Source organism: Allobosea sp. 67-29, from assembly GCF_001898115.1.
Classification (GTDB): domain Bacteria; phylum Pseudomonadota; class Alphaproteobacteria; order Rhizobiales; family Beijerinckiaceae; genus Allobosea.
The window spans coordinates 1-55,199 of sequence record NZ_MKSQ01000023.1 but is presented as its reverse complement, the minus strand read 5'-3'; the positions used below and the strand labels follow the sequence as shown (position 1 = coordinate 55,199).

Sequence of the window (55,199 nt, the reverse complement as noted above, 5' to 3'; positions counted from 1 at the left end):
TCCCGATAGGCCTTGTCGGCTTCCGGATCGGTGTAGCGCGAGACGTTGCGGCCCAGCCACTTGTTCTCCTTGCTGGCGACTTCCCAGGAGGTGAACTGGTTGAGGAAGCGCTCCGGGTCCGGCTGCGGCTGCGTCGTCGTGTACATCTCCATGTCGGTATAGAGCTTGGTGTAGGTGTCGGGGTTGGCGACGTCCGACGAGAAGAACACCGAGGCGGTGACCGACTTCAGCTCGAGCTCGATGCCCGCCTTCTGGCAGGCCTGCTTGATGATGGCCTGCACCTTCTGGCGCGGGGCGTTGATCGAGGTCTGGAAGACGTATTTCAGCCGCTTGCCGTCCTTCTCCCGGATGCCGTCCGAACCCTTCTTCCAGCCGGCCTCATCGAGGATCTGGTTCGCCTTGGCGATGCTGAATTCGTATTTCAGCTTCTGCGACTTGAACTGCTTCGGCTGGTTGACGAAGCTCGCCGTCGCGATGCCGGCACGGCCATAGATGAACTTCTGGATCGAGTCGCGGTCGATCAGCAGGTTGATCGCCTGGCGCACGGCCGGGTCCGACAGCGTCGGATGCTTCGTCTTCTTGCTCGAACGCTCGCCATCGACCTCGGTCCACGGATCGGTCGTGTTCAGCGTGATGAACTCGACGTCACCGGCCACCGCGACGCTGACCTTGCCGCGCCCGCCGGTCTCCATGCGCTTCAGCACGTCCTCTTCGACCAGCGAATCCCAGGCATAGTCGTATTCGCCGGTCTGCAGCACGGCGCGCGCTGCAGAGACCGCGTCACCACCGCCCTTCACCTCGAAAGTGTCGAAATAGGGCTGGTTGGCGACGTGATACTCGGTGTTGCGCTCGGTCCGGATGATGTCACCCGGCTTGAACTCGACGAACTTGTAGGGGCCTGTCCCGACCGGCTTGAGGTTGGCCGGAGCCTCGCGCGACTTGGCGCCCTTGTAGTCACCGAAATGGTGCTTCGGGATGATCATGCCGGCAACGCCGACGAAGGGGTCGGCCCAGAACGGCGTCGGCTCCTTGAACATCACCTTGACGGTGTGGTCGTCGACCTTCTCGACCTTGATGTTGGCGTAGGCACCGGTGGTATAGGCGGCGGTCGCCGGATCGGCGGCATATTCCCAGGTGAAGACGACGTCGTCGGCCGTGAACGGCTTGCCGTCATGCCACTTCACGCCCTGCTTCAGCTTCCACGTGACGACCTTGCCGTCCTCCGAAAGGCCGCCATTGGCCTTGCTCGGCACCTCGGCGGCGAGTTGCGGGAAGAGGTTGCCTTCCTTGTCCCAGCCGGCGAGCGGCTCGTAGAAGATGCGCGAGGCGATCTGGTCCTTGGTGCCCGAGGCGAAATGCGGGTTCAGCAGGGTCGGCGCCTGCCAGAGCAGCATCTTCAGCGGCCCGCCGCCACCGGCCTTGGTCGGCTTGTATTCGAGCGTGGCATTCGCCATCGCAACGTCGTTCCAGGCCAAAATCTGCGTCGCGATCGGAGCGGTGACGCCCAGAGCGGCCATCCTCTGAATAAAGGAACGGCGCGATACGCGGCCTTCCTTCAGATTCTGCACCATATCCTGGATATACTGACTACCCATAACTAACCTTCGTATCGTATCGGCAAGATGCAGATCGGCTGAATAGACCGGATCGAGCCACGGTGACTTGGGCCAAAGCTTCATGCCCTGGCCGCGGCTCCTCTCGTAGGAGCTACCGGTTTAGTCTGCCTTAAAGAGAGGCAAAGACCGCGCGCTTGCCGCTCATGCCGGCCATACCCGCAGGGCGGCTCGCTGCGGCGGGACCCCTCCACCCTATTGCATGGCGCCTAGGCCCCCGGCGTTGTTGCTCTGCAGCATCGACCTGCTATGCCTTCGGACATGATCGCGCTCATCCGGTTCTGGCGTACACGCCCGACCCCGCCCTAGGACCCCGGCTTTCCCACATCCGCAGCCGCAGGCACGCGGCAGATCTCGATGTGCCCGGGAGCAAGCACCTTCCAGGGCGGGAAACCCTTGTCATGACCATCTCTCATCTGCGGAGCGAATGGGCTCCGAACGTCACGCGCGAGATCCTCGCCGGCACCGTGGTGGCGCTGGCGCTGATCCCGGAAGCGATCGCCTTCTCGATCATCGCCGGCGTCGACCCGAAGGTCGGTCTCTACGCTTCCTTCTGCATCGCTGTCGTCACCGCCATCGCCGGAGGCCGGCCGGCCATGATCTCGGCCGCCACCGGCGCGATGGCCCTGGTGATGACCACGCTGGTGAAGGAGCACGGCCTCGGCTATCTGCTGGCCGCCACGGTGCTGACCGGCCTCTTACAGATCGCAGCCAGCCTCATGAAGCTCGGCAACCTGATGCGCTTCGTCTCGCGCTCGGTCGTCACGGGCTTCGTGAACGCTCTCGCGATCCTCATTTTCCTTGCGCAGATGCCGGAGTTGCTGGGGCGCGGCCCGCTGGTCTACGCGATGACGGCCGCCGGCCTCGCGATCATCTATCTCCTGCCGCGGCTGACCACCGCCGTCCCCTCTCCGCTGGTGACGATCGTGCTGCTGACCGCGGTCTCGATGTATTTCGGCTTCGATATCCGCACGGTCGGGGACATGGGCGCGCTGCCGAGCGAGCTGCCCGTCTTCGCGATTCCGTCCGTGCCGCTCACCTTCGAGACCCTGCGGATCATCGCGCCCTATGCCCTGACGCTCGCCATGGTCGGCCTGCTCGAAAGCCTGATGACGGCAGCCATCGTCGACGAGAAGACGGATACGACCTCCGACAAGAACCGCGAATGTGCCGGCCAGGGCCTCGCCAACATCGTGGCGGGCTTCTTCGGCGGCATGGCGGGTTGCGCGATGATCGGGCAGTCGGTGATCAACGTGTCCTCGGGCGGCCGCGGCCGGCTCTCGACCTTCTGGGCGGGCGCCTTCCTGCTCTTCCTGATCGTCGTGCTCGGGCCTTACGTCGCCCGCATCCCGATGGCGGCACTGGTCGCGGTCATGATCATGGTCTCGATCAACACCTTCCAGTGGCGCTCGCTGAAGACGCTCCTGATCCATCCAAAGAGCTCAAGCGTCGTCATGCTGGGCACGGTCGCGGTGGTTGTCGCCACGCACGACCTCGCCAAGGGGGTCCTCTTCGGCGTCGTGCTGAGCGGATTGTTCTTCGCCCACAAGGTCACGCGCTTCTTCGCTGTCGCGTCCGAACGCGAGGGCGACAAGCGGGTCTACCGGGTCTCCGGGCAGATCTTCTTCGCGACGGCCGAGGCCTTCCATGCCGCCTTCGACTTCCGCGAGGAAGAGGTGCAGCACGTCGTCATCGATCTGAGCGCCGCGCATTTCTGGGATATCACGGCCATCAACGCGCTCGACCGCGTCGTGCTCAAGTTCCGCCATCACGACATCGCCGTCGAGATCGTCGGCATGAATCAGGCGACGGCGACCATGGTCGAGCGGCTGGCGGTGCACGACAAGCGCGACGGAACGCTCGCAGCCGGCCACTGACGGCCGGGAGCATTCCCCCTCGGAAATCGGAGGAGCGCGGCATGGATCGTTTCACCGGCGGCTGCCTGTGCGGAAGCGTCCGGATCGTGGCGTCGGGGCGTCCCTACCGGGTCGGCCTGTGCCACTGCCTCGACTGCCGCAAGCACCATGGCGCCCTCTTCCACGCCTCGGCGATCTTCCCGCAGGAGGCGGTGATGATCGACGGCGAAACGCGCGACTATGCCGGGCGGCATTTCTGCCCGCGCTGCGGCTCGTCCGTCTTCGCGCGCAGCGGGGACGAAATCGAGGTCAATCTGGGCTCGCTGGACGCTCCCGACCAGTTCGTGCCGACCTACGAGCTCTGGACCATCCGCCGCGAAGCCTGGCTACCGCCGTTTCCGCTCGGGAAGCGCTACGAGCGCGACCGCCGCGGGACGAGCCGCTCGGAGGAATAGGCATCGCGTCCATAGAAAAAGGCCCCACGGCGCGGAACGCCGTGCGGCCTTCTCGAACAGACGCCGATCCTCAGCGCGAGAACTTCTTGTACTGGATACGCTTCGGAATGGTCGAGTCGATGCCGAGGCGGCGCTTCTTGTCCTCCTCGTACTCCTGGAAGTTGCCCTCGAACCACTCGACATGGCTGTCGCCCTCGAAGGCGAGGATATGGGTCGCGATGCGGTCGAGGAACCAGCGATCGTGGCTGATGATGACGGCGCAGCCGGCATAATCCTCCAGCGCCTCTTCCAGCGCCCGCAGCGTGTCGACGTCGAGGTCGTTGGTCGGCTCGTCGAGCAGCAGCAGGTTGGCGCCGGACTTCAGCATCTTGGCGAGATGGACGCGGTTGCGCTCACCGCCCGAGAGCGAGCCGACCTTCTTCTGCTGGTCGCCGCCCTTGAAATTGAAGGCCGAGCAATAGGCGCGGGAGTTGATCTCGCGCTTGCCGAGATAGAGCACGTCGTTGCCGCCCGAGATCTCCTCCCAGACGTTCTTCTTGTCGTCGAGCGAGTCGCGGCTCTGGTCGACATAGCCGAGCTGGACGCTCTCGCCGACCTTGATCGTGCCGGCGTCCGGGTTCTCGGCACCGGTGATCATCTTGAACAGCGTGGTCTTGCCGGCGCCGTTGGGGCCGATCACGCCGACGATGCCGCCCGGCGGCAGCTTGAAGGACAGGTCGTCGATCAGCAGCTTGTCCTGGAAGCCCTTCGACAGCCCCTCGAAATCGACGACGTTGTTGCCCAGCCGCTCGGCGATCGGAATGATGATCTGGGCCGTATCCGGCCCCTTGTTCGAGGCCTTCTGCACGAGCTCGTCATAGCGCTGGATGCGGGCCTTGCTCTTGGCCTGGCGCGCCTTCGGCGAGGCGGCCATCCACTCCGCTTCGCGCTCCAGCGTCTTCTGGCGCGAGGCATCCTCGCGGCCTTCCTGGGCGAGGCGCTTCTGCTTCTGCACCGACCAGGCCGAGTAGTTGCCCTCGTAGGGAATGCCCTGGCCGCGATCGAGCTCGAGGATCCAGCTCGTGACGTTGTCGAGGAAGTAGCGATCGTGGGTGACGATCAGGATCGCGCCCGGATAGGTCCTCAAGTGGCCTTCGAGCCAGGCGGTGGTCTCGGCGTCGAGATGGTTGGTCGGCTCGTCGAGCAGCAGCAGCTCGGGCTGTTCCAGCAGCAGCTTGCACATGGCGACGCGGCGGCGCTCGCCGCCCGAGAGCTTGTCGACGGCCCAGTCATCCGGCGGGCAGCGCAGCGCGTCCATCGCCTGGTCGACCTTGGAATCGAGATCCCACAGGCCCTTGGCCTCGATCTCGTCCTGGAGATTGGTCATCTCGTCGGCGGTCTCGTCCGAATAGTTCATGGCGAGCTCGTTGTAGCGGTCGAGGATCGCCTTCTGCGGGGCGACGCCGAGCATGACGTTCTCGCGCACGGTCAGGCTCTCGTCGAGCTTCGGCTCCTGCGGCAGGTAGCCGACGCGCGCGCCTTCCGCGACCCAGGCCTCGCCGGTCCATTCCTTGTCCATGCCGGCCATGATCTTGAGCAGCGTCGACTTACCGGCGCCGTTGACGCCGAGCACGCCGATCTTGGCATCCGGATAGAAGGACAAGTGGATGTTGTTCAGGACCTGCTTGCCGCCCGGATAGGTCTTGGACAGGCCGCGCATATGGTAGATGAACTGGCGTGACATGAGGCGAGCGGGCTCCGCTTTCAGGCGCTGCGACACGGGATGTCGGGAAATCTGGCCGCTATGTAGCGAGCGCCGCCGCCCGCCGCAACCGCATCGGGTGGATTGCCGGCCGCCAGCCGATCCCGAACAATGCGGCTTCAACTGGACCAGGACATCCGGCATGCCCGAGCGGTACGGCGAGGCGACGATCGAACTCAGGCTGCGCGATGGCGCGCAGCTCTTCAACATGCTCGACCCATTCCCCTTTCGCGAAGGTGACCTCGCCGCCGATGCCGAGGCCTATATCGTCGATTGGGCACGCGACCTGCCCAAGGATGAACCGATCAGGATCGTCGTTCATCTCGAACGGCCGGCCCCGCCCGGCAGCCCGATGCCCGATCTCGCAGCCGCCATCACGAACTGGTTCGCCGGTCGGGCGAATGCCGAAACCCGCGCGCTGCGCGAGCTTTTCCGCGACGGCCGCCTCGCCTTCGCCATCGGCTTCGTCGGGCTCGCCATTTGCCTGCTCCTGACTTGGCTGCTTACCCGAGGCCTCGAAGGCCCTTTCGCCCGCATCTTTCAGGAGAGCCTGATCATCATCGGCTGGGTGGTGATCTGGCGTCCGGCCGAGATGTTCCTCTACGACTGGGTGCCGATCCTGCGACGCAGACGCCTCTTCCGCCGGCTCGCCAAGGCCAGGGTCGAAGTCCGGCCCTCGGCGGGTTGAACGGGAGCGCCGGACAGGGGCGGCCGGGCGTCGGTTCACGAAACCGGCAGAGCGCTTTTCATGGCCCGCCCTTTGCGTGATCGTCAGGATCTCCGGAAGCGGGAACCGTTCGATGAAACTGTCGAGCTTCTTTGCCGGGCTGGCTTTCGCCGCCACTCTCGCAGGCCTCGCCGCCTTGCCCGCCTTCGCCCAGTCGAGCGAGCCCGGCTGTCGGCCCGAGATGGCGAGCCTCGGCCTGCCGATCCAGCGGGTCCAGTTCGCGAAGGACGAGGTCGGGCTGACCTTCGTCGGCCACGCCACCTTCCTGATCGAGACGCCGGGCGGCGTGAGGATCGCGACCGACTACAATGACTATGTCCGCCCGCCGGTGACGCCCGACATCGCCACGATGAACAAGGCGCATTCGACGCATTATTCGAACCGCCCCGACCCGGCGATCAAGCGGGTGCTGCGCGGCTGGGACCCGGAGGGCAAGGGCGCAGCCCATCACGACGTGACGCTCGGCGATGTCCGCGTCCGCAACGTGCCGACCAATATCCGCACCTACGAGGGCGGCACCGACTATGACGGAAACTCGATCTTCGTCTTCGAGATCGGCGATCTCTGCATCGCCCATCTCGGCCATCTGCACCATCCTCTGGAGCCCGGCCATCTGCGCGCGCTCGGCCGCGTCGACATCGTGCTGTTCCCGGTCGACGGCAGCTATACCCTCGACCAGGAAGGCATGGTCGAGGTTCTGAAGTCGCTGCAGGCGCGGGTGATGATCCCGATGCATTTCTTCGGCGGCGGCACGCTGGAACGCTTCATCTCCCGCACGCGCGACCTCTGGCCGGTGGACCGCCGGAACGAGGCGACGATCAGATTGAGCAAGGCGGCACTGCCGGGCAGACCCACTCTGGTCGTTCTGCCCGGGCGCTGAACCGTCGATGGCGGCGCGTCAGGTGTTGACGCCGCCGTCGACGGCGAGGCCCGCCCCCGTGATGAAGCGGCCTTCCTCGCTCGCGAGATAGGCGACGGCCGCGGCGATGTCCTGCGGCTTGCCGTAGGCGGGGATCGCCATGCGCGCGAGCTGGGCTGCTGCCCGCGGCCCGTCGGCGGGGTTCATGTCGGTATCGGTCGAACCGGGATGAACGAGGTTGACGGTGATGCCGCGCGGGCCGAAGTCGCGCGCCAGCCCCTTGGTGAAGCCGATCAGCGCTGCCTTCGTCATGGCGTAGAGCGTGACGTTGGGCTCGACCACCCGGTCCGCCAGGCAAGAGCCGATCGAAATGATCCGCCCGCCCTCGCCGAGATGCGCCGCCGCGGCCTGCGACGCGAGCACAACCGCGCGGATATTGACCGCCATGATCGTGTCGATATCCGCAAGGCTCCAGTCTTCGACCGGCCCTCCCCGATAGATGCCGGCGTTGTTGACAAGGATGTCGAGGCCGCCAAGCGCCTGCGCCGCCTGATCGACCGAGCGCTTCACGGCCGCCGGATCGGCGCTGTCGGCTGCGATCGCGGCTCCCTTCCGGCCAAGTGCCTCGATGGCCTTGACGACGCTGGCCGCCTTCTCGGCGGAGCGCTCGTAGGTGATGGCGACATCGGCCCCTTCGGCGGCAAGCTGCTGGGCGATTGCGGCGCCGATTCCGCGACTGGCGCCGGTGACGAGGGCGCGCTTTCCGGCAAGACGGGACATGGGGATCTCCATTTATGTATCAATCGATACACAAATAGCTGACGCGCTTGCCCCGCACCGTCAAGAGAAATATATATCGATCGGTACAAAATCTTTCGAGGAGATCGCGAAGATGGCAGAACGTGGCCGTCCGCGCCGTTTCGACAGGCAGGCGGCACTGCAACGGGCAATGGAGCTTTTCTGGGAGCGCGGTTACCAGGCCGCCTCCATGGCCGACATCACCGAGGCGATGGGCATCAACGCGCCGAGCCTCTACGCTGCCTTCGGCAGCAAGGAGGAGCTCTACCGGGAGGCCGTCGGCCATTTTGCCGCAACGGAAAGCGACGCCATCCTCTCGCCCCTGCGCAAAGCGGAAACGGCGCGCGGCGCCGTCGAAGGCTATCTGCTGGCCAGCGCCGCGACCTTCACGCGTCCCGGCCGCCCCCCCGGATGCATGGTCGTGATGTCGGCGGTGAATGCCGTCGGCGTCGGCGAGGAGACCGGCCGCATCCTCCGCGAGATGCGGGCGGGCAGCGTCGCGATGATCGAGGAACGCTTGCAGCGGGCGATGGCGGAGGGCGAGCTACCCGCCTCGCTCGATCCGCGATCCATTGCGAGCTACTACGTCACCGTCCAGCAGGGCATGTCGATCCAGGCCCGCGACGGCGCCTCCAGGTCGGCACTCGAAACGATCGCACGGGCCGCGATGGCCGCTTGGGACGGGCTCGTCCTGCCGCGCGGCGCTGCAGCCTGATCCGCCGTTAACGCCTCGGTCAGGCTGATGTCCGGCTTTCCTTGCGGCCGTGGCCGAGCGCGGCATCATCGTGAGCCCAGGAGATCCGCACGATGCGCCGCACCGCCGCCCTCGCCTGCCTTGTCGCCACCCTTGTCATGCTGCCGCTCCAGGCGGAAGCCCGACGCTTCCGTCTCGGCGCGCACAGCAGCGCGCCCGCCGCCAAGACCGGCCGCGGCATGGTGATCGTCCCGGGCGTCGCGGCGGCCAGCAGGCCGCAAGGGGCGGGAGCCGCCGAGGAACCCCGGCATGTGCCGTTTCCGCCGTCCAGCGCCGGGCCGGTGCCGCTGCGCCTGAGCACGAACGACGACGGCAAGCAGCCCTGGTGCGGCACGCAGGTGGTCGTCGGCGGCTTCTGCATGATGAACTGAGCGAGCGTCAGACCCGACTGATACGCCCTTCCAGCGGATAGGCCGGATCGCTGTATCCCGGCGTCGACGGGTGGCCCGGCGGCACCAGCGAGTCGACCAGCGCCTCGTCCTCTGGCGTAAAGCCCGCATCGAGCGCCGAAAGATAGGCCTGCCACTGCTCGAAGGTGCGCGGGCCGGCAATGGCCGCCGTCACGAAGGCATTGTTCAGCACCCAGCGCACCGCGAACTGGATGGGCGTGAGCCCGCGCCTGGCCGCATGCTTCTTGATCGTCTGTGCAATGACGAGACTTTCCTCGCGCCATTCCGCCTGCATCATCCGCTTGTCGCCGCGGCCCGCCCGCGTGCCCTCGGCCGGAGCCTGGCCCGGCGCATATTTCGCCGTCAGCACACCGCGCGCCAGCGGGGAATAGGAAGCGACGCCGAGCCCGAAATGACCGCAGGCCGGCAGGTGCTCGACCTCCGGCATGCGGTTCATCGCGTTGTAGTAGGGCTGGCTGACGACCGGCCTGTCGATGCCGCTCTCGTCGCAGAGCCGGCAGATCTCCGCCAGGCGCCAGGAGCGGTAGTTCGAAACGCCGAAATGCCTGATTTTGCCCTGCCGAACGAGATCGGCGATGGCGTTCACGGTCTCCTCCAGCGGCGTCTGGTGATCCTCCTTGTGCAGGTAGTAGATGTCGATGACGTCGGTGCCGAGCCGGCGCAGGCTGTCCTCGCAGGCCTGCATGACCCAGCGGCGTGACAGCCCGCTGCGGTTGGGGCCCGCACCCATCGGATTGGCGACCTTGGTCGCCAGCAGCCAGTCCTGCCGATGCGCCGCGATCGCGCGCCCCGTGACCTCCTCTGAGCGGCCTTCGTTGTAGACGTCGGCCGTGTCGATGAAATTGATGCCGGCATCGTGGGCATGGTCGATGATCCGGCGCGCTTCCACTTCCTCCGTCGCCCCACCGAACATCATCGTGCCCAGGCAGAGCGGCGAGACCTTGAGACCGGAACGGCCGAGGCGGCGATAATCCATGGCAATGATCCTTTGAAAGGAAGGCGCAAGCTTGCGTCAGCGAAACCGCCCGCGCCAGCGCCATCGACGCGCGGCAGCCCTGCAGGTCCCGTGCGGCAACAGAATCCTTAATCTTTCCTGAGAGGCTGGCGCACCGATTCATGGTCACCCGATGAACCTCGCCCAGCTCATCCAGAGCCAGAACCTTGCCAGATTGCTGCAGGCGCTCGACGCCGCCGGCGAGTTGACGGCTGGCACGACGGTCCGGGCGCGCCTGCTCTCACTCGATCCCGACGGCACCGCTACGGCAGCGATAGGCGATGCCAAGATCACGCTCGTGCTCGCCGGCCCACAGGCGAAACAGGCCGCACTGCAGCCCGGCGCGACGCTGCTCCTGCATCTCGAAGCCCCGGAACAACCGGGCGGCGACCTGCGCGCGACCCTCCTCGACATCCGGCAGCCGGGCAGCCCGCCCGCTGCCGGCGCGCCGACCGGGGCACAGCTTCCTCCTACGGCGCAAGCTCCTGCGTCGACGCTGCCACCCTCCGGCGGACTTGCTGCACCTTCACTGCCGGCTCCCGCCGGCGACACGGCCTCTGCAACGGCTTCCCACCCCCTTGCGCAACCGCCTACACAGGCCGGAACGTCCTTACCATCGGCCACCGTCGTTCCGTCCGAACACCGGCCCCGGCTGGCCACCGAAATCGCGTCTGGCCGCGCTCCGCTCCCCACAATCTCGCAGAAGCCGGGTTCGGCGGGCTCGCTCGAACACCCCGAAGCCCTCTCGAAGGCGGCCGCGCCCCCGGCACCGGCCCGAGCGGCGGTGCCGGGCGAGGCCCGCCAGGAGACCCTCCCGCCGCCGGTCTCGCCGCGCGCAGCCATCGGCCCCACTTTGGGCGAAGCACTGATGCGGCAGGACAGCCTGGCCCCGCTCTTCGCCAATCTGCGCGGTCTCGCCGACGGCACCGTCGCGCTCACCCTGCCGAAACCGTTGCTCGGCGCCATCGACCAGCTGCTGCGGCAGTCCTTCCCGGCTGATCGCCAGATTATGACCGGTTCGCGTCTGCAGAGCGCCCTGCAGGGCTCGGGCCTGTTCATGGAGGCCCACGCCGCCGCGGGCCGGGCCTCGCCTCCGCAGAACGATCTCAAGGCGGGGCTGCTGGCCCTGCGCGACAAGCTGCTGCCGATCATCGACAGCCTGTCGCCGCAGACGGCGGCGATGAAACCGGACCGTGCGCCCGCCGCATTCGAGCCGGCATCGAACGGCGCCGGCGCCGCCGCACCTCCGCGCCGCGACGGCGCCCTCGCGGCCCAGCCGGTCGCGGAACCGACGCTGCACCCCGGCGACAAGCCGCTCGGCATCGCGACCACGCTGCTTGCCCAGACCGACGCGGCACTCGACCGGATCAAGCTGTCGCAGTTCGCCTCGCTGCCGCTCGAGGTCTCGCGCCCGGACCCGGCACAGCCTCAGCCGCAGCGCTGGCTCGCGGAAGTTCCGCTGACCTTCCAGCACGGCACCGCGATCCTGCCACTCCAGGTCGAGAAGGATCCGCCGCGCCGCGAGGCGCAAGGCATCTCGCCGCCGCTCTGGCGTATCCGCTTCGCGCTCGACGTCGAGCCGATGGGGCCGCTGCAGGGCGTCGTCACCCTGCAGGGCCGTGAGGTCGGCGTGACACTCTGGGCCGAACGCGAGGAAACCAGCAGCCTGCTGCGCGGCGCGGCGACCGGCCTCGAGACCGCCCTGCATGACGCCGATTTCGCTACCGGGTCCGTCGATATCCATACCGGGCAGCCTCGCGTCGTGCAGCCGACCGCGGGCCAGTTCCTGGATCGTCTGTCATGAGCGCGCCGCGTCCCCCGCGCATCGCCGTGGCGCTCGAATATGACGGGCAAGGCGCGCCCCGCGTCACCGCCAAGGGACGTGGCGAACTCGCCGAGCGCATCGTCGAGACCGGCCGCGCTCACGATGTCGCCGTCGAGCAGAACGCCGTGCTCGCCCAGGCGCTCTCCGCCGTCGAGCTCGACGACGAGATCCCGCAGGAGCTCTATCGCGCCACGGCGCAGGTGATCGCCTTCGTGCTGTCGCTGCGCGGCGAACTCGGCCGCCGCGACCGGGACGGCGTCCGGACGTGAGCGGCATCATCGTCAGGCGCATGGGCCCGGCCGCATATGAGGGGCTGGGGCCGCTGTTCGCGGAGCTTTCGCGGCGTGCGCTCGAGCCGAACCCGCACATGGCGCCTGCCGCCGTCTCCGCTGCCACCGTGCTGGTCGACGAAGATGATATCGTCGTTCTCTGCGCCTGGCACAGCGAAGCCCTGGATTTCGAACGGCTGGTCGGCGTCTGGGCGCTGCGACGCGCCCGGGACTGGCGCAGCGCCTTCACGCCCTTGCTCGTGTCGCCGGTGCTGCCGCTCTACGAGGTCTCGTCCCTGCCGGTGGTCGACCGGGACCACGCGATCGAGGCCTCGCGCGCCCTGCTCCGCTATCTGCGGGCATCGAGCGACCTGCCGCATACGCTCGCCCTGCCCCTGCTGCCGCTCGATGGCCCCGGGGCCGAGGCGTTCGCCGCAGCTTGTCACAGCACCGGCAGCACCATCGCGGTCGCGGAGCATTGGGCCCGGCCGGTGATGATCCCGCAGCCGGGAGATGATCCCGAACGCTATCTCCGCCGGGCGCTCGGCTCCGCCTACAAGAAGCGGATGCAGCAGTTCCGCGCCGTCATCAAGAGTGGTGCGCTGACCTTCCGGCGCAGCCGCGGACCGTCCGCCGTCGAGGCACTCGACGGCTTTCTGGCGCTGGAGGCCTCCGGCTGGAAGGGCAAGGTCGGCACGGCGATCGCCTGCCTGCCGGAGGACACGGCCTATTTCCGCCGCCTCGTCACGCTCTTCGCCGCCGAGGACGGCGTCCAGATCGATGCGCTCCTGCTCGACGGGCAGGCCCTTGCGATGGGGTTGCTGGTCGAAAGTGCAGGCCGGCGGCACTTCCTGAAGATCGCCTACGACGAGACGCAAGCCCGGCATTCGCCGGGTCGCACGCTGACCATCGCGATGCTGCGTGCGGATCTCGACGGCACGCCACCGGATTTTTTCGACAGCGGAGCCGGCGACGGCGTCGACGCGGGCACCTATGTCTGGGGCGAGCGGCGCGCCATTGGCAACGCCCTGGTCGGCCTGGGCCGCAAGCGCATCGGCCTCGCGCGAGCGGGTGCCCTCGCCCGGATGTGGCTGCGCCGCTTGCGCGCTCCCCGGCGAGGCCGATCCGCGACGGGCTCCGGCCTCCGGGCATCGGCTTGACCGGACCTTTGCCCTGCCCGTAACAGCGACACGGACGGGAGGATCGCATGAGCGAAACGGCACGGATCGGAATCGTCACGGTCTCGGACCGTGCCTCGGCAGGCGTCTACGACGACGAGGGTGGTCCGGCCATACGGGAATACTTCAAGCGCGTCCTGGTCTCGCCGTGGCAGCCGGTCGCACGCGTCATCCCCGATGACCGCGGGCTGATTGCGGGAACGCTGATCGAGCTTGCCGATCGCGAAGGCTGCTGCCTCGTCGTCACCACGGGCGGCACCGGCCCGGCGCCGCGCGACGTCACGCCGGAAGCGACGGAGGACGTGGTCGAGAAGCCGATGCCGGGGTTCGGCGAACTGATGCGCCAGGTCAGCCTCACCAAAGTCCCGACCGCAATCCTCTCGCGCCAGACCGCAGGCATCAGGGGCCGTACGCTGATCGTCAATCTCCCCGGCCGCCCGCGCGCTATCGCCGAATGCCTGGACGCGGTGATGCCGGCGATTCCCTATTGCATCGATCTGATCGAGGGCCCCTACCTCGAGACCGACCCGGCGGTGATCGCGGCCTTCCGGCCGAAGAAATAGCAGCCGATCGCTAGAGCGTCGGACCGAAAAGTGGAATCCACTTTTCGAAGAAATTCGATGCTCCAGCAATGAGATAGATCATCGTCACCGCGTCCGATAGGACGCGCGACGATCTAGCCCGCCTGCAGTTCCCGGCCGATTGCCTGGACGAGTTGCGGCGAAAGCGGATCGGTTCCCGCCGGGTATCCACCGATCAGTTCGCCGTTGCTGCCGATCAGGTATTTGTGGAAGTTCCATCGCGGCACTTCGGCCGGCTTGCGTTCGGCCGCCCAGCGATAGAACGGGTGCGCCTGCGGACCCTTCACCACGGTCTTCTCGACGAAGGCATAGGTCGCGCCGTAATTGTCGTGCGCCGCCTCGGCGATTGCCGCCCCGTCCAGCGGCTCCTGTCCGCCGAAATCGTTGCTGGGAACAGCGACGAGCATCAGGCCCCGCTCGCGATAGCGCTGCCAGAGCTGCTCCAGGGTCGCCATCTGCCCGGCATAGCCGCAGCGCGTCGCCGTGTTGACGACGAGGATCGGCCGGCCGCGATAGTCGGAGAATGCGAGCCTGACGCCGCCCCCCGGACGGTCGAACGCGAAACCGTAGGCGCCTGCGCCTTGCGCCGCGGCCACGCCGGGCCACGCCGCCAGCGCGCCGAGACCCGCCATCAATGTCCGCCTGTCCATCTTCGCCTCCCTGTCCCCGATCTTATACGTCGGCGACCTGCAAACGGATGCGCCCCGAAACCTTCCGGCTCCGGGGCGCGTCGGCAATGCACATGTCCGCGAGCTTGGCTCGGGAAGGGGTCGTCAGCAGGCGAGAACCTTCTTCACGCGCACCTCGAGGTCGCGCAGTTCATAGGGCTTCACGACATAGTGGTCGGCCCCGTTGTTCGTCGCCTCGTCCATCTTGTCGACCGAGCGCTCCGAGGTCGCCATGATGATCTTGATCTGGTTGAGTTCCGGCACGGAGCGGATGGCGCGCAGCAGGTCGATGCCGCTCATGCCTTCCATGTTCCAGTCCAGCAGCAGAAGATCGTAGCGCTTCTGCTGCATCTTCATCAGCGCTTCGCGCGCGTTTTCCGCCTCGTCGATATCCTGGAATTCGATCTGCTTCAGGAAATAGGTCGCCAGACCGCGCATGCTCTTCTGGTCGTCGACCACCAGGATGCGGTACTCGCTTCTGGCCTTTGACATAACTTTTGCTCCTTACGCGGTCCGCAGACCCGGCCGCTCGCCGATCAGCTGGCTGACCGCCGTACCGATCTGGCTCAGCGGGACAACCCTGTCGGCGGCTCCGAGCTCGAAGGCCGCTTTCGGCATCCCGTTTACCACGCAGGTTTCCCCGCTTTGGATTAACGTCTCGGCCCCGGCTTTGCGCATGGCTAACAAACCGTCAGCGCCGTCCCTTCCCATGCCCGTCAGCAGAATACCGACCGCATGGGCTCCGGCGCTGCGAGCCACCGAATGGAACATGACATCGACGGAGGGCGAGTGGCCGCTGACCAGAGGGCCCTCCTTGAGCACGCAAACGAATTCGCCGCGCCGCTCTTCGATCTCGAGATGGCGCGGTCCGCCTGGCGCAACGACCGCCATGCCGGGCTTCAGCCTGTCGCCGTCGATGGCCTCGTGCACGTCGAGCCCGGTCGCCGTCGCAAGGCGGGCTGCGAACTTCGCCGTGTAACCCGGAGGCATGTGCTGCACGACGACGATCGGAAGCCGGAGATGGGCGAGGTCGCGCATCACGGTCTGGACCGCGGGCACCCCGCCGGTCGAGGCGCCGATCGCGATCAGCGACGTCTTGCCGGCGCGCGCCGGCTCGCGCGGCGGGCTGGCCGGGCGGACAGGCGCAGCGACCTGCGCCATTTGCCGGGCGGCTGCGATCATCTTGCGGCTCGCCGACGCGCGTTGCAGCGCCGCGACGAGATGCTTCATAAAGCCTTCGAGCGTGTGGGTGGTGCCGTCCGGCTTCTCGATGAAGTCGATCGCGCCCAGCTCCAGCGCCTGGATCGTGTTGTCGGCGCCGGGGCCGCCGAAGGCCGAGACGATCAGCACCGGCAACGGATCCTGCTTGAGCACCCGGGCCAGCAGCTTCAGGCCGTGCCGGCCCGGCAGCTCGAGGTCGAGGGTCACCACATCCGGGCGCAAGTCCTGGATCGCGTCCCAGCCCTCTTCGGCGCTGCCGGCGACGCCGATCACCTTGAAGCCGGGCGCGGAGTCGATGATCTGCGTCATCAGCTTCTGCATCAGGACGGAATCGTCGACGACGAGAACCTTGACCGGGACTGCGGCTGAAGGCGCGACGCTCATCACCAGACCTCCACCTCACCCGCCACCGGCTGCGTCTTGAGCCGGTTGAGGTAGGCGATTTCCTGCTCCTGGCCGCTGTCGCGCGCCGTCGGCTGGACATGCTGGACCCAGGCCCGTCCCGTCGAGGGCTGATAGTGGATGCGCCGCGAGCGCGTGCCGCCGACATCCTTCGAGACGACGGGAATGCCCTCCCGTTTCAGGAAGTCGTTGACGAAGGCGATGTTGTTGTCGCCGATCGCCAGCATCGTCGCGCCCGAAAGCACACGCGCGCCGCCAAAGACCTTGGCTTCGAAATTGCCGCGCCTTGCGCCGCGCTTGAGGAGGTCGTTGATCAGCACCTCCATCGCCGTGTCGCCGTAGCGCTCGCCGGCGCTGGCGTCGGCATTGCCGTTATTCTTCGGCAGCAGGAAGTGGTTGAGCCCGCCGACCCCGGCCTGGGGGTCGCGCATGCAGACCGAGACGCAGGAGCCCAGCACGGTCGCGACGATCTCGTCCTTGGCGGAGGTGATCTCGTGCTCGCCGGGCGCGACGGTGATGATCGTCGCCGCGAAGCGCGGATCGTAGTAGCGGCGGGAGGACCGGGAAACGCTCATGGAGTCCTCTCGTAGATGGTGCGGCCGATCAAACGCAGATTGGCATGCGGCTGCGGCAGTGACTCGGAATGGCCGAGATAGAGGAAGCCACCGGGCGCCAGCAGCGAGACGAACCTGTCGAGAATCGAGGCCTTGGTCTGCGTATCGAAATAGATGAAGACGTTGCGGCAGAAGATGACGTCGAACGGCCCCTTCATCGGCCAGGCCTGGATCAGATTGAGCTGCTTGAAGGCGATCATCCGCCGCAGCTCCTCCGCGACGCGCGCCTCACCCCGCCCAGGCGACGCCTCCAGGCGCATCAGCGGCTTCACATCGGCCGGCAGGCGCTCGAAAAGTTCCGCCGGATAGAGGCCGGCCTCGGCCCGCATCAGGATATCGGTGTCGATATCCGTCGCCAGGATCTTGAAGTCGAGATCGCTGCGGGGGCCGATCACCTCGCGGCAGGAGGCGGCGATCGAATAGGGCTCCTCGCCGGAGGAGCAGGCGGAGGACCAGATCCGGATGCGCCCGCGCCGCCCGCCGCGCTCCTGCACGAGGCGCGGCATCACCTCCTTGCGCAGATGGTCGAAATGGTGGCGCTCGCGGAAGAAGGCGGTGTGGTTGGTGGTCACCGCATTGATCAGTTCGGGCAGTTCGCCGGCCGCCTGCGGCGTCTTCAGGAAGGCGCAATACTCCGCCACCGAGTTCAAGCCGAGTGCCTTGACGCGCCGCGCCAGGCGGCCACGCGTCATCGCTTCCTTGTGCTCGCGGATGACGATGCCCGCCTGCTCGTAGACCAGCGCGGCGATGAACTTCATGTCGTCGCGGGTCAACGTGACGTCGGCGCCGATCGCCGGAGCGAGAGGCATGGGTGGAATGAGCCCGAGCCGCGACATGGTTCAGTATCCTGTCCGCCGGTTGAGGGATTGGCCACCTTGCGCGGCACGGCGCGGCGTGGGCGCTGGAAGCGGCGTGGGCTCGGAGGCGAAGGCGCGTCGGACGGATCGCCTTTGCCCCACCGGTGCCGCCTCTGTCCGGAGACCGGCCACGAGCTCTCCCAACGACTGGATCTGCCCGACCAGCGTCTCCGCGGTCTGCGCGCTGCTCTGCGCCAGCGCTCCGTACTGACGGATGCTGCCGTCGATGTGCTCGACGCTACGGCTCATCGCCTCGACGCCCTTGCTCTGTTCCGACGCTTCCGCGGCGATATCGGTCACCGTCGCCGATACCTTGCCGGCGGCGGCCACGATCCGCCCGAGCGCCGTGCCCGTGTCTCGGACGCAGCGGACGCCTTCCGCGACCTGGCCGTTGGAGGTCGCGATCAGCCCCTTGATGTCCTTCGCCGCCTGAGCCGAGCGCTGCGCCAGCGCCCGCACCTCGGAAGCGACGACCGCGAAGCCCTTGCCGGCATCGCCCGCGCGGGCCGCTTCGACGGCCGCGTTGAGGGCGAGCAGGTTGGTCTGGAAGGCGATCTCGTCGATCACGCCGACGATGTCGGCGATCCGTGTCGAGGAGGTCTCGATCCGCTCGATCGCGCCGACGGCCTGCCCGACGACGGCCTGCCCATCCTGAGCCACGCCCATCGTCTCCGTGGCGAGATCCGTTGCCTCCCGCGAGCGGACATTGCTCTGGCGCGCCGAAGCCGCAATCTGCCCCGCGGCCGCGGAAGCCTCCCCGAGATCGCTCGCGGAACGTTCGGTGCGGGCAGCGAGATCACCTGTCGCGGCGACGATCTCGGCAGCCACCCGCGCCGTCTCGCCCGCCGTCGCCTGAACCGAGCGAACCGTCTCGCCCAGCCAGTCCAGCGCATCGTTGAAGTCATGTTGCAATGCCGCGAGACGGCCGCGGTAGCGGCCCGTCATGCGCCGGGAAAGGTCACCTTCCGCCAGAGCGGCGACCACGTCGGCGACGTCCTCGAAGGCCTCCTCGGCAATTGCGCTGACGCCATTGACGCCCTCAGCGAACTCGGCCAGCGCGCCGCCCTTCGCATCGATGGCGATCCGGCGCGAGAAATCGCCTTCTTGTGCCGCCGTGACGACATCCTTCACTGCAAGCGCAGCGGCAGATAATGGCTCGTTCAGCTCCCGCCATTCGACCGCAGTGCCGGTTTCGACGGCATCGGTGCCGGCGACCGGCGTCAGCGTGAAGCGTATCCTGCGGCGGCCGAGGACCATCTCGACGGGCGCGCCCACGGCACCGTAACCCTGCTCGCCCTGCACGCGCTCCATCACGCGGCTGAGCATGTCCTTGGCGGAGCAGCCGGGGAAAGCGGCGCGGAAATCCTCCTGCGCCTCCGCGAAGAAGCGCAGCAGCGCCTTGTTGACGTAGACCACGCCGCCTTCGCCATCGCAGATCATCAGCTTGGACCCGGCGTGATCGAGCGCTGCGCGGATGCGGCCATCGGCCTGCACTTGCTCGCAGAGACCCTCGAGCACCGCGGTGAGCCCTGCGTCCCGGCGCTCCGGCGCCGGTGTCGCACGGCTGGCCAGCAGCCTCGACAGGGCCTTGCGCGCGGGCCCGAGCGGCCGCGTCGCCGCCCAGGAGGCGAGGCCGCCGAGCAAGGCCACCGCCGAGACAGCACCGACGACGGCTGCAGGCATGGCCGAGGAGGCCGCCGCATAAGCGACGCCGCCGCCGAGCAGGGCCGAACCGGCCGCCGTCAGCGGCTGGCTGAGCGTCAGATGGGAGAGAGGGCCGAGGGCGTTGCCCATGCAGTCTGGTCGTTTCTTGGTCTGGCCCGCTCTCTCACGCTACACCGGGCTGGTCGCTGGATATTCAGGCGGCGCGGCTGGTCTTCAGCTGGGTCTCGGCACCCCCGTCGCGGATGACCGCGGCGAGGTCGAGCAACGCGACGATGTCGGTGTCGAGCAGGACGAGCCCTTCGATCAGGCCGTGCTCGTCGCGCTCCAGATCGGGAGCCGGGCGCACGGCGGAAACCGGGACATCGACGATGTCCGACACGGAATCGACCAGCAGGCCCGCCGTCTTGTCCTCAACGTCGACCACGACGATGACGTGAGTGGCCGTCGCGTCGGTGACGCCCATGCCGATCGCCGTGCGCAGGTCATAGACCGCGAGGATGACGCCGCGCAGGTTGAGGACGCCGCGCACATGCTGGGCCGCGTGCGGCAGCGGAGTCGTTGCCTGCCAGCCCTTGATCTCGCGGACCATGCCGACGTCGATGCCGAAGGTGCGATCGCCGACCTTGAAGGTGACGATCCGACGCGCCGCCGCTTCCGGCTGCGCAGACGAGAAGTGCTTTTCGCCGAGTTGGAGGGTCATGGTCATCCAGCCATCTTGAGGTCAGATAGGGGGTGGTTTCGCTCGCCCGAAGCGGCGAGCCGCAGCATGGAGTCGATGTCCAGGATCAGCGCGACGAGACCGTCGCCGAGAATGGTCGCGGCGGAAGCGCCGTTGACCGCGCCGTAATTCGCCTCGAGGCTCTTCACGACGACCTGCTGCTGGCCGACGATCTCGTCGACGGCGATGCCGACATTGTTGCCGCGCTCGGTCTCGGCGATGATGACGATATTCTCGTGGGTGGTGCCCATCGAACCCATCACGTCGCCGAGGCGATAGAGCGGCGTCACCTCGCCACGCCAGCGCAGCACCTCCTGCCCGAACGGCAGGCGCTCGATCGGCGTCGAGGCCAGGTGCTGGGTCTCGATCACCGAGGCGATCGGGATGACGTAACGATCGTCCCCGCAGCGGATGACCATGCCCTCCAGGACCGCGAGCGTCAGCGGCAGGGCCAGAGTGAACTTGCAGCCGCGGCCGGGCTCGGAATCGACGCTGATGCGCCCTCCAAGCGATTCGACGTTGCGGCGCACCACGTCCATGCCGACGCCGCGGCCGGAGACATCGCTGACGACCTCCGCCGTCGACAGGCCGGCGGCGAAGATGAGCTGATCGATCTCCTCGGGCTGCAGCCGCTCATCGGCGCCGACGAGGCCGCGTGAGCGGGCCTTTGCCAGGAGCCGGTCGCGATTGATGCCGCGTCCGTCATCGGTAACGGAGATGACGATGCGGCCGGCGCGATGCTCGGCGATCAGCTTGATCGTGCCCTCGCGGGCTTTGCCGGCTTCGACGCGCTCGTCCGGCGTTTCCAGCCCGTGATCCATCGAGTTGCGGATCATGTGGGTCAGCGGATCGGCGAGTTCCTCGATGATGGTCTTGTCGACCTCGGTGTTCTCGCCTTCAAGGACGAGGCGCACTTCCTTGCCCAGCGTCTGGGCCAATTCGCGCACGAGGCGCGGCATGCGCTGGAACACCGCTTTCACCGGCTGGGCGCGCACCGCCATGACGTGGTCCTGCAGTTCCCGTGTCTGGCGCGACAGGGTCAGGATGCCCTCGGCGGTCTTGGCATAGACGTCATAGGGCAGCGAGCGGACGCATTCGACCAGCATCGATTGGGTGATGACGATTTCGCCGACGAGATTCATCAGCTTGTCGATACGGTCGAGGTCGACGCGCACGCTGACCGCCTGGCGCTGGCGCGCAGCGGCCTGATCGTTGGCCGGGGCACGAGGCGGCGTGCGCAGCACGGGTGCCGCCTCGGGGGCAGGTGCGGGAGCCGCCGCCAGGGCGGCGACCGGCGCCGGCTGGATCTCGGGCTCGGCCTGCTGGGCCTCGGGCGCCGGCCCGAGCTTCGCCAGGATGGCGGAGAGATCGGCCGCGACGGAGCTCGACACCTCGGCCGCCGGGGCCGCCTCCGCGACCGGCACCTCGGTCACCGCCGGCTGCTCCGCCGAGAAGGCGATCTCGAACTCCTCGTTGGCCAGGCTGAAGTCGAACCGTCCGTGCAGTTCCTCGACGGAAAGCTGCGTGCGCAGCGCGACATCGAAGCGCATCCAGCAATCTGTGACGTCGAGGCTCTCCAGCGGCGGGACCTGGCTGAGGTCGCACCGGATTTCCACGACGTCGTCGGCCGGCAGCGAACCCAGCACGACGCGCGGCTCGATCACGCGGCGGAAGAGATCGGTTTCGGGCGCGATCCTCAGCTTCACGTCGCGGCCGGGCTTGGCAGCTGCGGGTTCCGGCGCGGCGGCAGGCTCCTCGTCGTCCCAGCCATCGTCAGCCTTCGCCGGCGTCGTGCCGGTCTTGGCCTCGACCATGGCGAGGAGGTTGCCGAGTGCGGCGATGCCGGGGGGTGCGTCTGCCTCGGCGGCAGGCGTCGAAGCGGGAATGGGTGGCGCAGCCGGCGCGGGTGCGGCCACCGCTACGGGCGCCGGAGCCTGCGGCTCCTGGCCGACCTGCTCGAGGGCGGCGAGAAGATCGGGCCGCTCGACCGCCTGTTCATCGTTGCGCGCAGCCGCCACCAGATCGGCGACAGCGTCGGAGCAGCGCAGGAACAGCGTGAACGGCGCGTCCTCGATCGCGACACGGCCGGAGCGCAGATGGTCGAGCGACGCCTCGAAGACATGGGCGAAGGCGACGAGCTCGGTGCAGCCGAAGGCGCCCGCTCCGCCCTTGATCGAATGGATGGCGCGAAAGGCCGCATTGACGTCTTCGGGGTCGTTGGAGCCCTCGTCGAGAGCCTGGAGCTTCTGCTCCAGCGCTCCGAGGAGCTCCTCGCACTCCTGGAAGAAGGTCTGCTTGAGTTCTGCCAACGGATCCATCGGCCAGCCTTCAGTTCTGGTAGCGCGCGACGAGGCCGAGCAGGGTATTTGGCTCGAAGGGCTTGACCATCCAGGCGCTGGCGCCGGCGCGGCGGCCTTCCGCCTTGATCTCGGCCCCGTTCTCCGTGGTCAGCACGATGATCGGCGTGTTCTGCCCCATCGGCCGCGAGCGGCAGGCGCGGGTGAACTCGATGCCGTCCATGACCGGCATGTTGAGGTCGGTGATCACGAGATCGGGCTTGAACTGGTCGAACTTGGTCAGGCCGTCCTCGCCGTTCTCCGCCTCGGCGACCTCATGGCCGGCATTCCGCAGCGTCAGGCTGAGCAGACTGAGCAGCGTCTTGGTATCGTCGATGGCCAGGATCTTCATGCCTGTCACTCCAGAACGAGGGGGCTTCGCGCGGCATCGAAGCCGATCGCCCGCAAGGATTCGCGGCACTCGGAGGAGGCCGCCTTGAGCGTCACCGACAGCCCGCGCGCGACGGCGCTGACGGCGGCGGAATGGAGCAGCTGAATCCACAGGCTCGGCAGCGGGCCTGCGTCCGCGCACTCGACGGCAATGCTTTCGTTCTGCTCCAGGGCGACCAGAAGCTGGTTACGGAAGGCGGCCGCCTCGGAACGTCCGAGGAAGGGCGGAAGCGAAACGGTGATGACCATGAAGGCGCGACCCTGGATGATGCCGGCAGCATCGGGGCAGACTGGTAAAAATTTCGCTAAACGCCGCGATCCCCGTCAATCATTCGGGCGTTTCGGCGGCGAAACGTGGGTCCGTCAGAATATCGCGTTGCTGATGGCTCGCGGCACCAGCGTCACCACGCCGTTGGTCTCGCGATATTTGCGCGGCATGTTGATGATGCCTGAGAGATGGAGCCAGAGATTGTTGGGCGAGATCGGCTTGGTGATGATCTCGTGCGCGCCGAGCTTGGCGGCCTGGACCACGGAACGCTTGTCCGGCCGCTCCATCATCACCAGGACAGGCGCCTTCGCGAACGGGGACGTCTTCTGGGAGCGGATGGCGGCAAGGCACTTCGCCCCGCCGCCATCGGGAAGATCCCAGTCGAGAATGACGATGTTGGGCTGCTTCTGGATGAAGATCGCCGCAGCGGAAGGCAGGTCCGCCGCCTCGAAGATGCGGTGCAGCTGCGCCTGGTAGAGCATCGTCCGGATGATGCGCCGGTAGTGCGGGCTGGTGTCGACAACCAGCACGGACAGGTTGGGGAAGGACGGCGCTATATGCATGGCGCTGACTCGAAACTCGCTCACTCAACTCGACTTTGGCGCCCGGCCGAAAGCCAATCCGGCTTCGGGCTCGGCACGCCACTGAAATCCCGCGGCGCCGACGCCCGGCTACACCTTCAGCCCGATCCGAAAGCCGCCCCAGTGCCTGCCGCGCACCACGATCGGCGCCGACAGATCCTCCATCACCAGGAATTCACCGCCGCCCATGTCGCGGCGATAGCTCTGGAGCAGGAAAGGCTTGCGGTTTCGCGCCGCTGCCAGCCCCGTGCGGTCGTCGAAGATGCGACGGTTGCGACAATTGGCGTTGTTCCACACCGGATCGGCGCCCTGCGGCTGCGAATATTTGCGGTTATGCGTCGGCAGGAAGCCATTGCGGTCCACCGCCGCGCAGAAGACGATGCGCCCGTTCGACGCCAGCAGCTTTTCCTGCAGCGGCGGCAACAGCCGGTCCGTCAGCGCCACGAAGCGGGTCAGATGTTGCTGCGGATCGGAATCCCGCACCGGCGCATAGTTTTCGTCGAACAGCTCGGCCATGCCGATCTCGCCGCACGCCAGTGCCTGCTCGAACAGGCCGGCGATGACGCCCGCCGTCTCAATCGCCGTCGCGATCAGCTCCGATTGTGCCGTGCGCACGCCCGAGGCGGCGATTGACCCAAGGATGCCCTCGCTGATCGCCACCAGCGCATCCGTCCGCTGCGCAGCACGCTCCAGGCTTTCGGTCGACCGGTCCACCCCCGCGACCAGCCCGGCCAGGTCCTGCCCGGCCTTGGCGCATGCGGCGGCGTTCTCGCGCGTCGGCTGCGAGATCGCCTCGATGCCGCCGATCAACTGGACGACCGAGCGCCCGAAATCGTCGAGCTCGCCGATCTGCGCCGAAATGGTCCGGCTGCCGTCGATGGCACGTCGTGCCGTCTGCGCATTGCCTTCGCTGCGCCGGGCGAGGCCGTCGACCGACTTGACCAGCAGGTCGAGCTGCATCGCGCTCGCCGCCGTCGCCTCGCGCGTCTGCTCGGCCAGCGCCTTCACAGCGGCCGCGATGACAGCGAAGCCGCGGCCCGCCTCGCCACTCCGCGCTGCCTCGACCCCGGCGTTGATCGCCAGCAGCTGGATCTCGCGGGTGATCGCCTGGATCGCGTCGCTGGAAGCGCGGGCCTTGTGCGCATCGGCAACCGCCTGCGACAGGGCCTGCGACATCGACTGCGCTTCCTCGGACAAGGCTTCGATGTCGTTCTGCGCCGCGTTCAACCCGAGCTTGACCGAGCCGGTGACGCGCTCAAGCCCGCTGCGCACGGCGGAAGCCGCGGTCTGCGCGCCTTCGGCAGCCTGCTGGATCGCATGATTGGCGTGCGAAACCTGGTCCACGGCGCCGACGACGCGGCGCAGGCCCGTGGTCTGCTTCTCGAGCTGGCGGCTGACGTCGACGATCCGCCCCGCGACATCGGTGATCTCGGCACCGAGCTTGCCGAAGCGCTCCGCAATCTCGCGGACCGCGCGGGCGGCCCCCGCCTCGGCCGGCGCGTCCTCGTTGGCGGGCCGGATCGCGGCCGGCACGGGAACGGCCGGCGCGGCCTCGCACGGCAGTCCGTCGACCTTGAGAGCCTGTGCCTGCATGGCGCGATCCTCGGCTGGATTCCTTCCGGAACGTAGTCAAACGCGGTAAACTGGCGGTTAAGGTCGAGAGCATCGGACGCTGCAGGTCTGCCAGCGCCTGGTTGCGGCGCCGGGTTTCGCCTGCATGAGGTGCCGAAGGGAACACCGGCGGCTTTGACACGTAGTCGTGGTTGTGATCCGGCGCGGCCGCGGCACGAACGCGGATTTGTACCGTGCTCCCGTTTCAAAGGAGAGATGCCGCCATGCCAGCAATCCTCGCTCCCTCGCGCCGCAGCCTCCTTATCCTCGGCGCCGGCGCCGCCTTCGTTGCCTCGGCTCCGAAGGTCTGGGCCCAGGCCGCCGCGCCCGCAGCGCCGACCGGCCCATTCTCGCTGCCGAAACGCGCGTACGAGGCCAATGCCCTCGAGCCGCATATCGACGCCACGACGATGGACATCCACTACAACCGCCACCACGCAGCCTATGTCGCGGCCCTCAACGGCGCGGCGAAGGACAACGGCATGATCGCCAAGGCTTCGGTCGGGGAGCTGATCGCCGATCTCGGCCAAGTACCGGAGAGCATCCGTACCGTGATCCGCAACAATGGCGGCGGCCACGCCAACCACACGATGTTCTGGGAGGTGATGGGTCCCGGAGCCGGCGGTGCGCCGAGCGGCGAGGTCGCGGCCGCGATCACGCGCGACCTCGGCGGCTTCGACAAGTTCAAGGCCGATTTCGAGGCGGCAGGCCTGAAGGTCTTCGGCTCCGGCTGGGTCTTCGTCACGGTGGACAGGGCCGGCAAGCTCGCTTTGCTGCCACAGCCCAACCAGGACAGCCCGATCATGGCCGGCCACAAGGTGCTGTTCGGCAACGACGTCTGGGAACACGCCTATTACCTGAAATACCAGAACCGACGCGCCGACTATCTCAAGGCGTGGTGGAACGTCGTGAACTGGCCCAAGATCGAGGAACGCTACGCCGCCGCCAAGGCCGGCAAGCTCGCGATCTAGCCGCGCACCGGAAGGCGCGGATCATCCCGGCCCGGGCGAAGCGAACGGCCGCGATGGACGCGGCGTTCCCGAATGCGCCTAATGCCCGACCTTCGCGCCATGCGCTTCTTCGCTGAGGCGCGGCAGGAACCAGGCGAGCAGGCCCACCAGCGGAATGAAGGAGCAGATCTTGTAGACCATCTCGATGCCGAGAAGGTCGGCGAACTCGCCGAGCAGCGCCGCCGCGAGGCCGCCCAGCCCGAAGGACAGCCCGTAGAAGAAGCCACCGACCAGCCCGACCCGCCCGGGCAGCAGTTCCAGCGCATAGATCAGGATCGCCGCGAAGGCGCTCGACATGATGATGTTGATGATCACCGTCAGCACGCCGGTCCAGAACAGGTCGGCATAGGGCAGGATCAGCGTGAAGGGCAGCGCGCCCAGGATCGAGAACCAGATGATCTTGTTGCGGCCGATCCGGTCGCCCAGCATGCCGCCGCCGACGGCGCCGGCGGCCGAGGAGGCCAGGAACAGGAACAGCATCTCCTGCGAATGCTGGATCGAGACACCGAACTTGCCCATCAGGTAGAAGGTGTAGAACGAGCTGAAGCTCGCCGTGTACGCGTTCTTCGAGAACAGCAGCACGATCAGGATGGTGATCGCAAAGGCGACCGAGCCCTTGCCCGGCCGCGCCGCAGCTTTGGCCACGCCGGCAGGCTTCGGCGGCCGTGCCCGATCGAGCCTGGCATAGCTGGCCGCCGTCCAGACCATCAGCATCATCGCGACAAGCGCTGCGACCGAGAACCAGGCGAGGCTGCCCTGCCCCCGCGGCACGATGACGAAGGCCGCCAGGAGAGGTCCGAGCGCCCCGCCCGTTTGCCCGCCGAGCTGAAAGATGCCCTGCGCCAGACCGTGCTGCCCGCCGGACGCGTTGCGCGCCATGCGCGTCGCCTCCGGATGGAAGATCGAGGAGCCGATGCCCACGCAGGCGGCCGACAGCAACAGGAGTCCGTAGCTGCCGGCATAGGCCAACCCGATCAGTCCCGAGAGCGTGAAGCCCATGCCGACGACCATCGAATAAGGCATCGGATGCTTGTCTGTGTAGAGCCCGACCGCCGGCTGCAGCAGCGAGGCCGAGACCTGGAAGGTCAGCGTGATCAGGCCGATCTGCCCGAAATCCAGCCGGTAGGATTCCTTGATGATCGGATAGATCGCCGGGATCAGCGACTGGATCATGTCGTTGAGCAGATGCGTGAAGCTGAGTGCGATCAGCACGGGCATCATCGCGCGCTGTGCTGTCGAAACCTGGGCCGCGGCTGTCATCGGGATGTCTGGCTGAGTCTGGCGTTAGGAAGCTGGCTTATGAAGCCTAGTAGACGATCCCATCCCCTGCCACAATTTGAGTGGCCCACGCCGGGAGGGAAGCGGCCATGCACGCGGCACGCAGCTTCCGCGGGCGCGACACGGCGAAGCGCGCCGCATGTCGATAAAAGACACGTAATAACATAACATTATGGAGTATTTCGCACGGTAATCGTACTGTCATTCGCCTTGCCTAAGCACGGATCGCCCTCTTTCAACTGACGCCACGGCGGAGATACCTATGCAGGCGCAACGATTGCTGATCATGACCGTGGCAGGCTCGCTCGCCGCGGCCGCGCCGGCGGCGGCCCAGACCATCTATCCGATCAACCGCGCCGAGATCCTCGAAGGCTCGCATTTCGACTTCAAGGTCGAGTTTCCCGATGCGCCCGCCTCCGCCGACGTCAAGGTGACGATCAACGGGAAGTCCGCCGACGAGGTCTTCGGAAAGCCGACGACCTTCCTGCAGAACGAAGAGGGTCAGAAGCATTCGGCGCTGTGGCTGCGCGGCGCGAGCCTGCCGGCCGGCAGCTATACGGTCGAGGCCACGCAGGGCGCCGACAGGAAGGCAACGGTCAAATGGGAGGTCTTCGCCACCGCCCAGCCCCGCCGCGCCAAGAACGTCATCCTCTTCATCGGCGACGGCATGTCGGTCGCCAACCGCACCGCCGCCCGCATCCTGTCGAAGGGTCTGGTCGAAGGCCGCTACAACGGCGAGCTCGCCATGGACGACATGTCCGACATGGCGCTGATCTCGACCTCGGGTACCGACTCGGTCGTCACCGACAGCGCCAATGCAGCGCACGCCTATACCACCGGTCACAAATCCTGCGTCAACGCGCTCGGCGTCTACTGCGCCAAGAACGCGCTGACCCTCGACCACCCGAAGGTCGAGACCATCGCCGAACTCGTCAAGCGCAAGACCGGCATGGCCGTCGGCGTCGTCACCAACTCCGAAATCGAGGACGCGACGCCCGCCTCGATGGTCGCTCATACCCGCCGCCGCTCCGACTTCAACGACATCGTCAGGATGTTCTACGATGTGAAGCCGGACGTGATCATGGGTGGCGGCTCGCCGAATTTCCTCGCCAAGACCACGCCGGGCTCCAAGCGCACCGACGGCGAGGACTTCATCGCGAAGTTCAAGGAGGCGGGCTACACGCTGGTTACCACCAAGGCTGAGATGAACGCCGCCGTCGCCGGCGGCTCGAAGAAGCTGCTCGGCCTCTACAACACCGGCAATATCGACGGTGCCTTCGACCTGCGCCTTGCCAAGAAGGGCACGACCTCCAAGTTCCCGGACCAGCCCGACGTCGTCGAGCAGACCAAGGCCGCCATCGCGATGCTCAAGGGCAACCCGGAAGGCTTCCTGCTGATGGTCGAGTCCGCCCGCATCGACAAGTACAGCCACTCGCTGGATTGGGAGCGCTCGGTCTTCGACACGATCATGCTCGACAACGCCGTCAAGGTCGCAAAGGACTTCGCCGGCGACCGCAACGACACGCTGATCATCGTCGTACCCGACCATGCCCACCCGATCTCGATCATCGGCACCTATGACGACGACCGGCCGGGCCAGCTCCTGCGCGACAAGCTCGGCGTCTACGCCGAGTCGGCGGTGCCGAACTACGGCCCGGTCGACGCCGACGGCTACCCCACGGACGTCGACACGTCGCGCCGCCTCGCGGTCGTCTACGGCTCCTATCCCGACACCTGCGATACCGGTCGGCCCGCCATGAATGGCGAACGCGTCCCGGCCGTGAAGGGTCCGGATGGCAAGACCAACATCGCCAATGAGAAGGACTGCACCGGCCCGCTCGCGGCCCGCAAGACGGGCAACCTGCCCTTCGACGCCAATAGCGGCGTGCATTCCGCCGACGACGTCATCCTGACGGCGATGGGCCCGGGCGCGGAGAAGTTTCGCGGTCACAAGCCGAACACCTACGTCTTCCGCGTCATGGCGGAATCGCTGGCGCTCGGCGGCAAGTAAGCTCAACTCCGTCACATCGGCGTGATAAAATCAAAACAGGTCGTATCACGCAGGCGAACAAGGCCGCGATGCCGAGCATCCCCTCCCTTCTGCCGATGTCCCGCCGCGAAGCCATGCTCGGCCTCGCGGCGGCCGGCCTTTGCGGACAGGCTCGCGCCGCCGAGACCGAATCGATCGCCTTCGACGGGCTCTACAAGTCCTTCGGCGTGCTGGGCTTCGAGTTCTCCGACCGGGTCACGGCGCTGCGCGGCCACGAGGTTCGCATGCTCGGCTACATGGCGCCCCCGTTGAAAGCCGAGAGTCGTTTCTTCGTGCTGACCCGCGAACCTCTGGCGATCTGTCCCTTCTGCCAGTCGGACGCGGACTGGCCCGTCGATATCGTCGTCGTCTTCATGAAGAACGAGACGGCGATGGTCAGCGCGGGCCGCAAGGTCGCGGTGACCGGCCGGCTGGAGATCGGTTCCGCCACCGACGTCGAGACCGGCTTCGTCAGCCAGATCAGGATCGTCGATGCCGGCTTCACCCTCGCCTGAGCAGCCCTCCGGCCGGCTGACGCTGGAAGGCCTCGCGCTCGACCACCGCGACGCCGACGGCAAGCCCTTCCGCCTGTTCGAGCTGCCGCTGCTCACGATCGAGCCGGGCAGCTGCATCGGCATCAGCGGCCCTTCCGGCTGTGGCAAGAGCTCGCTGCTGCATCTGATCGCCGGCCTGCTGCGGCCTTCTCAGGGCCGCGTCCTGTGGAGCGACCGTGCTGTCTCCGACCTTTCCGAATCCGGCCGGGACCGCTGGCGCCGCGAGACCATCGGCTTCGTCTTCCAGGACTTTCATCTGATTCCCGAGCTCGACATAGCCGCAAATGTCGCGCTGCCGGCGTGTTTCTCGGCCTGGAACCTGAGCGCGGCCGAGAAGGAACGCGCCGCCGCGCTCGCCCGCCGCATGGGGCTGCCCGACCCGCGCCGCCGCGCCGCCCTCCTCTCGCGGGGCGAGCAGCAGCGCGTCGCCATTGCCCGCGCGCTCTTCACCCGGCCGGCGCTGATCCTCGCCGATGAGCCCACTGCCAGCCTCGATACCGGCCACGCTGCCGAGGTCGCCGATCTCCTGCTCGAGACGGCCATGGAGAGCGGCGCAACGTTGATCTGCGCAACGCATGATCCGGCTCTGCTCGCCCGCTTCGGTCAGCGCCTCGACCTGTCCCATGCTCCACAGCGCCGGGCCGCGTGATGAATCCCTTCCCCATGGTGCTGGCCGATCTGCGCGCGCTGCGCTGGACCGCACCGGCGATCGTCCTGCTGGTCGCGCTGGCCATCGCGACCGGCGTCGCCATCGCTGCGCAGGAACGGGCGCTGCGCCGCGGCTCGGCCGCGGCCGCCGATGATTTCGACCTGATCATCGGCGCGCCCGGCAGCCAGACGCAGCTCCTGATGTCGACAGTCTATGTCCAGCCCGACGCCTTGCCGCTGGTCGACGGCCGCCTGCTCAACACCTTGTTCAAGGACGAGCGTGTCGCGCAGGTCGCACCGATCGCCTTCGGCGACGTCAGCCGCGGCTATCCGATCGTCGGCACGACCGCCGCCTTCGCCGGCCGCTGGGACCGGATCAAGCCCAGCGAGGGGCGCCTCTTCGCAGCGGAGGGCGAGGCCGTGCTCGGCGCCGATGTCCTCTACCGGATGAGCGATACCATCACGCCGTCGCATGGCGTCGCCGGCCGTGTCGCAGCGCCGGGCCAGACCGATGCCGAAGAGGACAGCCACAAGCACGAAGGCCATGGCTATACCGTCGTCGGCCGGCTGCCGCGCCTCGGCTCTCCCTGGGATCGCGCGATCCTCGTGCCGATCGAGAGCGTCTGGGAGATCCACGGCCTCGGCAATGGTCATGCCTCGGAGGAAACGAAGGGTGACTCGCCCTTCTGGAAGCAGGGTCCGGCTGCCGGCAGCAGCCCCGCAGGCGCTGAAGAGCGGATCGGCCTGCCCTTCGACGGCAAGCGCGTTCCCGGAGTGCCTGCGATCGTCGTCAAGCCGAAGAGTGTGGCCGGCGCCTATCAGCTGCGCGCGCAATATCGACAGGGCGGCACGATGGCGTTCTTCCCCGCCGAAGTGCTGGTCTCGCTCTATGGCGCGCTCGGCAATATCCGGGACATCCTCGTCGTCGCCTCGGCGCTCAATACAGTGCTGATCCTCGCCTCCGTGCTGCTGCTCCTGCTCGCCGTCGCCGGTTTGAGACGCCGGCGCTATGCCGTGCTGCGCGCACTCGGCGCGCCGCGCAGCTACGTCATGCTGGTGGTCTGGCTGGGACAGGTCACGCTGATGACGCTCGGCTGCCTGCTGGGTCTCGGCCTCGGCGCGCTCGCGACACAGGCCGTCTCAGGGCTCGTCGCGCAGCGCACCGGACTGCTGCTCTCGCCCGCCATCGGCCTCGAGGAGTTGCTGCCGGCTCTTGGTCTCGCGCTGATCGGCAGCCTGTTCGCTCTGGTGCCTGCCGCCCTCGCCTATCGCCAGCAGGTGGTTGCCGGACTGCGTGGCTAGAGCATTGTTGTTGCATCGACCTTTTCCGAAAGCCGCGTTCCACTTTTCGGGCCGATGCTCTATGCCGCGCGACGGACTGGACCGGGAGCCTCTCTGGAGTCCGGACCCGCCGCCGGCCATCAGTCCGCCTTGCGGACTGTCGTCGACTGGCCCTGGGTTATCAGTCGGGCGCTGCGGTGGCCGCTGACATAGATCCAGAGCCAGTTGAGCGCGACGGCGAGCCGGTTGCGCAGCCCGATCAGGAAGAAGATGTGGGCGATGCCCCAGATCCACCACGCCAGGCGCCCGCGCAGCTTGATCCAGCCGAAATCCACGATCGCCGCCCGCTTGCCGATCGTCGCGAGGTTGCCGGCATTCCTGTAGGCGAAGGGAGCTGGAGGCTGCTTGCCTTGCAGCCGCGCCCCGATCACCTGCGCGACATAGGCGCCCTCCTGCTTCGCCGCAGGCGCAACGCCGGGAACCGGCTTGCCGTCGACATCCGCGACGAAGGCGGTATCGCCGATGACGAAGATGTCCGGTTCCGCGGGCACCGAAAGATCGGGCTCGACACGCACCCGCCCGGCTCGGTCCGCGGGCGCCTGCAGCCACTCCGCGGCCGGCGAAGCGGCAACGCCCGCCGCCCACAGGATCGTCCGCGCCGGCAGAAGGACGCCGCCGAGCACGATGCCATCCTCCCGGCATTCCGAGACCGGCTGGCCCAGCCTGACCTCGACGCCGAGGCGTTTCAGCGCGCGCTCGGCATAGGCCGAGAGGTCTTCGGTGAACCCTGCCAGAATGCGTGGCCCGGCCTCGACCAGGATCACGCGGGCGCTGCGCGTATCGAAATGGCGGAAATCGCCGCGCAGCGTGTCGTGCGCGAGTTCGGCGATGGTGCCGGCGAGTTCGACCCCGGTCGGCCCCGCGCCGATGATCACGAAAGTGAGCCATTCGGCGCGGCGATTCTCGTCGGTCTCCCATTCGGCCTGCTCGAAGGCCGAGAGGATGCGCCTCCGGATCCGCGTCGCATCCTCGAGCGTCTTGACGCCCGGCGCATAGGGCTCCCATTCGTCATGACCGAAATAGGCGTGGCGCGCTCCGGTCGCGAGGATCAGCGTGTCGAAGGCGATCGGCGGCTCGCCCTCGAGCAGCACCTGCTTGCCCGCCCGGTCGACGCCGGTGACGCTGCCGAGCAGCGTCGTGACGTTCCTGTAGCTGCGCAGCAGGGAACGGATCGGCCAGGCGATCTCCGAGGTCGGCAAGGAGGCAGTCGCGACCTGATAGAGCAGCGGCTGGAAAAGATGGTGGTTGCGCCGGTCGATCATCGTGATCCTGACCGGCATGCGGGCCAGATGGCGGGCAGCCTCCAGCCCACCGAAGCCGGCGCCGACGATGACGACGCGATGCTCCGTCGCGGCGCTCACGTTGTGCCCGGCGCAAGGGGAACCGCCGCCTCCGAGGTGAGCATGCGCGCCAGCACTGCCATGACCGGCTGCGAAACGACGGAAGCCTGGCTGAGGTCCATGGGCCGTGCACTCGAAGACATCGCGCCGAGATTGACCCGCCCGGTTTTGAATCTCAATCCATGTCGCGGAATGCGTGGCCGACATTGGCGACGCCTTCGATCACGCTCGGCGGCAGCAAGTCCGCCGCCGCCGTTCCGTCGAAGATCCATTCCTTGGGATCGGCGAAATCCGGCAGGTCCGAACCGCTGGCGACATAGAGGCCGATCCCGGGCTTCTTGGCGTTCAGGTAAAGGTCGTACAGCTGCATCGCCCCAGTCCTCCCGAACAGAAGGCTGCGATCGCGACGCCCCGGCGACCGCAGCCCCGATGTCAAAGCTCCACCGGCTTGCCGGAGACCTCCTCTTCGAGAGTCACGGCGACGTCGGCATTGGCGGACAGCCTCACCTTATCGCCCTCGACGCCGGCGACGAAGCCGAACTCGATGAAATGGTGATGGCCTTCGTGCCGGCCATGGGCATCGCTCTTCTTGAGCTTGATGCGCCCGGCCTCGATGCGATCGACGGTGCCGACATGCACGCCGTCGGCGCCGATCACCTCCATGTTCTCCCTGACCTTGTCGTGCATCGTCTCGCCTCCTCGGGCCGTTTGCGGCTGCGCGAGCCTTTCCGTCACCAAGACCATCCCGGCGGCACCCGGCACCCACCACAGCCGTAACGCCGGCCGCTTTGTCCGGGTTCCCGCTCCGCCGCGCGGTCAACCGGTCCCGAGAAAATCGGGCGCCAGATCCTCGTTGACCATGCTCCAGGCGGCCTGGTCGGTCTGCGGGCTGCCGACCTCGTCGATCTGCCTCGCCGCATCGAACAGCAGTGCGCGCACCTCGTCCTGCGTCAGCACGCCCTTCGCGACGAGCTCGCGAACCAGCATTCGCAGGACGAGCCCGTCGATGTTCCCTCGCCCCTGCCCGGTCAGCGCTTCCCTCATCTCCGCTCTCCTTCGCTTGGCTCCGCTCCCGACTGCCAGTCGTGGATTCCAGCCTAGGACCGGTCCCTCCGCGCCTCTTCGCGCAATTCCGCGAGCGCTTGCCGCACGCCATGGAGCTGGTCCATCAGATGCAGGATCACGTCGATGCCGGCATCATTGGCGCCGAAATCGTCCTTGAGCTGGCGGATCAGTTGCGCGCGCGCGACGTCGATGTCGCGGAAGTGCAATTCGCCAGCCGCCTCCTGCGGCACCAGCCAGCGCTGCTCCAGCCAGAACTCCAGCACCTTCACCTTGAGCCCCGACGAGGTCAGGAATTCCTGCTTGGTCATCGTCATGACGTCCGGCCCTCGCGCGGATCGTAATCCTTGTCCTTCCACCCCGCCACGAAGGCTTCGAGCTCCGGATCGGGTGCTTTCGGCAGCATCACCTTGAGGCTGACGAACTGATCGCCGTGACCGCCGCCGCGACGCGGCGCGCCTTTGCCGCGCAGGCGCAGCTTCGTATCCGTGTTCGCCCCCTTCGGCACCCTCATGCTGACTTCCCCGGTCGGAGTCGGCACACGAACCTCGCCGCCGAGCACCGCCTGGGTCAGCGAAATCGGAACCTCGATCGTGATATCGTCTCCCGCGCGGGTGAAGCGCCGGTCAGGCCGGACCTCGACCTCGATCAGCGCATCGCCCGCCCCGCCCTTGCCCGTTCCCGGCGCTCCCTTGCCCTTCAGCCTGAGCGTCTGGCCATCGACCAGCCCGGGAGGAATCGTCACGTCGATCGTGCTGCCGTCAGGCAGGTTGAGCCGCTTCGTCGCGCCGGTGATCGAATCGACGAAATCGACGGTGAGATGGTAATGCAGGTCCTGCCCACGCCGGTTCGCCCGCGCCTGCTGGCTGCGCCGCAGCAATTCTGCGAAGGCATCCTCCCCGTCCATGAAGTCGGCATAGCCGGAGACATCGGCATAGGGATTGCCGTGGTCCGCCCCGGCATAATGCCGATAATAGTGTTGTTGCGGCGGCGGCTTCTCGGCGCCGGAAGCGTCGATCTCGCCGGCATCGAAGCGCTTGCGCTTGTCGGCATCGCTCAGCAGGTCGTAGGCACCGGCGACCTCCTTGAATCGCTCTTCCGCCGCCTTGTCGCCGGGGTTGAGATCCGGGTGCAGCTTCTTGGCGAGCTTGCGATAGGCGCTCTGGATCTCGGCAGCCGAAGCCGTGGCCGCGACGCCGAGAACCTCGTAGGGACTTCTCACGGGTTGCTCCGCAGGCATGGAGGACAGGACGACCGGGCCCGGAGTTCAGGACGGCCGGGCTGCGCTGTCGGCAGGATGGTTTGATCTCGGCTCCGCATCCGGCATCACCTCATTTGAAACCGGGCCCGCAACGCGGCCTACGTCCAGAAGGGCTCATTTCGCGCCTCGTCGCAACTGCAAAGGCAGGCAGGATTGCGCGACGCCGAGCCAGCAATCCTCGCGCAACGCCATCGCCGCAAAGATGAAGAGAAATTCACTTTCTCTCCCCGGTCGTTCACTTTAGAAGCGGCTTCGGTCGCGTCGTGTTCCGCGTTCTTTCGAATCGAGGCTGGAGAGGAGCGGAATGGTGCCGGGCTACAGGCGTGATCTTGCGGGACACGCGTTCGGGCATTCGCTCCTTCGTCTCTCCTCCGCTGCATTCCTCGCCGCCGGCCTCGGCGCCTGCCTGCCGGCCGACCAGCGCCCCGACCTCGGCGTCGCCGTGACGCGCAGCTTCGCGGCGGGGGAGCGCCGCGCCGCGCCGGCCGTCTCGCCGGGCTGGCCGCGCCTGTTCCGGTCGAGCGAATTGAACCGACTGGTCGAGCGGACGGCCGGCGACAATTTCGACATCGCCATCGCCATGACGCGAATCCGGCAGGCCGACGCGCAGTCGCGGATCTCGTCGGCGGCGCTCTATCCGACGCTAAGCGGCTCGACCGATGCCTCCCGCGCCCTCAGGTCGGGAACGGTGGGTTCCAAGCGCGGACCGTTCAGCGAAAGCATCGGCAACACGTTCAGCCTGGGGCTCTCCGCGAGCTACGAGTTCGACTTCTGGGGGAAGAACCGCTCGACTGCCGATGCCGGGCGTTTCGCCGCGGAAGCCACACGCTTCGACCGTGACGTGGTCGCGCTCACTGCCGTCGCCAGCGTGGCCAGCACCTATTTCCAGGTGCTGGCGGCGCAGGATCGCCTGCGCATCGCGCGCGAGAACATCGCGGCTGCGGAGCGCATCCTCAACGCGATCCGCGCGCGGCTTGCCGTCGGCACAGCGACCCAGCTCGACATCGCCCAGCAGGAAAGCGTCGTGGCGCAGCAGAAGGCCTCGGTGCCGGCTCTCGAACTCTCGCTGCGCCAGGCCAAGGTCACGCTCGCCGTCCTTCTCGGCGAGACGCCGGCCGCGGTCGCGATCAAGGGCGGCAGCCTGAACGCGATCGCCGTGCCGGCGGTCCGCGCCGGTCTGCCCTCGCAGTTGCTGCAGCGGCGCCCGGACATCGCCGAGGCCGAGGCGCGCCTGACCTCGCAGGAGGCGACGCTCTATGCCGCCCGCGCCGCGCTCTATCCGAGCATCACCTTGACCGGCCAGGGCGGGCTCGAAAGCGCGGTGCTGAAGAACCTGCTGCGCCCCGACGCCGCCTTCGCCTCGGCGGCGGCAGGCCTCGTCCAGCCCATCCTCGACGGCGGCAACCTGCGCGCCCGCGTCGAGCTGGAGCGCGGAACCGCCGACGAACTGATCGCGACCTATCGCAAGACCATCGTCAGCGCCTTCGCCGATGTCGAGAACGCGCTGATCGCGATCCAGGAGAATACCCGCCACGAGCGCCTACAGGCGGAAACGGTGGCCTCGGCGCGGCGGGCCTATGCCATCACCGAGCAGCGGCTGCGCGAGGGCACCATCGACATCGTCACGCTGCTCAATATCCAGCAGACGCTGTTCCAGGCGCAGGACCAGCTCTCGCAGGTCAAGCTCCAGAAACTTATCTCCTATGTCGATCTGTTCAAGGCGCTGGGCGGGGGCTGGACCCAGGCCGACCGCCGCGCCGCCATCACCGCAACCGAGGCGGCTGAATGAAGCGCTTTCTGTTCATCCTCGTCCTGCTCGGTGCCGCGGCCTGGGGCTGGCACAGCTACAATGGCGGCTGGATGCCGGCCGGCAAGGACGGGGTCTCGACGGCACAGCAGGCCGGCGGACGTGGCGGCCGGCGCGCCCGCTTCGGTGGCAATGAGGGGCCGATCCCGGTGATCGCGACGCCGGCCCGCTATGGCGACGTGCCGGTCACCGCCGATGCCGTCGGCACGATCCAGGCCCTGAACACCGTGACCGTGCGCACGCAGGTCGACGGCAGGCTGATCGAGATCGCCTTCAAGGACGGACAGGACGTCAGGAAGGGCGACGTGCTCGCCAAGATCGACCCCACGACCTATCAGGCGCAGTACGACCAGGCCGTCGCCAAGAAGGCGCAGGACGAGGCTCAGCTCGCCAATGCCCGCGCCGACCTCGAACGCTATGCCAAGCTCGCCCAAACCGATTACGGCTCGCGCCAGCAGGCCGATACCCAGCGCTCCACGGTCGCGCAGTTGGAAGCACAGGTCCGTGCCGACCAAGGCGCGATCGACAACGCCAAGGCCATCCTCGACTACACTACGGTGCGCGCGCCGATCGACGGCCGGCTCGGCATCCGCCAGGTCGACCAGGGCAATATCGTCCGCGCCTCGGATTCGAACGGCCTCGTCGTCATCACGCAGCTCAAGCCGATCGCCATGGTCTTCAACCTGCCGCAGCAACAACTGCGCGCGGTGAGCGCTGCGGTCGCGCGCGGGCCGGTCGAGGTCGATGCGCTCGATTCGGACGGCACGACCATCATCGACAAGGGTGTCGTCGAGGTCATCGACAACGTCGTCGATCAGACCACCGGCACGATCAAGGTCAAGGCCCGCTTCCCGAACGAACGACTCCAGCTCTGGCCCGGCCAGTTCGTCAATGTCCGGGTCTTCGTCGACGTGCTCCGGCATGTTGTCATCGCCCCGACCGCCGCGATCCAGCGTGGGCCGAACGGGGCCTATGTCTTCGCCGTCAACGACGACGAGACGGTGCGGCAGGTCACCGTGACCGTCGGCCAGCAGGACGAAACGACCGCGGTCATCACGTCGGGCGTCGAGCCGCCGGCGAAACTCGTCACCACCGGCTTCGCGCGCCTGACCGACAAGGCGAAGGTGCGCGTCTCGACGCCGGAGGAGGCCGCCCAGCCGCCGGCCGCGGCGCCCGGCCGCCGCGGCACGCGCGAGCCGGGCCAGGGTCCGCGCCGGCAGCGCGACCAGAGCGGCGGCGATGCCGCGGGCGCCGGCTCCGCGGCCCCGGCACGGGACGCGCCCTCCGGCCCGGCGGCCGGGCCCGGTTCGGGCCAGGGCCGGCCGCGCCCGGATGGTGCCGCGCCGGGCGCGCCCCGCCGCGAGGGCGGACGCCCCGCCGGCGAGGGTTCCCCCGCCAGCGGATCGGGTGCACAAAGACAGCCAGCGCAGCCATGACGGGGCAGCCGCGATGAGCGTGTCCGCGCCTTTCATCAGCCGGCCGATCGCGACCTCCCTGCTCGGCATCGCGGTGCTGCTTTGCGGCATCCTCGGCTATCTGCGCCTGCCGGTCTCGGCCCTCCCGCAGGTCGATTTCCCGACGATCCAGATCACCACGCAATTGCCGGGCGCCAATCCCGAGACCATCGCTTCGCTGGTGACGGCACCGCTGGAGCGCCAGTTCGGCCAGATCCCGGCGCTCTCGACGATGTATTCGCAGAGCTCATTCGGCCTCAGCCAGATCACCCTGCAATTCGATCTCGACCGCGACATCGACGCCGCCGCCCAGGACGTCCAGTCGGCGATCAACGCCGCGGGCTCGACCCTGCCGCGCACCCTGCCCTACCCGCCGACCTACGCGAAGATCAACCCGGCCGATGCGCCGATCATGGTGCTGGCGCTGACCTCGGACACGGTCTCGCTGCGCCAGCTCAGCGACCTCGCGGACACGCTGCTCTCGCCGCGTCTCTCGGAGGTCTCCGGCGTCGGCCATGTCTCGATCGAGGGCGGCGTCAGGCCCGCGATCCGCATCCAGGCCGATCTCGCGCGGCTCGCCGCCTACGGGCTCGGCATGGAGGATCTGCGCACCGCCATCGTCAACGCCAACGTCGCCGGCGCCAAGGGCGCGCTCGACGGCAACCATCAGGCCTACACGATCTCGGCCAACGACCAGATCGGCAGCGGCGCCGCCTATCGCGACATCGTCGTTGCCTATCGCAGCGGCGCGCCGGTCTTTCTCCGTGACGTCGCGGTCGTGCTGGAGGACCTCGAGAACAGCCGGATCGGTGCCTGGTTCCGCGGCAAGACGGCGGTGGTGATCGACGTCATGCGGCAACCCGGCGCCAACATCGTCGACACGGTGGCGCGGGTAAAGGAAGAGATCCCGCGCCTGAAGAACGGCATGCCGGCCGGCGTCGAACTGCAGGTGGTCAGCGACCGCACCGAGACGATCCGCGCCTCGATCGCCGATGTTCAGTTCACGCTGATCCTCGCCTGCGCTCTGGTGGTGCTGGTAGTGCTGCTCTTCCTGCGCACCGTGCGCGCCACGATCATCGCCGGCGTCGCGCTGCCGCTCTCGCTGATCGCGACCTTCGCGGTGATGTGGCTCGCCGGCTTCAGCCTCGACAACCTCTCGCTGATGGCGTTGACCATCGGCACCGGCTTCGTCGTCGACGATGCGATCGTGATGATCGAGAACATCGTCCGCAACATGGAGCAGGGCAAGAAGCCGCTGCAGGCTGCCTATGACGGCGCCCGCGAGATCGGCTTCACCGTGATCTCGCTGACGGTCTCGCTGGTCGCGGTCTTCATCCCGCTCCTGTTCATGACCGGGCTCGTCGGCCGGATGTTCCGCGAGTTCGCGCTGACGCTGACCATCGCCGTCGTCGTATCCGCGGTGGTCTCGCTGACGTTGACGCCGATGATGTGCGCGCGGCTCCTGCGCCATCACGACGGCAGGCGCGAGAATCCGCTGATGCGGCTGGCGGAATGGCCGGTCTCGGCAATGGCGCGGCTCTATGAGGTCACGCTCGGCTGGGCGCTGAAGGCGCGCGGCCTGGTGCTGCTCGCGACGCTCGCCACGCTGGTGCTCACGGTCTGGATGTATATCGTCATCCCCAAGGGCTTCCTGCCGAGCCAGGATACCGGCCTGCTCAACGTCGTGCTGGAATCCTCGCCGGACGTCTCCTTCAACGAGATGAAGCGGCTGCAGGAGAAGGTGACGCAGGCCTTCGAGCAGGATGGCGACGTCACCGGCGTCGTCTCCGTGCTCGGCATCGGCCAGGCCAACGCCACGCTCAACACCGCCCGCATGACGGTGACACTCCGGCCCAAGGACGAGCGCCACGACGACGCGGTCGTGATCGCCGAGCGGCTACGCGGCGTCGCCGCCGCCATTCCCGGTGTCGTCACCTATGTCCAGCCCGTGCAGGACATCCAGATCACCACCCGCGCCAGCCGCTCGCAGTATCAGTACACCCTGACCGGCGCCGACCAGACGGAAGTGATGGGCTGGGCCCGCAGGCTCTCGGACGCGCTGCGGCGCGAGCCGATCGTCCGTAACGTCGCCAACGAGACGCAGGACGGGGGCCTGCGCGCTCATGTCGAGATCGACCGGGCCAAGGCCGGCCGGCTCGGCATCTCCATCCAGGCCGTCGACGACACGCTCTACGACGCCTTCGGCCAGCGCCAGATCGCCACGATCTACGAGCAATCGAACCAGTATCGCGTGATCCTCGAGGCAGCGCCGCAATATCTGCGCGACCCGAGCGCGCTCTCGAAGCTCTACGTCACCGGCAACACCAACACGCAGGGCCAGACCAATTCAGCCGGCACCTCGACGGTGACGCAGAACAGCGTGCAGGTGCCCCTCTCCTCCTTCACCCGGCTGATCCGCGAGACCGCGCCGCTCTCCATCGCCCATCAGGAGCAGTTCCCGGCCGCGACCATCTCCTTCGATCTGGCGCCGGGCGAAGCGCTGGGCGACGCGGTGACGATGATCGCCGCCGTCGAGCGTGAGATCGGCATGCCCGCCTCGATCTCCGGCTCCTTCAGCGCCGATGCGGCCGAGTTCAACCGCTCGCTCGCCAACCAGCCCTGGCTGATCCTCGCCGCGGTGGTGACGATCTATCTCGTGCTCGGCATCCTCTACGAAAGCTACGTCCACCCCTTCACGATCCTGACGACGCTTCCATCGGCCGGCGTAGGCGCCCTCCTTGCCCTGGTCCTGACCGGCCGCGAGCTCTCTATCGTGGCGCTGATCGGCATCATCCTGCTGATGGGCATCGTCAAGAAGAACGCGATCATGATGATCGACTTCGCGCTGGAGGCCGAGCGGCACGAGGGCCTTTCCCCCGACGCCGCCATCGTCAAGGCCTGCCTGCTGCGCTTCCGGCCGATCATGATGACCACGCTGGCGGCGCTGCTGGGTGCCCTGCCGCTGGCACTGGCGACCGGCACGGGCAGCGAGTTGCGCCAGCCGCTCGGCATCACCATCGTCGGCGGCCTGCTGCTCAGCCAGCTGTTGACCCTCTACACCACGCCGGTCATCTATCTCGCGCTCGAGAAGATCCGCCGGCGCCTCGGCGGGGGCCCCGACGGCGTCGTTCCCTATCCCGATCCGGAGGCGGCCGAATGAGCGACGCCACCGACGAGGACAAGGGCTGGAAATCGGTCCGGGGCCTCTCGGACGCCTTCATCCTGCGCCCGGTCGGCACGACGCTGATGGCGATCGGCCTCTTCCTCGTCGGCATGGTCGCCTATGTCTTCCTGCCGGTCGCGAGCCTGCCGAGCGTCGACTTTCCCACGATCCGCGTCTTCGCCAGCCGGCCCGGAGCCGATCCCGCGACCATGGCCGGCAGCGTCGCCGCGCCGCTGGAACGCAGGCTGGGCTCCATCCCCGGCGTCACCGAGATCACCTCGACGAGTTCGCTCGGCTCGACCTCGATCGTGCTGCAGTTCGACCTGACGCGGAATACCGACAGCGCCGCCCGCGACGTCCAGGCGGCTCTGAACGCCGCTGCGACCGACCTCCCCGGCGACCTGCCGACCCTGCCTCAGTTCCGCAAGGCCAACCCCAACGCCGCACCGGTTCTGATCCTGGCCCTCACCTCCGACACGATGACGCCGAGCGCGATGTACGACGCCGCCGACACCGTGATCGCCCAACGCATCTCCCAGGTAGAGGGCGTCGGCGAGGTCACCGTCGCCGGCGCCGAGCAGCCGGCGATCCGCGTGCGGGTCGACCCCGCCCAGCTCGCCGCCATGGGCCTGAGCCTCGATACGATCCGCACCGCTATCGTCAACGCCAATACCGTCTCGGCGGTCGGCTCCTTCGACGGGACGCGGCAGAGCGAGACCCTTTCGGCCAACAACCAGATCCGCCAGCCGGAGGATTACGGCAATATCGTCGTGCGCTCGGCCAAGGGCACGGTGGTCCGGCTCGCCGATGTCGCGACCGTCGAGCGCGGTGTGCGCAACAGCCGCGCCGCCGGCTGGTACAATGGCAGGCCCGCCATCCTCATCACCATCACCAAGCAGGCCGACGCCAACGTTATCGACACGGTCGACCGCGTGAAGGCGCTCCTGCCGGAGATCCAGCGCTGGGTGCCGGCCGGCATCCAGTTCTCGATCATGGCCGACCGCACGGTGACGATCCGCGCCTCGATCGCGGATATCCAGCACACCCTGCTGATCTCGATCGCGCTGGTCATGCTGGTCGTCTTCCTGTTCCTGCGCCGCACGACGCTGACGGTCGCCGCGGGCGTCACGGTGCCGCTTTCGATCGCCGGCACCTTCGCGGCGATGTGGGCGGCCGGCTTCACGCTCGACAATCTCTCGCTGATGGCAGTGACGATCTCGGTCGGCTTCGTCGTCGACGACGCCATCGTCATGATCGAGAACATCGAGCGCAACGTTGCACGAGGCATCTCGCCGCTGCGGGCCGCCCTGCTGGGCGCCGGCCAGATCGGCTTCACCGTCGTGTCGATCAGCCTGTCCCTGATCGCGGCCTTCATCCCGCTCTTCTTCATGGATGGAGTCGCCGGCCGCTTCTTCCGCGAGTTCACGCTGACGCTGACCTTCGCGATCCTCGTCTCGACCGCGGTCTCGCTCAGCGTCACCCCGATGGTCTGCGCCCATTTCCTCAAGGCCGGGCCGCATGCGCCCAGCCGGTTCGACCGCATCGTCGAGCGTGTGCTGTCGGCCCTGGCGGGCTTCTATGCCCGCACGCTCACGATCGCGCTGCGCCATAGCTGGCTGATGCTCGTGGTGATGATCGCGACCGTGGCATTGACCGTGCAGATGTTCCGCAGCGCGCCCAAGGGCTATTTTCCGCAGGACGATACCGGGCTGATCATCGGTTTCACCCAGGCTTCAACCGATATCTCCTTTCCGGCAATGATGCAGCTCCAGCAGCGTGGCGCGGCGATCGTCTCGTCCGATCCGGCAGTGTCCGGCGTCGCCTCCTTCATCGGCGGCGGCAGCGGCTCGGTGAATACCGGGCGCTTTTTCGTCAGCCTGAAGCCGCTGACGGAGCGTGGGCTGAGTTCGGCCCAGGTGGTCAACCGCCTGCGCGGCCGCCTGTCCTCGATCCCGGGGCTGCGCATCTTCCTGACGCCGATCCAGGACGTCAGAGCGGGAGGGCGGCAGGGCCGCTCGCAGTACCAGTTCACGCTGTGGGACCCCGATCTGCCCGAGCTTCAGGAGTGGGTTCCGAAGGTGCTGGAGCGCCTGCGCACCCTGCCGGAGCTCGTGGACGTCTCGACCGATCGTGAGCAGGGCGGGCTGCAGGCCAATGTCGTGATCGACCGCAACAAGGCCTCTCAGCTCGGCGTCGCGATCCAGGGCATCGACAATGTCCTGGCGGACGCCTTCAGCCAGCGCCAGATCTCGACGATCTACGGCGCCCGCAACCAGTATCGCGTCGTGCTGGAAGTCGCGCCTTCGCGCAGCCGCGATCCGAACGACATCCTCGATCTGTACGTGCCCGGCCGCAACGGCGCGCAGGTGCCGCTGCGCAGCCTCGTCAAGGTCGAGCGCGGTACCGCGCCGCTCGTGATCAACCATCAGGGCCAGTTCCCGGCCGTGACGATCACCTATGACCTCGCGCCCGGCGTCGGGCTGCAGGAGGCGAGCGACGCTGTCGTCGCTGCCGTCGAAGGTCTGCACCTGCCAGCCTCGCTTCGGGCGGAATTCGCCGGCGATGCCAAGGCTTTCACGCAGGGCGCCGGCAGCCAGGGCATGATGATCCTGGTCGCGATCCTCGCGGTCTACATCATCCTCGGCGTCCTCTACGAGAGCCTGATTCACCCGGTGACGATTCTCTCGACCCTGCCCTCGGCGGGTCTCGGCGCCTTGATCGCGCTCAGGATCGCGGGAGCCGACCTCACCATCATCGCCTTCATCGGCATCATCCTGCTGATCGGCATCGTCAAGAAGAACGGTATCATGCTGGTCGATTTCGCGATCAGCGCCGAACGCCGGCGGGAGATGGCCCCGCGCGAGGCGATCTTCGAGGCTTGCCTCGAACGCTTCCGGCCGATCCTGATGACGACGCTCTCCGCGATGCTGGGCGCGGTCCCGCTGATGATCGCGACCGGCCCCGGTGCCGAATTGCGCCGCCCGCTCGGCATCACGATCGTCGGGGGGTTGATCCTCAGCCAGATTCTGACGCTCTACACGACGCCGATCATCTATCTCTGGATGAGCAAGCTGAGCAGGCGCCGGCACGCGGCGCGAGCCCGGTCGGGCAGCCCGGAAGCAGAGCAGCGCGCCAAGCCGGTCTGACACCGATCCTTGAGGCTTATCGGCCAAGGCCACGATTCCGGCCATCGCGTTTCCAGCCTGTTGATTTCACTGCCGACTTCTCGAAATATCGAAGAAGCCTTCAATCTTGGTAGGATTTTCGCGACGCCTTTCACGGAGGGATGAATGCCTGATCCGGTGAAATTCTTCGTTTCCGCTACGGCAACCTGCCTGTCGATCTTCTTGGCCGCAGGAGCCTCCGCTGCCCCTGCCGCAACACTCAATGGCACCTATGCCGCAAATGACGGCAGCACGCTGCTCGTCGAGGAAGTTCCCGTAAACGACGGTCAGAGGCTCACTCTCGTCCTCCGTGGCGTCGAGCTATCCGTCTGGCGCAAGCACGCCGACGACGTCTTTCGGTATCGGCATGATGGATGCGATCTGGCAATCGTCACGACAGGTGCCGGCGACACCCAGGCATTCTCGGTCGATGCCGGTGGTCATTGCGCCGGGAAAGACGCGCCCTTCCGGAATCTCAGCATTCGCTATGAACGACCGGCCCAAGCCGCCTCCGGGACGGTCCAGCTTGCCGCAAGGGACGGTCGGGAACAGGGCCGGGAGCTTTCTCGAAATGGAATTTTCGAACTTCAGTTCAGGCTGAACCAGCTGGGTTTCGATGTCGGCGAGCCGAACGGGTCACCGACGGCAAGGACGAGAAGCCAGGCCGCCGCGTTCGCCGGCAAAACCGGTCAGTCACAACGCCTCGATGCCGCCCTGCTGGAGCGATTGCGGCAGGCAGCAGCCAATATCGAGGGCTGGAAGCGCCCCGATGGAACGATCAAGCTACTGCTCTTCACCGACGAGGGAACCCCGCTGATGATGGCCCTTGAGAATTGGGGTCTGATCTTCAAGTCGAACGCCCGCACCTTCGTCCGCGACCATGACCGGGACGGCCGTCCCCTCTACGCTCAGCGTTTCGACGTGCGCCAGATGGAGCGTCGCCTGGAGATTGGCCTCGCTCCATGGGTCACTTTCGGATTCCGGATGCATTTCCCCACGCCGCCGAAAGGCGAGCGCGTCGAAATCGAGGAGACGCTGACGCGCCCCGAAATCGCCAAGGACGGCAGTGTCGAGCGCAAGACGACGGTCTGGAAAGTGCCTTTCCTCTCCCGGCCGCCGTTCGATCCCTGGTACTGGTACAGCAATCCCGAAGCGGAGGCCGACACGCGCCTGGAAGGCGCGTGGGTGATGAGCCTCGGCCAAAAGGGCCGTACGCTGCTGTCGCGCAGCTTTCAGTTGCGGCGGCCCTAGGCCAGCGCGGGACAGGTCGGATCGGGCGTTGAAATCCGCCGCTGATATCTGCGGCGGAGCGTCCGACCAGGACGTGCGGTAGAGATTGGTGGGCCGGGCCGGACTCGAACCGGCACCGGCGCTGTTATGAGCAGCGAGCTCTAACCATTGAGCTACCGGCCCACACTTCGCCTAGCATCGGGATCGCCCGGCGCGCAAGCATAGCGGAGGGGGTCCCGAAATGCGGCAGGCCCCGCGGTCGCCCGCGGGGCCTGCTCGGTTGTCTTCGCGCAACCCGCGTCAGGCCGCTTCGGAAAGATCCTGCTTCGCCTCGTGGCCGCCGGCATGTCCTTCCCGGAACTGGAAGCGGGCGATGTGTTCGGTGAGGGCCCGCGTCTGCTCGTCGGTCAGCGCCAGCGCCGCGTTGGTCTCCTCGACCAGCGCCGCATTCTGGTGCGCCATGGTGCCGATGCCGTCGATCTCGGTATTGATCGTCGAGACGTCGCTGGCCTGGCTCTTCGCCGTCTGGGCGATGCCGTTCATCAGCTTGGTCAGTTCGTTCACCGAGCCCATGATCGCGCCGAACATCGCCGAGGTCTCCTCGACCAGGCCGACGCCGACCTTGACGTCGCCATGCGCCGCCTCGACCAGCTTCTTGACGTCGTTCGAGGCATCGGCCGAGCGCTTGGCGAGGCTGCGCACCTCGGTCGCGACCACCGCGAAGCCCTTGCCGGCATCGCCGGCGCGCGCCGCCTCGACCGCGGCGTTGAGCGCCAGCAGGTTGGTCTGGAAGGCGATCTCGTCGATCATCGCGATGACCTCGGAGATTTTGCTGGAGGATTGGCGGATGCGCTGCATCGCCTCCAGCGCCGAAGCGACGACCTTTTCGCCCTGCTGCGCGCGTTCCTCGGCTCCCTGGGCCATGCCGGTCGCCTGCGCCGCCTCGCTCGCGGTCTTCTTGACCGTACCGGCGAAAGCGCCGAGCTGGTTCGTCGCCATCGACACGGCGTTGCTTTCCTCGCTGGTCCGCTCGGCGAGGTCGGTGACGCCGTCGAGGATCTCGCTGGTGGCGCTGCGCACGGCCGAGACGGTCTCGGAAAGGCGCGCCAGCGTGCCCTCGAATTCCTCGGCGAGCGCATTGGTGCCGTCCTTCAGCTCCGCGAAGGCGCCCTGATACAGGCCCTCGATGCGGGTGGAGAGGTGGCCGGCGGAAAGCTCGGCGAGCACCTCGCAGGTCTCGGATAGCCCGGCCTGCACGGTTTCCAGCAGGGTGTTGACTGAGTCCGCCAGAGCATTGAGCTCCGCATCGGCGAACTGGGCCGCGACACGCTGGCTGAAGTCGCCCGCGGCGGCGGCCACAACGACGACGCCGAAGGCCTCGCCCAGTTCCTGCATCATCTGGCGGCGCTGCTCCTGGGCCCGCTTCTGGTCCTCGACCTTGGCCTCCTCGGCAGCGCGCAGCGCGACCGCATTGTCGCGGAACAGCAGCACGCTCTTCGAGATGTCCGAGATCTCGTCATTGCCCTTGGTGTCGACCACGGTCTCCAGAGCGCCGTCCGCGATCGCCTTGGTCGCAGCCCACAGCCGGTTGAGGCGTCCGACGATCATCGGCCGGACATAGAAGAAGCCGAGCGCCAGTGCGATGAGGAGCGAACCTGCGCCGATGCTCCCGAGCCAGAGCCGGCTCTGGTCGATCAGGGCGCCGGTCGAGGCACCTGCGGCCTCCGCCCCGGTATGGGCCGTGGTGACGAGCTCACCGACCTCACGACGCACCGCATCGGCCGCCTGCTGAGTCTCCTTCAATCCGGCCTGGATGGCGGCGCGCGTCTTCAGGTCGCGCTCGCGGATCGCGATCAGCCCTTCGGCGCCTTCGCCGAGCGCGATCACGGCATTGACCGCATCCGCACGCGCCGGATTGGGCTGAAGCTTCTCGGCCTGCGCCAGGAAACCCCGGACTTGGCTGAGGATGGCGGTGAAGCGCGCCTTGCCGTTGTCGAGCGCAGCGCGGTTCTCGATCTGCGAGATCTCGCGGAGCAGGCCGACCAGCTCACTCACCTGCAGTTGCAGCGCCTGCGCCGTCTGCAGCGCGGCGAGGTCCTTGTCGATGATGTTGGAGAGCGCCTCCTCGACCTCCTTGCCGGTGAGCTGGGTTGCGCTCGCGATGTTCATCTTGACGTTGAACTGGGCATCGCCGGTCTCGAAATCGGCGAGCGCCGTGAAGCCTTCGCGGGCCTTGGAAAGCTTCTCGAGCGCCTTGGTCTGCTCGGTCGCGTTGCGCAGACGGTCCCCGGTCAGATCGTTGATGTCGTTGATCTGGCGCGAAAGGCCGTCGATCGCCTGTTGCGCCTTCGCCTGGTCGACCTTGCCCTGCTGGCTGATGCGGCGCAGCAGATCCATCTGGCGGCCTTCGACCTTGTCGAGATCGGCCGTCAGCGCCGAGCGCTCCTGGACGGTCTCGATCTCGCTGAAGCGGGCGGCCAGCGCCGTCGACTGCGTCGCCGCCTGCGACAGTTCGAGAGCCAGCTCGACGACAGGCATCTTCTGCGTGACGAGATCGTCGACCGTCGCTTCGACGCGGTTGTAGGAGAGCCAGGCCACCGTGGACGACACCAGGGTCAGTGCCGTCAGCGTGCCCAGTGCCGCGTAGATCCGGGCCGCGATGCCGATGCGCCTCGGCTTGCGCTCACGCGCGGGTCTGGCTTTCGTCATGAAGTCGTACTCCGGGAAACACGCAACACAGGAGGAGGATTTCAGAAACGGAAGCCTGGTCCGGCAGGTATCGATGCCGCGCATTCGGCGCAGAATCCCCCGCCCGCCCGGCCGGAGGGGCCGGTTGGCAGGTAGGCCTGGCAAAATCGGACGGACATGCATTCACCCCGGACCGGTTTTCCGGTCTTGTCGGGCGGCACTATCGCCGGCCGCTTTTAAAGAACGCTTAAAATGGATTCTTTTGAATCACCGGGCCGAACCGGTACTTCATCAGCCGTTAGGATTTTCGGGCAGCTGCGGCACCGGCCGTGGCCGGCCTTCCTCGTCGATCGCGACGAAGGCGAAGGTCGCTTCCGTGACCTTCTCGTGCAGCGTCGTGCGGAAGCGCTTGGCCCACGCCTCGATATGGATGCGCATCGATGTCCGGCCGATCGATTCGATCTCGGTATAAACGCTGAGGACATCGCCGACCTTGACCGGCCGGATGAACGTCATCGCCTCGACGGCGACCGTGACGACGCGGCCCTGTGCCCGGTCGACGCCCGCGATGCCACCTGCCTGGTCCATGCGCGACATCACCCAGCCGCCGAAGATGTCACCGTTCGAATTGGTGTCGCTCGGCATGGCGATCGTTCGCACCGTCAGTTCGCCGCGCGGCTGCTCATCCGGGGCTTCGGCTGCTTGGGTCATTGTCGTCTCGTCGCCTCGGGATCGGGAATCCGGAGGCGATGATGGCGGGCGCCGCCACAGCCGGCAAGCGGCGCTCGTCCTTGTCCACGCTCGGAGTCGAGCCAGGCGGCAAGGATCCGGAGGGCCATGTCTGGTGCTTCGGCACCTATCGCCCGACGGCCTGAACCGCCGGCTCCGGCTTCGCCCGCGTCTTCAGCATCAGCCAGCAGACGATGCTCAGGTTGATCAGGTTCCAGGCAAGCCCGTTGAGGAAGGCCATCCGATACGAGCTGAAATAGTCGAAGATGACGCCGGAGAGGTAGCCGCCGGTGGCCATGCCGAGCACGGTCACCGACATGACGAGCCCGATCCGTACCCCCGCCTGCCGCGCCGGCAGGTATTCGCGGATGACGACGGCATACATCGGCACGATCCCGCCCTGAAACAGACCGAACAGGCCGCTGACGATGTAGAGCGACGAAAGCCCGTCGAACCAGAGATACAGAAACAGCGCCACGCCCTGCATCAGCGAGCCGAGAGCCAGCGTCGCCGTACCGCCGATGCGGTCCGCCACGAAGCCTGAACCGATGCGGCTGACGATGCCCAGCAGCATCATCAAGGAGAGCATCTCGGCGCCTCGCGCCACCCCGTAGCCGAGATCGCCGCAATAGGCGACGATGTGAACCTGCGGCATCGCCATGGCCACGCAGCAGGCGAAGCCCGCGAGGCAGAGAAGGGCCTGCAGTTGGTTGGCGCTCAGCCCCAGGTCGCTACGTGCCCCGGCGCTGTGGCTATCGGCGTGGGCGAGCGCCGCCGCCGTCGGCTGGCGGCGGAAAAAGGGTGCAAGGGGCAACATCACGACCAGCGCGGTGACGGCAATGCCGAAATGGGTGACGCGCCAGCCGTAATGCGCCAGGCCCCAGGTGATAACCTGTGGCCAGACGACGCCGGCAAGGTAGCTGCCGGAGGCGCCGCAGACGACGGCAAGTCCGCGATGCCTGCGGAACCAGTGCGACAGATCGGAGATCAGCGGGGAGAAGCCGGCTCCGGTACCGAACCCGATCAGCAGGCCATGTGCCAGCGCAAATTGCCAGAGAGAGTGAGAGAGGCCGGCGGCGGCGTAGCCGGCCGCGAGCAGCAGCGCCCCCATCACGATCGGCACCATGATGCCGTATCGATCGGCGATGCGGCCCATCGCGATGTTGCCCGCGCCGAAGCCGAGCATGGCGAGAGTGTAGGGCAGGGTCGCACCGGAGCGCAGCGTGTCGAACTCGCCCTGCATCGCCGGCAGCACTACGACGACCGACCAGGAGCCGACGCAGGCGACGGTGCCGATTACCAGAGCCACGGCCAGCCGCAGCCAGGCATAGGGGGAATCGGGCTCGTAGCGCCCGGCATCGCTCGAAAGGCCTTGGATCATGCTTCCTCGACGGCCGCTTCTCGGCGGCCTGATGCGAGGATTAGCAGCGCGACAGGCCGGCACAAGCGCTTCCGGCGTATGCCTGTCGCGCTTGTGCCGGCATGGCTCGTCAAAAAGCTCCCGCCAAGGCCGACGGGCGCCGCGGATGACGATGATCAGGCTTGTTCTGCCTCAGGCCGCCTGCCGCGAGTGCCGGCCCTCGTTGATCTCCTCGGCGATCTTGGCGACGAAGGCCGGAAGATCGGCAGGTTTCCGCGAAGTCACGATTCCCTTGTCGGTGACGACCTCGCGATCCTCCCACAACGCACCCGCATTGATCAGGTCCTGCCGCACGGTGGGCCAGGAAGTCACCTTTCGCCCCTTGGCGATACCGGTGTCGATCAGCAGCCAAGGCCCATGGCAGACCGCTGCGACGGTCTTGCCCTGTGCGAAGAAGTCCTTGATCAGCGCAAGCGCCTTGTCGTTGCCGCGCAGCGTATCCGGGTTCATCTGCCCGCCGGGCAGCACGATGGCATCGTAGTCGACCGCGCTGACTTGATCGAGCGCCTTGTCGACCTTGACGGCGCTACCCCAGTCCTTGTGCTTCCAGCCCCTGATCTCGCCGGGTTCGGGCGAGACGATGTCGACACTCGCCCCAGCCTTGCGCAGCTCGGCATGGGGCACGTCAAGCTCCGATTGCTCGAAGCCGTGGGTCGCGAGAATCGCGATCTTCTTGCCGGTAAGATCCTTCATGGCATCCTCCTGAACGTTCGTGTGTTCAGGAAACGGACCGGCTCTCGAAGCGTTCCCGGTCAAAAGGTCGCGCCGCTCGGCGTCAGCGGAAGATGCGCTCGCCTTCCATGTCGACGATCTGCTGGCCTTTGGTCAGGGTGAAGTCGGCCGCCTCCGCCTGCCCGGGAAAACGGTCGGCGCGGATGAAGCGATAGCTCTTGGCCTCGCCGTCGACCACCTTCTCGATGATGCCGCAGAGCTGGTACTGCCCGCCTTCCTGATAGGGCGTGGCATGGATGGTGAAGCCATTGTGCTCGATGCTTTTCACCGGGCCCGCGGGCTTGTCCTCGGCCTGCTTGCGGCCGCCGAAGAGCGATTTCAGGAAGGACATGCGGTTTTCCTCCGGCGGGTGACGACGCGATGGCCGAGAACTAACCCCGCCAGTCCGCCCTGCCAAGCAGCCATCCCGAACGGAAGCCCGTTGCCAGGCACGCGAGCCTCGCGTAAACGGTCTCCATCGGGCGCCGAGCCCGTTCGTAAGCGTCTCACGTCAGGCAACGCATCCTCCCCGGCCCGGCCGTCAGGATGCGCATCGGATGGCCTGCCGCTTACGAAAGCACCCCCATGTCGAATTCCACTTTCCGCCGCCTCCCGGCCCGCTATGGCGCGGTCGTGATGCCGTTCATCCTGTCCGTGATGATGACCTTCGTCGTCTCGGGCATCTCGACGGTCAAGGCTCTCGGCCTCGACGGCGAGCTGCTGCGGGTCTGGCCCGTCTCCTGGGCGCTGTCCTGGCTCGTCGCGTTTCCGACGCTGCTGCTCGTTCTTCCGCTCGTCAGGCGGCTGGTGGCGCTCGTCGTCTCCCCGCCCGCCTGAGTCTCAGGCGGCGAGATGCGCCACCACTTCGCGCCGATGCGGCGCCTGGCGATGCTCGAACAGATAGATGCCTTGCCAGGTGCCGAGCGCGAGCCTCCCGTCTATCACCGGGATCGACAGCGACACCGGCGTCAGCGCAGCCTTGATGTGGGCCGGCATGTCGTCCGGCCCCTCGGCACGGTGGACGAGGTAGTCCATCGCCGGATCATCCGCGGACGGCACCAGCCGGCGGAAGAACGCATCGAGATCGCGCTGCACGTCGGGGTCGGCATTTTCCTGGATCAGCAGCGAGCAGGAGGTGTGCCGCACGAACAGCGTCAGCAGTGCCTGCGGGTGATCGCCGGCGCGGACGAAGGCTGCAACGCGGTCCGTGAACTCGTAGAGCCCCGGGCCGCGCGTCTCGATGCTCAGGATCGTCTGGCGCATGGCTGCGTCAGCGCTCGGTCAGGGCCAGCTTCGCGCCCAGAGCGACGAACGCCGCCGCGAAGCTGCGCCTGAGCCAGGCCATCACCGCCGGACGGCTGACGACCTTGTCGCGCATCGCCGCCGCGAACAGCCCGTAGAGAGCGAAGACGACGAAGGTCATCGCCATGAACACACCCGAGAGTTCAAGCATGCGCGCCAGCGGATGAGCCTCCCCGGCCGCGATGAACTGCGGCAGGAAGGCCACGAAGAAGATCGAGAGCTTCGGATTGAGCAGGTTGATGGCGATGCCGTCGCGCAGCACGCGCCAGGCCGGACGCGTATCCGCCCCGGTCTCGACCTTCAGCGCGCCATGTTCCCGCAGCGTCTGCCAGGCCATGAACAGCAGATAGGCGACGCCGGCATATTTCACGACGGCGAAGGCTAGCGCGCTGGCATGCAGCACGGCCGCGATCCCCATCAGCGCCGCCATCAGATGCGGCAGGATACCCAGCGTGCAGGCGAGCGCAGCGATGACACTAGCCCGCGGCCCGCGCGTCAGCCCTGCGGCGATGGTGTAGATCGCGCCGGTGCCGGGAGAGGCGACGATGATGAGCGAAGTCAGCAGGAACTCGATCGACATGAGGGGGGCTCCCGAACCGCGCGCCGGTCCAGCAAGCCCGCTTCCGCCGTCGAGATCAAGTCCTCCCGCTCAGAGCCGCGGCAGCCTGCGGCCGGCTAGCGGGCCTGCCAGAAATAGAGCTGTCCCTCGTGATTGTTGCCCGAGATCATCAATCCTTCCGCCACCATGGCGGCCCCGTTGAACAGGTCCCAGTGGTCGCCGGTCGTCCTTTGCAGGAAGGGAAACGAGAATCGCTTGTCGCCGGGCGTCTGGTAGCAGTTCTCCAGATAGAGCACGCCCTTCCTGCCGATCACCGACTTGGCAGCCTGGTTCGATACGCCCTGCACGTCGGGCTTCCCATAGGCGCGCAGCACGCGGGGCAGCAATTCGGAGGCCCGGATGAAGAATTGCGCGCTGAGCGGGCGTGGCGCAGCCCCGCCGAATGCGACGGGAACCGGAGCGCCGCGCAAACCCGGCGCCGAGGAGAACGAAGCCTTTGCACCCGTGAGGCTGGCGACGGTCGCATCGTCCTCGGAAGGCGTCAGCCGCAACGTGTAGCCCATGCAGATGGCACAGCGGTTCGTCGCCTCCCCGATCGCGGTCTTGGCCCAGGGGCGAATGGTGGCGAAGCGCTCCTCCAGCGCCGAATAGGCAAAAGGCAGCATGGAAATCTCCGGAACAATCGGAACGATGCGAGACCCGAACGCGCCGTTGGTCGCGCGCTCGACCGGCCTGAAACTGGCGGGCTCGGAAGTCCGAAACATCATCCGATCGTGGGATGGTCGCGCTGCCGGCGCCGAAAAACGGCTCTGCCGGAGGATTGCCGCAAACCTGCATCGCAAGGCCCGATCTGCGGCAACAAAAAAGGGCGCCCGAGGCGCCCTTTCTGATCTCAGTTATCCAGGAAGCTCCTGAGCTTCCGGCTCCGCGACGGATGCTTCAGCTTGCGCAGAGCCTTCGCCTCGATCTGTCGGATGCGCTCGCGGGTGACGCTGAACTGCTGGCCGACCTCTTCGAGGGTGTGGTCGGTGTTCATGCCGATGCCGAAGCGCATGCGC

54 protein-coding genes and 1 tRNA gene (1 of these 55 running past the window's edge) are annotated in these 55,199 nt (G+C 67.2%); 22 read left to right on the top strand and 33 right to left on the bottom strand.

Annotated elements, in window-relative coordinates; translation table 11 throughout:
• On the bottom strand, positions 1-1,595 hold the 5' portion of the coding sequence (locus tag BGO20_RS17190) for a peptide ABC transporter substrate-binding protein (RefSeq protein ID WP_291660406.1). 193 nt of this gene lie to the left of the window's left edge; the window shows 1,595 of its 1,788 coding nt (coding positions 1-1,595); the start codon lies at positions 1,593-1,595; its stop codon lies beyond the left edge, outside the window.
• 419 nt (positions 1,596-2,014) lie between these two features.
• Here BGO20_RS17190 and BGO20_RS17185 point away from each other — a divergent pair, with 419 nt between their 5' ends.
• Both BGO20_RS17185 and BGO20_RS17180 read left to right on the top strand, forming a co-directional pair.
• Positions 2,015-3,490 carry a SulP family inorganic anion transporter gene (locus BGO20_RS17185; protein ID WP_291660405.1) on the top strand — a complete coding sequence of 492 codons (1,476 nt, stop codon included), beginning with the start codon at positions 2,015-2,017 and terminating at the stop codon, positions 3,488-3,490.
• 41 nt (positions 3,491-3,531) lie between these two features.
• Positions 3,532-3,924: a GFA family protein gene (locus BGO20_RS17180; RefSeq protein ID WP_291660403.1), complete on the top strand. Its 393-nt coding sequence runs from the start codon at positions 3,532-3,534 to the stop codon at positions 3,922-3,924.
• A gap of 70 nt (positions 3,925-3,994) precedes the next feature.
• On the opposite strand, the gene ettA is transcribed toward BGO20_RS17180, so the two are convergent.
• Positions 3,995-5,647, bottom strand: a complete 1,653-nt coding sequence (gene ettA / locus BGO20_RS17175) for an energy-dependent translational throttle protein EttA (RefSeq protein WP_291660402.1) — start codon at positions 5,645-5,647, stop codon at positions 3,995-3,997.
• Between the two features lie 160 nt (positions 5,648-5,807).
• Between ettA and BGO20_RS17170 the strand changes: the two genes are divergently transcribed.
• Together BGO20_RS17170 and BGO20_RS17165 are read left to right on the top strand one after the other, a co-directional pair.
• Positions 5,808-6,353, top strand: a complete 546-nt coding sequence (locus BGO20_RS17170; RefSeq protein ID WP_291660401.1) for a hypothetical protein — start codon at positions 5,808-5,810, stop codon at positions 6,351-6,353.
• A 112-nt stretch (positions 6,354-6,465) separates the two neighbouring features.
• Positions 6,466-7,272 (top strand): MBL fold metallo-hydrolase, encoded by an 807-nt coding sequence (locus BGO20_RS17165; RefSeq protein WP_291660400.1) that lies wholly within the window; start codon positions 6,466-6,468, stop codon positions 7,270-7,272.
• A gap of 18 nt (positions 7,273-7,290) precedes the next feature.
• On the opposite strand, the gene BGO20_RS17160 is transcribed toward BGO20_RS17165, so the two are convergent.
• A complete protein-coding gene (locus BGO20_RS17160) occupies positions 7,291-8,031 on the bottom strand; it encodes an SDR family NAD(P)-dependent oxidoreductase (protein WP_291660399.1) in 741 nt (246 codons plus the stop codon).
• On the opposite strand from BGO20_RS17160, the gene BGO20_RS17155 reads away from it, so the two are divergent.
• Entirely contained in the window at positions 8,030-8,764 is a 735-nt protein-coding gene (locus tag BGO20_RS17155; RefSeq protein ID WP_291660397.1) for a TetR/AcrR family transcriptional regulator, read from the top strand. The genes BGO20_RS17160 and BGO20_RS17155 overlap by 2 nt on opposite strands.
• A gap of 92 nt (positions 8,765-8,856) precedes the next feature.
• The gene (locus BGO20_RS17150) at positions 8,857-9,174 is read left to right on the top strand and encodes a hypothetical protein (RefSeq protein WP_291660395.1); all 318 of its coding nucleotides are present in this window, start codon (positions 8,857-8,859) and stop codon (positions 9,172-9,174) included.
• A gap of 7 nt (positions 9,175-9,181) precedes the next feature.
• Here the strand turns inward: BGO20_RS17150 and BGO20_RS17145 are convergent, their stop codons facing one another.
• Entirely contained in the window at positions 9,182-10,189 is a 1,008-nt protein-coding gene (locus tag BGO20_RS17145) for an aldo/keto reductase (protein ID WP_291660393.1), read from the bottom strand.
• Between the two features lie 151 nt (positions 10,190-10,340).
• Here BGO20_RS17145 and fliK point away from each other — a divergent pair, with 151 nt between their 5' ends.
• Genes fliK through mog form a run of 4 tightly spaced genes read left to right on the top strand, consistent with a single transcriptional unit; the run spans position 10,341 to position 14,042 of the window.
• Positions 10,341-12,011 (top strand): flagellar hook-length control protein FliK, encoded by a 1,671-nt coding sequence (gene fliK / locus BGO20_RS17140; protein ID WP_291660392.1) that lies wholly within the window; start codon positions 10,341-10,343, stop codon positions 12,009-12,011.
• Entirely contained in the window at positions 12,008-12,301 is a 294-nt protein-coding gene (locus tag BGO20_RS17135; protein WP_291660391.1) for an EscU/YscU/HrcU family type III secretion system export apparatus switch protein, read from the top strand. Before fliK ends, BGO20_RS17135 begins: the two co-directional genes overlap by 4 nt.
• Positions 12,298-13,461, top strand: a complete 1,164-nt coding sequence (locus BGO20_RS17130; RefSeq protein ID WP_291660390.1) for a GNAT family N-acetyltransferase — start codon at positions 12,298-12,300, stop codon at positions 13,459-13,461. Before BGO20_RS17135 ends, BGO20_RS17130 begins: the two co-directional genes overlap by 4 nt.
• 47 nt (positions 13,462-13,508) lie before the next feature.
• Complete coding sequence (gene mog / locus BGO20_RS17125; RefSeq protein ID WP_291660389.1) at positions 13,509-14,042, top strand: molybdopterin adenylyltransferase; 534 nt, start codon at positions 13,509-13,511, stop codon at positions 14,040-14,042.
• Positions 14,043-14,155: 113 nt separating this feature from the next.
• Here the strand turns inward: mog and BGO20_RS17120 are convergent, their stop codons facing one another.
• The 12 genes from BGO20_RS17120 to BGO20_RS17065 all read right to left on the bottom strand — a co-directional run bounded on the left by BGO20_RS17120 (position 14,156) and on the right by BGO20_RS17065 (position 25,373).
• Entirely contained in the window at positions 14,156-14,710 is a 555-nt protein-coding gene (locus tag BGO20_RS17120) for a glutathione peroxidase (protein ID WP_291660388.1), read from the bottom strand.
• Between the two features lie 123 nt (positions 14,711-14,833).
• The gene (locus tag BGO20_RS17115) at positions 14,834-15,220 is read right to left on the bottom strand and encodes a response regulator (RefSeq protein WP_291660387.1); all 387 of its coding nucleotides are present in this window, start codon (positions 15,218-15,220) and stop codon (positions 14,834-14,836) included.
• A 12-nt stretch (positions 15,221-15,232) separates the two neighbouring features.
• Complete coding sequence (cheB, locus tag BGO20_RS17110; RefSeq protein ID WP_291660386.1) at positions 15,233-16,333, bottom strand: chemotaxis-specific protein-glutamate methyltransferase CheB; 1,101 nt, start codon at positions 16,331-16,333, stop codon at positions 15,233-15,235.
• Positions 16,333-16,926: a chemoreceptor glutamine deamidase CheD gene (locus BGO20_RS17105; protein ID WP_291660385.1), complete on the bottom strand. Its 594-nt coding sequence runs from the start codon at positions 16,924-16,926 to the stop codon at positions 16,333-16,335. The genes cheB and BGO20_RS17105 overlap by 1 nt, the downstream gene beginning before the upstream one ends.
• Entirely contained in the window at positions 16,923-17,801 is an 879-nt protein-coding gene (locus BGO20_RS17100; RefSeq protein ID WP_291660383.1) for a CheR family methyltransferase, read from the bottom strand. The genes BGO20_RS17105 and BGO20_RS17100 overlap by 4 nt, the downstream gene beginning before the upstream one ends.
• A 3-nt stretch (positions 17,802-17,804) precedes the next feature.
• A complete protein-coding gene (locus tag BGO20_RS17095; protein WP_291660381.1) occupies positions 17,805-19,616 on the bottom strand; it encodes a methyl-accepting chemotaxis protein in 1,812 nt (603 codons plus the stop codon).
• A gap of 64 nt (positions 19,617-19,680) precedes the next feature.
• Positions 19,681-20,193: a chemotaxis protein CheW gene (locus BGO20_RS17090; RefSeq protein WP_291660379.1), complete on the bottom strand. Its 513-nt coding sequence runs from the start codon at positions 20,191-20,193 to the stop codon at positions 19,681-19,683.
• Entirely contained in the window at positions 20,190-22,523 is a 2,334-nt protein-coding gene (locus BGO20_RS17085) for a chemotaxis protein CheA (protein WP_291660377.1), read from the bottom strand. The genes BGO20_RS17090 and BGO20_RS17085 overlap by 4 nt, the downstream gene beginning before the upstream one ends.
• A gap of 10 nt (positions 22,524-22,533) precedes the next feature.
• The gene (locus BGO20_RS17080; RefSeq protein WP_291670211.1) at positions 22,534-22,893 is read right to left on the bottom strand and encodes a response regulator; all 360 of its coding nucleotides are present in this window, start codon (positions 22,891-22,893) and stop codon (positions 22,534-22,536) included.
• 5 nt (positions 22,894-22,898) lie between these two features.
• Positions 22,899-23,180, bottom strand: a complete 282-nt coding sequence (locus tag BGO20_RS17075; protein ID WP_291660373.1) for an STAS domain-containing protein — start codon at positions 23,178-23,180, stop codon at positions 22,899-22,901.
• Positions 23,181-23,294: 114 nt separating this feature from the next.
• Positions 23,295-23,762 (bottom strand): response regulator, encoded by a 468-nt coding sequence (locus BGO20_RS17070; RefSeq protein ID WP_291660371.1) that lies wholly within the window; start codon positions 23,760-23,762, stop codon positions 23,295-23,297.
• Between the two features lie 108 nt (positions 23,763-23,870).
• Positions 23,871-25,373, bottom strand: a complete 1,503-nt coding sequence (locus tag BGO20_RS17065) for a methyl-accepting chemotaxis protein (RefSeq protein WP_291660369.1) — start codon at positions 25,371-25,373, stop codon at positions 23,871-23,873.
• A 242-nt stretch (positions 25,374-25,615) separates the two neighbouring features.
• On the opposite strand from BGO20_RS17065, the gene BGO20_RS17060 reads away from it, so the two are divergent.
• The gene (locus BGO20_RS17060) at positions 25,616-26,362 is read left to right on the top strand and encodes a superoxide dismutase (protein ID WP_465246048.1); all 747 of its coding nucleotides are present in this window, start codon (positions 25,616-25,618) and stop codon (positions 26,360-26,362) included.
• 78 nt (positions 26,363-26,440) lie between these two features.
• Here BGO20_RS17060 and BGO20_RS17055 read toward each other — a convergent pair whose 3' ends face one another.
• Positions 26,441-27,661, bottom strand: coding sequence for an MFS transporter (locus tag BGO20_RS17055; RefSeq protein WP_291660367.1), 1,221 nt, complete (start codon positions 27,659-27,661; stop codon positions 26,441-26,443).
• Positions 27,662-27,941: 280 nt separating this feature from the next.
• On the opposite strand from BGO20_RS17055, the gene BGO20_RS17050 reads away from it, so the two are divergent.
• From BGO20_RS17050 to BGO20_RS17035, 4 genes are all read left to right on the top strand, one after another.
• Entirely contained in the window at positions 27,942-29,690 is a 1,749-nt protein-coding gene (locus BGO20_RS17050) for an alkaline phosphatase (protein ID WP_291660365.1), read from the top strand.
• Between the two features lie 68 nt (positions 29,691-29,758).
• A complete protein-coding gene (locus BGO20_RS17045; protein WP_291660363.1) occupies positions 29,759-30,223 on the top strand; it encodes a hypothetical protein in 465 nt (154 codons plus the stop codon).
• Entirely contained in the window at positions 30,201-30,911 is a 711-nt protein-coding gene (locus tag BGO20_RS17040; protein ID WP_291660361.1) for an ABC transporter ATP-binding protein, read from the top strand. Before BGO20_RS17045 ends, BGO20_RS17040 begins: the two co-directional genes overlap by 23 nt.
• Positions 30,911-32,212: an FtsX-like permease family protein gene (locus BGO20_RS17035; protein WP_291660359.1), complete on the top strand. Its 1,302-nt coding sequence runs from the start codon at positions 30,911-30,913 to the stop codon at positions 32,210-32,212. Before BGO20_RS17040 ends, BGO20_RS17035 begins: the two co-directional genes overlap by 1 nt.
• Before the next feature lie 119 nt (positions 32,213-32,331).
• On the opposite strand, the gene BGO20_RS17030 is transcribed toward BGO20_RS17035, so the two are convergent.
• The 6 genes from BGO20_RS17030 to BGO20_RS17005 form a co-directional block, all read right to left on the bottom strand.
• Positions 32,332-33,612 carry an NAD(P)/FAD-dependent oxidoreductase gene (locus tag BGO20_RS17030; RefSeq protein WP_291660357.1) on the bottom strand — a complete coding sequence of 427 codons (1,281 nt, stop codon included), beginning with the start codon at positions 33,610-33,612 and terminating at the stop codon, positions 32,332-32,334.
• A 154-nt stretch (positions 33,613-33,766) separates the two neighbouring features.
• On the bottom strand, positions 33,767-33,961 hold the full coding sequence (locus tag BGO20_RS17025) for a hypothetical protein (RefSeq protein WP_291660355.1): 195 nt from the start codon (positions 33,959-33,961) through the stop codon (positions 33,767-33,769).
• Positions 33,962-34,023: 62 nt separating this feature from the next.
• Positions 34,024-34,278, bottom strand: coding sequence for a DUF2171 domain-containing protein (locus BGO20_RS17020; RefSeq protein WP_291660353.1), 255 nt, complete (start codon positions 34,276-34,278; stop codon positions 34,024-34,026).
• Between the two features lie 129 nt (positions 34,279-34,407).
• A complete protein-coding gene (locus BGO20_RS17015; RefSeq protein WP_291660351.1) occupies positions 34,408-34,635 on the bottom strand; it encodes a hypothetical protein in 228 nt (75 codons plus the stop codon).
• 53 nt (positions 34,636-34,688) lie between these two features.
• On the bottom strand, positions 34,689-34,970 hold the full coding sequence (locus tag BGO20_RS17010) for a chaperone modulator CbpM (RefSeq protein WP_291660348.1): 282 nt from the start codon (positions 34,968-34,970) through the stop codon (positions 34,689-34,691).
• A complete protein-coding gene (locus BGO20_RS17005; protein ID WP_291660346.1) occupies positions 34,967-35,875 on the bottom strand; it encodes a DnaJ C-terminal domain-containing protein in 909 nt (302 codons plus the stop codon). Before BGO20_RS17005 ends, BGO20_RS17010 begins: the two co-directional genes overlap by 4 nt.
• Before the next feature lie 343 nt (positions 35,876-36,218).
• Here BGO20_RS17005 and BGO20_RS17000 point away from each other — a divergent pair, with 343 nt between their 5' ends.
• From BGO20_RS17000 to BGO20_RS16980, 5 genes are all read left to right on the top strand, one after another.
• Positions 36,219-37,703 (top strand): efflux transporter outer membrane subunit, encoded by a 1,485-nt coding sequence (locus BGO20_RS17000; protein ID WP_291660345.1) that lies wholly within the window; start codon positions 36,219-36,221, stop codon positions 37,701-37,703.
• Positions 37,700-39,157 (top strand): efflux RND transporter periplasmic adaptor subunit, encoded by a 1,458-nt coding sequence (locus tag BGO20_RS16995; RefSeq protein ID WP_291660343.1) that lies wholly within the window; start codon positions 37,700-37,702, stop codon positions 39,155-39,157. The genes BGO20_RS17000 and BGO20_RS16995 overlap by 4 nt, the downstream gene beginning before the upstream one ends.
• A gap of 13 nt (positions 39,158-39,170) precedes the next feature.
• The gene (locus BGO20_RS16990; RefSeq protein ID WP_291660340.1) at positions 39,171-42,335 is read left to right on the top strand and encodes an efflux RND transporter permease subunit; all 3,165 of its coding nucleotides are present in this window, start codon (positions 39,171-39,173) and stop codon (positions 42,333-42,335) included.
• Positions 42,332-45,484, top strand: a complete 3,153-nt coding sequence (locus tag BGO20_RS16985; RefSeq protein ID WP_291660338.1) for an efflux RND transporter permease subunit — start codon at positions 42,332-42,334, stop codon at positions 45,482-45,484. The genes BGO20_RS16990 and BGO20_RS16985 overlap by 4 nt, the downstream gene beginning before the upstream one ends.
• A 144-nt stretch (positions 45,485-45,628) precedes the next feature.
• On the top strand, positions 45,629-46,753 hold the full coding sequence (locus BGO20_RS16980; protein ID WP_291660336.1) for a hypothetical protein: 1,125 nt from the start codon (positions 45,629-45,631) through the stop codon (positions 46,751-46,753).
• Between the two features lie 86 nt (positions 46,754-46,839).
• Here BGO20_RS16980 and BGO20_RS16975 read toward each other — a convergent pair.
• The 3 genes from BGO20_RS16975 to BGO20_RS16965 form a co-directional block, all read right to left on the bottom strand.
• A tRNA-Ile gene (locus BGO20_RS16975) sits at positions 46,840-46,915 on the bottom strand.
• 117 nt (positions 46,916-47,032) lie between these two features.
• A complete protein-coding gene (locus BGO20_RS16970; RefSeq protein WP_291660334.1) occupies positions 47,033-49,441 on the bottom strand; it encodes a methyl-accepting chemotaxis protein in 2,409 nt (802 codons plus the stop codon).
• 270 nt (positions 49,442-49,711) lie between these two features.
• Positions 49,712-50,131 carry an acyl-CoA thioesterase gene (locus BGO20_RS16965; RefSeq protein ID WP_291660332.1) on the bottom strand — a complete coding sequence of 140 codons (420 nt, stop codon included), beginning with the start codon at positions 50,129-50,131 and terminating at the stop codon, positions 49,712-49,714.
• Positions 50,132-50,172: 41 nt separating this feature from the next.
• Here BGO20_RS16965 and BGO20_RS16960 point away from each other — a divergent pair, with 41 nt between their 5' ends.
• On the top strand, positions 50,173-50,295 hold the full coding sequence (locus BGO20_RS16960) for a hypothetical protein (RefSeq protein ID WP_299858400.1): 123 nt from the start codon (positions 50,173-50,175) through the stop codon (positions 50,293-50,295).
• On the opposite strand, the gene BGO20_RS16955 is transcribed toward BGO20_RS16960, so the two are convergent.
• The 3 genes from BGO20_RS16955 to BGO20_RS16945 form a co-directional block, all read right to left on the bottom strand.
• Positions 50,277-51,530 (bottom strand): MFS transporter, encoded by a 1,254-nt coding sequence (locus BGO20_RS16955; protein WP_291660330.1) that lies wholly within the window; start codon positions 51,528-51,530, stop codon positions 50,277-50,279. The genes BGO20_RS16960 and BGO20_RS16955 overlap by 19 nt on opposite strands.
• A 171-nt stretch (positions 51,531-51,701) precedes the next feature.
• Positions 51,702-52,262: a type 1 glutamine amidotransferase domain-containing protein gene (locus BGO20_RS16950; RefSeq protein ID WP_291660327.1), complete on the bottom strand. Its 561-nt coding sequence runs from the start codon at positions 52,260-52,262 to the stop codon at positions 51,702-51,704.
• A gap of 82 nt (positions 52,263-52,344) precedes the next feature.
• Positions 52,345-52,632 carry an HlyU family transcriptional regulator gene (locus tag BGO20_RS16945; RefSeq protein ID WP_291660325.1) on the bottom strand — a complete coding sequence of 96 codons (288 nt, stop codon included), beginning with the start codon at positions 52,630-52,632 and terminating at the stop codon, positions 52,345-52,347.
• Positions 52,633-52,865: 233 nt separating this feature from the next.
• Between BGO20_RS16945 and BGO20_RS16940 the strand changes: the two genes are divergently transcribed.
• Positions 52,866-53,117 carry a DUF2798 domain-containing protein gene (locus tag BGO20_RS16940; RefSeq protein ID WP_291660323.1) on the top strand — a complete coding sequence of 84 codons (252 nt, stop codon included), beginning with the start codon at positions 52,866-52,868 and terminating at the stop codon, positions 53,115-53,117.
• 3 nt (positions 53,118-53,120) lie between these two features.
• Here the strand turns inward: BGO20_RS16940 and BGO20_RS16935 are convergent, their stop codons facing one another.
• The 4 genes from BGO20_RS16935 to BGO20_RS16920 all read right to left on the bottom strand — a co-directional run.
• Positions 53,121-53,543, bottom strand: coding sequence for a secondary thiamine-phosphate synthase enzyme YjbQ (locus BGO20_RS16935; protein ID WP_291660322.1), 423 nt, complete (start codon positions 53,541-53,543; stop codon positions 53,121-53,123).
• Positions 53,544-53,550: 7 nt separating this feature from the next.
• A complete protein-coding gene (locus BGO20_RS16930; RefSeq protein ID WP_291660321.1) occupies positions 53,551-54,162 on the bottom strand; it encodes a LysE family translocator in 612 nt (203 codons plus the stop codon).
• A gap of 95 nt (positions 54,163-54,257) precedes the next feature.
• Positions 54,258-54,806, bottom strand: a complete 549-nt coding sequence (locus BGO20_RS16925; RefSeq protein WP_291660319.1) for a T6SS effector amidase Tae4 family protein — start codon at positions 54,804-54,806, stop codon at positions 54,258-54,260.
• 227 nt (positions 54,807-55,033) lie between these two features.
• Positions 55,034-55,199, bottom strand: a 166-nt coding sequence (locus BGO20_RS16920) for a sigma factor-like helix-turn-helix DNA-binding protein (protein ID WP_299858530.1), incomplete at its 5' end; no start/stop codon positions are given.

What these genes read in the sequence shown, in the direction of transcription:
- BGO20_RS17185 (WP_291660405.1), top strand. Translation starts at nt 2,015, where the DNA reads ATGACCATCTCTCATCTGCGGAGCGAATGGGCTCCGAACGTCACGCGC.
- BGO20_RS17180 (WP_291660403.1), top strand. Translation starts at nt 3,532, where the DNA reads ATGGATCGTTTCACCGGCGGCTGCCTGTGCGGAAGCGTCCGGATCGTG.
- ettA (WP_291660402.1), bottom strand. Translation starts at nt 5,647, where the DNA reads ATGTCACGCCAGTTCATCTACCATATGCGCGGCCTGTCCAAGACCTAT.
- BGO20_RS17170 (WP_291660401.1), top strand. Translation starts at nt 5,808, where the DNA reads ATGCCCGAGCGGTACGGCGAGGCGACGATCGAACTCAGGCTGCGCGAT.
- BGO20_RS17165 (WP_291660400.1), top strand. Translation starts at nt 6,466, where the DNA reads ATGAAACTGTCGAGCTTCTTTGCCGGGCTGGCTTTCGCCGCCACTCTC.
- BGO20_RS17155 (WP_291660397.1), top strand. Translation starts at nt 8,030, where the DNA reads ATGGGGATCTCCATTTATGTATCAATCGATACACAAATAGCTGACGCG.
- BGO20_RS17160 (WP_291660399.1), bottom strand. Translation starts at nt 8,031, where the DNA reads ATGTCCCGTCTTGCCGGAAAGCGCGCCCTCGTCACCGGCGCCAGTCGC.
- BGO20_RS17150 (WP_291660395.1), top strand. Translation starts at nt 8,857, where the DNA reads ATGCGCCGCACCGCCGCCCTCGCCTGCCTTGTCGCCACCCTTGTCATG.
- BGO20_RS17145 (WP_291660393.1), bottom strand. Translation starts at nt 10,189, where the DNA reads ATGGATTATCGCCGCCTCGGCCGTTCCGGTCTCAAGGTCTCGCCGCTC.
- fliK (WP_291660392.1), top strand. Translation starts at nt 10,341, where the DNA reads ATGAACCTCGCCCAGCTCATCCAGAGCCAGAACCTTGCCAGATTGCTG.
- BGO20_RS17135 (WP_291660391.1), top strand. Translation starts at nt 12,008, where the DNA reads ATGAGCGCGCCGCGTCCCCCGCGCATCGCCGTGGCGCTCGAATATGAC.
- mog (WP_291660389.1), top strand. Translation starts at nt 13,509, where the DNA reads ATGAGCGAAACGGCACGGATCGGAATCGTCACGGTCTCGGACCGTGCC.
- BGO20_RS17120 (WP_291660388.1), bottom strand. Translation starts at nt 14,710, where the DNA reads ATGGACAGGCGGACATTGATGGCGGGTCTCGGCGCGCTGGCGGCGTGG.
- BGO20_RS17115 (WP_291660387.1), bottom strand. Translation starts at nt 15,220, where the DNA reads ATGTCAAAGGCCAGAAGCGAGTACCGCATCCTGGTGGTCGACGACCAG.
- cheB (WP_291660386.1), bottom strand. Translation starts at nt 16,333, where the DNA reads ATGAGCGTCGCGCCTTCAGCCGCAGTCCCGGTCAAGGTTCTCGTCGTC.
- BGO20_RS17105 (WP_291660385.1), bottom strand. Translation starts at nt 16,926, where the DNA reads ATGAGCGTTTCCCGGTCCTCCCGCCGCTACTACGATCCGCGCTTCGCG.
- BGO20_RS17100 (WP_291660383.1), bottom strand. Translation starts at nt 17,801, where the DNA reads ATGTCGCGGCTCGGGCTCATTCCACCCATGCCTCTCGCTCCGGCGATC.
- BGO20_RS17095 (WP_291660381.1), bottom strand. Translation starts at nt 19,616, where the DNA reads ATGGGCAACGCCCTCGGCCCTCTCTCCCATCTGACGCTCAGCCAGCCG.
- BGO20_RS17090 (WP_291660379.1), bottom strand. Translation starts at nt 20,193, where the DNA reads ATGACCATGACCCTCCAACTCGGCGAAAAGCACTTCTCGTCTGCGCAG.
- BGO20_RS17085 (WP_291660377.1), bottom strand. Translation starts at nt 22,523, where the DNA reads ATGGATCCGTTGGCAGAACTCAAGCAGACCTTCTTCCAGGAGTGCGAG.
- BGO20_RS17080 (WP_291670211.1), bottom strand. Translation starts at nt 22,893, where the DNA reads ATGAAGATCCTGGCCATCGACGATACCAAGACGCTGCTCAGTCTGCTC.
- BGO20_RS17075 (WP_291660373.1), bottom strand. Translation starts at nt 23,180, where the DNA reads ATGGTCATCACCGTTTCGCTTCCGCCCTTCCTCGGACGTTCCGAGGCG.
- BGO20_RS17070 (WP_291660371.1), bottom strand. Translation starts at nt 23,762, where the DNA reads ATGCATATAGCGCCGTCCTTCCCCAACCTGTCCGTGCTGGTTGTCGAC.
- BGO20_RS17065 (WP_291660369.1), bottom strand. Translation starts at nt 25,373, where the DNA reads ATGCAGGCACAGGCTCTCAAGGTCGACGGACTGCCGTGCGAGGCCGCG.
- BGO20_RS17060 (WP_465246048.1), top strand. Translation starts at nt 25,616, where the DNA reads ATGCCAGCAATCCTCGCTCCCTCGCGCCGCAGCCTCCTTATCCTCGGC.
- BGO20_RS17055 (WP_291660367.1), bottom strand. Translation starts at nt 27,661, where the DNA reads ATGACAGCCGCGGCCCAGGTTTCGACAGCACAGCGCGCGATGATGCCC.
- BGO20_RS17050 (WP_291660365.1), top strand. Translation starts at nt 27,942, where the DNA reads ATGCAGGCGCAACGATTGCTGATCATGACCGTGGCAGGCTCGCTCGCC.
- BGO20_RS17045 (WP_291660363.1), top strand. Translation starts at nt 29,759, where the DNA reads ATGCCGAGCATCCCCTCCCTTCTGCCGATGTCCCGCCGCGAAGCCATG.
- BGO20_RS17040 (WP_291660361.1), top strand. Translation starts at nt 30,201, where the DNA reads ATGCCGGCTTCACCCTCGCCTGAGCAGCCCTCCGGCCGGCTGACGCTG.
- BGO20_RS17035 (WP_291660359.1), top strand. Translation starts at nt 30,911, where the DNA reads ATGAATCCCTTCCCCATGGTGCTGGCCGATCTGCGCGCGCTGCGCTGG.
- BGO20_RS17025 (WP_291660355.1), bottom strand. Translation starts at nt 33,961, where the DNA reads ATGCAGCTGTACGACCTTTACCTGAACGCCAAGAAGCCCGGGATCGGC.
- BGO20_RS17020 (WP_291660353.1), bottom strand. Translation starts at nt 34,278, where the DNA reads ATGCACGACAAGGTCAGGGAGAACATGGAGGTGATCGGCGCCGACGGC.
- BGO20_RS17015 (WP_291660351.1), bottom strand. Translation starts at nt 34,635, where the DNA reads ATGAGGGAAGCGCTGACCGGGCAGGGGCGAGGGAACATCGACGGGCTC.
- BGO20_RS17010 (WP_291660348.1), bottom strand. Translation starts at nt 34,970, where the DNA reads ATGACGATGACCAAGCAGGAATTCCTGACCTCGTCGGGGCTCAAGGTG.
- BGO20_RS17000 (WP_291660345.1), top strand. Translation starts at nt 36,219, where the DNA reads ATGGTGCCGGGCTACAGGCGTGATCTTGCGGGACACGCGTTCGGGCAT.
- BGO20_RS16995 (WP_291660343.1), top strand. Translation starts at nt 37,700, where the DNA reads ATGAAGCGCTTTCTGTTCATCCTCGTCCTGCTCGGTGCCGCGGCCTGG.
- BGO20_RS16990 (WP_291660340.1), top strand. Translation starts at nt 39,171, where the DNA reads ATGAGCGTGTCCGCGCCTTTCATCAGCCGGCCGATCGCGACCTCCCTG.
- BGO20_RS16985 (WP_291660338.1), top strand. Translation starts at nt 42,332, where the DNA reads ATGAGCGACGCCACCGACGAGGACAAGGGCTGGAAATCGGTCCGGGGC.
- BGO20_RS16980 (WP_291660336.1), top strand. Translation starts at nt 45,629, where the DNA reads ATGCCTGATCCGGTGAAATTCTTCGTTTCCGCTACGGCAACCTGCCTG.
- BGO20_RS16970 (WP_291660334.1), bottom strand. Translation starts at nt 49,441, where the DNA reads ATGACGAAAGCCAGACCCGCGCGTGAGCGCAAGCCGAGGCGCATCGGC.
- BGO20_RS16965 (WP_291660332.1), bottom strand. Translation starts at nt 50,131, where the DNA reads ATGACCCAAGCAGCCGAAGCCCCGGATGAGCAGCCGCGCGGCGAACTG.
- BGO20_RS16960 (WP_299858400.1), top strand. Translation starts at nt 50,173, where the DNA reads ATGGCGGGCGCCGCCACAGCCGGCAAGCGGCGCTCGTCCTTGTCCACG.
- BGO20_RS16955 (WP_291660330.1), bottom strand. Translation starts at nt 51,530, where the DNA reads ATGATCCAAGGCCTTTCGAGCGATGCCGGGCGCTACGAGCCCGATTCC.
- BGO20_RS16950 (WP_291660327.1), bottom strand. Translation starts at nt 52,262, where the DNA reads ATGAAGGATCTTACCGGCAAGAAGATCGCGATTCTCGCGACCCACGGC.
- BGO20_RS16945 (WP_291660325.1), bottom strand. Translation starts at nt 52,632, where the DNA reads ATGTCCTTCCTGAAATCGCTCTTCGGCGGCCGCAAGCAGGCCGAGGAC.
- BGO20_RS16940 (WP_291660323.1), top strand. Translation starts at nt 52,866, where the DNA reads ATGTCGAATTCCACTTTCCGCCGCCTCCCGGCCCGCTATGGCGCGGTC.
- BGO20_RS16935 (WP_291660322.1), bottom strand. Translation starts at nt 53,543, where the DNA reads ATGCGCCAGACGATCCTGAGCATCGAGACGCGCGGCCCGGGGCTCTAC.
- BGO20_RS16930 (WP_291660321.1), bottom strand. Translation starts at nt 54,162, where the DNA reads ATGTCGATCGAGTTCCTGCTGACTTCGCTCATCATCGTCGCCTCTCCC.
- BGO20_RS16925 (WP_291660319.1), bottom strand. Translation starts at nt 54,806, where the DNA reads ATGCTGCCTTTTGCCTATTCGGCGCTGGAGGAGCGCTTCGCCACCATT.